At 65.5% G+C, this 57671-nt stretch carries 47 protein-coding genes (1 of these 47 cut by a window edge); 22 read left to right on the top strand and 25 right to left on the bottom strand.

What is annotated here, in order from left to right:
* Window positions 1-81 precede the first annotated feature (81 nt).
* From HZF03_RS08870 to HZF03_RS08880, 3 genes are all read right to left on the bottom strand, one after another.
* A complete protein-coding gene (locus HZF03_RS08870; RefSeq protein ID WP_012495352.1) occupies window positions 82-1317 on the bottom strand; it encodes an ABC transporter substrate-binding protein in 1236 nt (411 codons plus the stop codon).
* A 242-nt stretch (window positions 1318-1559) separates the two neighbouring features.
* Window positions 1560-3047 (bottom strand): UdgX family uracil-DNA binding protein, encoded by a 1488-nt coding sequence (locus tag HZF03_RS08875; protein ID WP_119018375.1) that lies wholly within the window; start codon window positions 3045-3047, stop codon window positions 1560-1562.
* A gap of 96 nt (window positions 3048-3143) precedes the next feature.
* A complete protein-coding gene (locus tag HZF03_RS08880; RefSeq protein WP_119018376.1) occupies window positions 3144-4394 on the bottom strand; it encodes a putative DNA modification/repair radical SAM protein in 1251 nt (416 codons plus the stop codon).
* 166 nt (window positions 4395-4560) lie between these two features.
* On the opposite strand from HZF03_RS08880, the gene HZF03_RS08885 reads away from it, so the two are divergent.
* The 3 genes from HZF03_RS08885 to HZF03_RS08895 all read left to right on the top strand — a co-directional run bounded on the left by HZF03_RS08885 (window position 4561) and on the right by HZF03_RS08895 (window position 10574).
* Window positions 4561-5346, top strand: a complete 786-nt coding sequence (locus tag HZF03_RS08885) for an ImuA family protein (protein ID WP_119018377.1) — start codon at window positions 4561-4563, stop codon at window positions 5344-5346.
* Window positions 5234-6835 (top strand): Y-family DNA polymerase, encoded by a 1602-nt coding sequence (locus HZF03_RS08890; protein ID WP_119018378.1) that lies wholly within the window; start codon window positions 5234-5236, stop codon window positions 6833-6835. Before HZF03_RS08885 ends, HZF03_RS08890 begins: the two co-directional genes overlap by 113 nt.
* 151 nt (window positions 6836-6986) lie before the next feature.
* Window positions 6987-10574: an error-prone DNA polymerase gene (locus HZF03_RS08895; RefSeq protein ID WP_119018379.1), complete on the top strand. Its 3588-nt coding sequence runs from the start codon at window positions 6987-6989 to the stop codon at window positions 10572-10574.
* A 5-nt stretch (window positions 10575-10579) separates the two neighbouring features.
* Here the strand turns inward: HZF03_RS08895 and HZF03_RS08900 are convergent, their stop codons facing one another.
* Window positions 10580-11533 (bottom strand): NAD-dependent epimerase/dehydratase family protein, encoded by a 954-nt coding sequence (locus tag HZF03_RS08900; RefSeq protein WP_119018440.1) that lies wholly within the window; start codon window positions 11531-11533, stop codon window positions 10580-10582.
* Window positions 11534-11609: 76 nt separating this feature from the next.
* On the opposite strand from HZF03_RS08900, the gene HZF03_RS08905 reads away from it, so the two are divergent.
* The 5 genes from HZF03_RS08905 to HZF03_RS08925 all read left to right on the top strand — a co-directional run bounded on the left by HZF03_RS08905 (window position 11610) and on the right by HZF03_RS08925 (window position 19259).
* The gene (locus HZF03_RS08905; RefSeq protein WP_119018380.1) at window positions 11610-12560 is read left to right on the top strand and encodes a LysR family transcriptional regulator; all 951 of its coding nucleotides are present in this window, start codon (window positions 11610-11612) and stop codon (window positions 12558-12560) included.
* A gap of 48 nt (window positions 12561-12608) precedes the next feature.
* Window positions 12609-14006 (top strand): CoA transferase, encoded by a 1398-nt coding sequence (locus HZF03_RS08910; RefSeq protein ID WP_119018381.1) that lies wholly within the window; start codon window positions 12609-12611, stop codon window positions 14004-14006.
* Window positions 14007-14224: 218 nt separating this feature from the next.
* Complete coding sequence (locus HZF03_RS08915; RefSeq protein WP_011157313.1) at window positions 14225-15463, top strand: efflux RND transporter periplasmic adaptor subunit; 1239 nt, start codon at window positions 14225-14227, stop codon at window positions 15461-15463.
* A gap of 156 nt (window positions 15464-15619) precedes the next feature.
* Window positions 15620-18742 carry an efflux RND transporter permease subunit gene (locus HZF03_RS08920; protein WP_011157314.1) on the top strand — a complete coding sequence of 1041 codons (3123 nt, stop codon included), beginning with the start codon at window positions 15620-15622 and terminating at the stop codon, window positions 18740-18742.
* A gap of 241 nt (window positions 18743-18983) precedes the next feature.
* Window positions 18984-19259 carry a hypothetical protein gene (locus HZF03_RS08925; RefSeq protein ID WP_234803289.1) on the top strand — a complete coding sequence of 92 codons (276 nt, stop codon included), beginning with the start codon at window positions 18984-18986 and terminating at the stop codon, window positions 19257-19259.
* Window positions 19260-19354: 95 nt separating this feature from the next.
* Here the strand turns inward: HZF03_RS08925 and HZF03_RS08930 are convergent, their stop codons facing one another.
* From HZF03_RS08930 to HZF03_RS08940, 3 genes are all read right to left on the bottom strand, one after another.
* Window positions 19355-20773, bottom strand: coding sequence for a TolC family outer membrane protein (locus HZF03_RS08930; RefSeq protein ID WP_119018382.1), 1419 nt, complete (start codon window positions 20771-20773; stop codon window positions 19355-19357).
* A 198-nt stretch (window positions 20774-20971) separates the two neighbouring features.
* Window positions 20972-21751, bottom strand: coding sequence for an enoyl-CoA hydratase (locus HZF03_RS08935; RefSeq protein WP_011157317.1), 780 nt, complete (start codon window positions 21749-21751; stop codon window positions 20972-20974).
* 85 nt (window positions 21752-21836) lie between these two features.
* Window positions 21837-22574, bottom strand: coding sequence for a hypothetical protein (locus tag HZF03_RS08940; protein WP_119018383.1), 738 nt, complete (start codon window positions 22572-22574; stop codon window positions 21837-21839).
* 254 nt (window positions 22575-22828) lie between these two features.
* On the opposite strand from HZF03_RS08940, the gene HZF03_RS08945 reads away from it, so the two are divergent.
* The 4 genes from HZF03_RS08945 to HZF03_RS08960 all read left to right on the top strand — a co-directional run bounded on the left by HZF03_RS08945 (window position 22829) and on the right by HZF03_RS08960 (window position 26762).
* Window positions 22829-23374 carry a sigma-70 family RNA polymerase sigma factor gene (locus HZF03_RS08945; RefSeq protein ID WP_012495365.1) on the top strand — a complete coding sequence of 182 codons (546 nt, stop codon included), beginning with the start codon at window positions 22829-22831 and terminating at the stop codon, window positions 23372-23374.
* Window positions 23375-23376: 2 nt separating this feature from the next.
* On the top strand, window positions 23377-24015 hold the full coding sequence (locus tag HZF03_RS08950) for an NrsF family protein (protein WP_119018384.1): 639 nt from the start codon (window positions 23377-23379) through the stop codon (window positions 24013-24015).
* 116 nt (window positions 24016-24131) lie between these two features.
* Entirely contained in the window at window positions 24132-24473 is a 342-nt protein-coding gene (locus HZF03_RS08955) for a DUF2946 family protein (protein ID WP_234832227.1), read from the top strand.
* A 60-nt stretch (window positions 24474-24533) separates the two neighbouring features.
* A complete protein-coding gene (locus HZF03_RS08960; RefSeq protein ID WP_119018386.1) occupies window positions 24534-26762 on the top strand; it encodes a TonB-dependent receptor family protein in 2229 nt (742 codons plus the stop codon).
* Window positions 26763-26784: 22 nt separating this feature from the next.
* Here the strand turns inward: HZF03_RS08960 and HZF03_RS08965 are convergent, their stop codons facing one another.
* Together HZF03_RS08965 and HZF03_RS08970 are read right to left on the bottom strand one after the other, a co-directional pair.
* Window positions 26785-27894: a DUF2336 domain-containing protein gene (locus HZF03_RS08965; RefSeq protein WP_119018387.1), complete on the bottom strand. Its 1110-nt coding sequence runs from the start codon at window positions 27892-27894 to the stop codon at window positions 26785-26787.
* A 37-nt stretch (window positions 27895-27931) separates the two neighbouring features.
* Entirely contained in the window at window positions 27932-29077 is a 1146-nt protein-coding gene (locus tag HZF03_RS08970; protein WP_119018388.1) for a GGDEF domain-containing protein, read from the bottom strand.
* A 388-nt stretch (window positions 29078-29465) separates the two neighbouring features.
* Here HZF03_RS08970 and HZF03_RS08975 point away from each other — a divergent pair, with 388 nt between their 5' ends.
* The 7 genes from HZF03_RS08975 (at window position 29466) to HZF03_RS09005 (ending at window position 38101) form a co-directional block, all read left to right on the top strand.
* Window positions 29466-30035, top strand: coding sequence for a sigma-70 family RNA polymerase sigma factor (locus HZF03_RS08975; protein ID WP_119018389.1), 570 nt, complete (start codon window positions 29466-29468; stop codon window positions 30033-30035).
* The gene (locus HZF03_RS08980) at window positions 30032-30865 is read left to right on the top strand and encodes a hypothetical protein (protein WP_119018390.1); all 834 of its coding nucleotides are present in this window, start codon (window positions 30032-30034) and stop codon (window positions 30863-30865) included. Before HZF03_RS08975 ends, HZF03_RS08980 begins: the two co-directional genes overlap by 4 nt.
* A 486-nt stretch (window positions 30866-31351) precedes the next feature.
* Complete coding sequence (locus tag HZF03_RS08985) at window positions 31352-31870, top strand: TIGR03809 family protein (protein WP_012495373.1); 519 nt, start codon at window positions 31352-31354, stop codon at window positions 31868-31870.
* A 437-nt stretch (window positions 31871-32307) separates the two neighbouring features.
* Entirely contained in the window at window positions 32308-34374 is a 2067-nt protein-coding gene (locus HZF03_RS08990) for a HAMP domain-containing methyl-accepting chemotaxis protein (RefSeq protein ID WP_119018391.1), read from the top strand.
* Between the two features lie 311 nt (window positions 34375-34685).
* Window positions 34686-35027 carry a DUF2946 family protein gene (locus HZF03_RS08995; protein ID WP_119018441.1) on the top strand — a complete coding sequence of 114 codons (342 nt, stop codon included), beginning with the start codon at window positions 34686-34688 and terminating at the stop codon, window positions 35025-35027.
* A 153-nt stretch (window positions 35028-35180) separates the two neighbouring features.
* Window positions 35181-37490 carry a TonB-dependent receptor gene (locus HZF03_RS09000; RefSeq protein ID WP_119018392.1) on the top strand — a complete coding sequence of 770 codons (2310 nt, stop codon included), beginning with the start codon at window positions 35181-35183 and terminating at the stop codon, window positions 37488-37490.
* Window positions 37491-37657: 167 nt separating this feature from the next.
* On the top strand, window positions 37658-38101 hold the full coding sequence (locus HZF03_RS09005; RefSeq protein WP_012495376.1) for a four-helix bundle copper-binding protein: 444 nt from the start codon (window positions 37658-37660) through the stop codon (window positions 38099-38101).
* A gap of 91 nt (window positions 38102-38192) precedes the next feature.
* On the opposite strand, the gene HZF03_RS09010 is transcribed toward HZF03_RS09005, so the two are convergent.
* The 16 genes from HZF03_RS09010 to HZF03_RS09085 form a co-directional block, all read right to left on the bottom strand.
* Window positions 38193-38432, bottom strand: a complete 240-nt coding sequence (locus tag HZF03_RS09010; protein WP_011157331.1) for a PilZ domain-containing protein — start codon at window positions 38430-38432, stop codon at window positions 38193-38195.
* Between the two features lie 132 nt (window positions 38433-38564).
* Window positions 38565-39923 (bottom strand): TIGR03808 family TAT-translocated repetitive protein, encoded by a 1359-nt coding sequence (locus tag HZF03_RS09015; protein ID WP_119018394.1) that lies wholly within the window; start codon window positions 39921-39923, stop codon window positions 38565-38567.
* Window positions 39924-40040: 117 nt separating this feature from the next.
* Window positions 40041-40688 (bottom strand): pyroglutamyl-peptidase I, encoded by a 648-nt coding sequence (locus tag HZF03_RS09020; protein ID WP_119018395.1) that lies wholly within the window; start codon window positions 40686-40688, stop codon window positions 40041-40043.
* Window positions 40685-41674: a methylmalonyl Co-A mutase-associated GTPase MeaB gene (meaB, locus tag HZF03_RS09025; protein ID WP_119018396.1), complete on the bottom strand. Its 990-nt coding sequence runs from the start codon at window positions 41672-41674 to the stop codon at window positions 40685-40687. Before meaB ends, HZF03_RS09020 begins: the two co-directional genes overlap by 4 nt.
* A gap of 86 nt (window positions 41675-41760) precedes the next feature.
* Window positions 41761-42354, bottom strand: a complete 594-nt coding sequence (locus HZF03_RS09030) for a beta-class carbonic anhydrase (RefSeq protein WP_119018397.1) — start codon at window positions 42352-42354, stop codon at window positions 41761-41763.
* A gap of 197 nt (window positions 42355-42551) precedes the next feature.
* The gene (locus HZF03_RS09035) at window positions 42552-43337 is read right to left on the bottom strand and encodes a DUF3298 and DUF4163 domain-containing protein (protein WP_119018398.1); all 786 of its coding nucleotides are present in this window, start codon (window positions 43335-43337) and stop codon (window positions 42552-42554) included.
* Between the two features lie 60 nt (window positions 43338-43397).
* On the bottom strand, window positions 43398-43799 hold the full coding sequence (locus HZF03_RS09040; protein ID WP_234832228.1) for a type II toxin-antitoxin system VapC family toxin: 402 nt from the start codon (window positions 43797-43799) through the stop codon (window positions 43398-43400).
* Between the two features lie 5 nt (window positions 43800-43804).
* The gene (locus HZF03_RS09045) at window positions 43805-44062 is read right to left on the bottom strand and encodes a type II toxin-antitoxin system Phd/YefM family antitoxin (RefSeq protein ID WP_119018400.1); all 258 of its coding nucleotides are present in this window, start codon (window positions 44060-44062) and stop codon (window positions 43805-43807) included.
* Between the two features lie 63 nt (window positions 44063-44125).
* On the bottom strand, window positions 44126-46285 hold the full coding sequence (gene scpA, locus HZF03_RS09050) for a methylmalonyl-CoA mutase (protein ID WP_012495379.1): 2160 nt from the start codon (window positions 46283-46285) through the stop codon (window positions 44126-44128).
* 62 nt (window positions 46286-46347) lie between these two features.
* Entirely contained in the window at window positions 46348-46812 is a 465-nt protein-coding gene (locus tag HZF03_RS09055) for a GFA family protein (RefSeq protein WP_011157342.1), read from the bottom strand.
* Complete coding sequence (locus HZF03_RS09060; RefSeq protein WP_119018401.1) at window positions 46809-48680, bottom strand: methylmalonyl-CoA mutase subunit beta; 1872 nt, start codon at window positions 48678-48680, stop codon at window positions 46809-46811. Before HZF03_RS09060 ends, HZF03_RS09055 begins: the two co-directional genes overlap by 4 nt.
* Before the next feature lie 157 nt (window positions 48681-48837).
* Window positions 48838-49329 carry a 2-amino-4-hydroxy-6-hydroxymethyldihydropteridine diphosphokinase gene (gene folK, locus HZF03_RS09065; RefSeq protein WP_119018402.1) on the bottom strand — a complete coding sequence of 164 codons (492 nt, stop codon included), beginning with the start codon at window positions 49327-49329 and terminating at the stop codon, window positions 48838-48840.
* Between the two features lies 1 nt (window position 49330).
* Window positions 49331-49696 carry a dihydroneopterin aldolase gene (folB, locus tag HZF03_RS09070; protein ID WP_119018403.1) on the bottom strand — a complete coding sequence of 122 codons (366 nt, stop codon included), beginning with the start codon at window positions 49694-49696 and terminating at the stop codon, window positions 49331-49333.
* A complete protein-coding gene (gene folP / locus HZF03_RS09075; protein ID WP_119018404.1) occupies window positions 49693-50550 on the bottom strand; it encodes a dihydropteroate synthase in 858 nt (285 codons plus the stop codon). Before folP ends, folB begins: the two co-directional genes overlap by 4 nt.
* A 65-nt stretch (window positions 50551-50615) precedes the next feature.
* On the bottom strand, window positions 50616-51023 hold the full coding sequence (locus HZF03_RS09080; protein ID WP_012495381.1) for a DUF4332 domain-containing protein: 408 nt from the start codon (window positions 51021-51023) through the stop codon (window positions 50616-50618).
* Between the two features lie 17 nt (window positions 51024-51040).
* Entirely contained in the window at window positions 51041-51409 is a 369-nt protein-coding gene (locus HZF03_RS09085; protein WP_011157348.1) for a hypothetical protein, read from the bottom strand.
* 336 nt (window positions 51410-51745) lie between these two features.
* On the opposite strand from HZF03_RS09085, the gene HZF03_RS09090 reads away from it, so the two are divergent.
* The 3 genes from HZF03_RS09090 to HZF03_RS09100 all read left to right on the top strand — a co-directional run.
* The gene (locus tag HZF03_RS09090; protein WP_119018405.1) at window positions 51746-53356 is read left to right on the top strand and encodes a helicase HerA-like domain-containing protein; all 1611 of its coding nucleotides are present in this window, start codon (window positions 51746-51748) and stop codon (window positions 53354-53356) included.
* 307 nt (window positions 53357-53663) lie between these two features.
* Window positions 53664-55070: a M20/M25/M40 family metallo-hydrolase gene (locus HZF03_RS09095; RefSeq protein ID WP_119018407.1), complete on the top strand. Its 1407-nt coding sequence runs from the start codon at window positions 53664-53666 to the stop codon at window positions 55068-55070.
* Between the two features lie 334 nt (window positions 55071-55404).
* Window positions 55405-57671, top strand: partial view of a TonB-dependent receptor gene (locus HZF03_RS09100; RefSeq protein ID WP_119018408.1) — the 5' portion only. The gene runs 34 nt beyond the window's last position; only the first 2267 of its 2301 coding nucleotides appear in the window; the start codon lies at window positions 55405-55407; its stop codon lies beyond the right edge, outside the window.

The following is a 57671-nucleotide window of genomic DNA, read 5'->3' on the forward strand; positions in this document are numbered from 1 at the left end:
GAAGAGCTGTGGCATCCTGACGAAAAAGCCCTCCGCGGTGATCGCGGAGGGCTGGTTCGTCGAGGCGAAGAAGAGGGCGAACTAGCCGCCGCTCGGCGCGGCGACTTCGCCTTCGATCACGTCGCCGAACAGCTTCCAGTTTTCGCCTTCGAACCGCATCATCTGCAGCTGCTCGATCGGCGCGAAGTCGGTCGGCGAGGTGTTCAGCGTCACGCCCGGCAGCAGGCCGCCGAGCTGCACGCCCTTGAGGTTCGCCGCCTGCTTCATCACGTTCTCACGGCTGAGGTCGTCGCCGCACTGCTTGATCAGCACCGCCACGGTCTCGGCGATGTTGTAGCCGGTGGTGAACGAGCTGTCGGCGCGGCTGGCGTCCGGCGCGTACTTGGCCATGAACTCGTAATACGCCTTCATGCCTGGGTCGTTTTCCCACTGCTTGTCGGTGGCGTCCTTGGCGTAGGCGGCCGAGACGATGCCCTGGGCGTTTTCGAAGCCGGCCGGCTTCATCACGCTGCCGGTGGAGGCCGAGACGTTCGGCACGATCATCATCGGCTTCCAGGCGAGTTCGGCGACCTTTTTGATGGTCTGCGCGGCGAACTTCGGCGTGGCGAAGATCACCAGCACGTCCGGGTTGGCGGCCTTGATCTTGACGATGTGGGAGTCGACGGTCGGCTCGGTCAGCTCGTAGCTGTCCTCGATCACGACCTGCGACACCTTGGCGCCGAGACCGTCCTTGAGGCCCTTCAGGTAGTCCTTGCCGAAATCGTCGCCCTGGTACAGCACAGCGATCTTGGCGTCCGGCTTCTCCTTCAGGATGTACTTGGCGTAGATTCGACCTTCGCTCTGGTAGCTCGGCAGCCAGCCCATCGTCCACGGGAAGTGCTTCGGGTCGTTCCACTTGGTGGCGCCCGACGCCAGGAACAGATGCGGCACCTTCTTGGCGTTGAGATACTTCTGGATCGCGGTGTTCGAGGGCGTGCCGAGCGGCGAGAACATGAACAGCACTTCGTCGCTCTCGACCAGCTTGCGGGTCTGCTCGACAGCCTTCGGCGGTGAATAGGCGTCGTCATAGGACACGTAGACGATCTTGCGGCCGTTGATGCCGCCCTTGTCATTGATCATCTTGAAATAGGCTTCCTGCGCCCGGCCGACGCTGCCATAGGCCGAGGCGGGGCCAGAATACGGCACGATGTTGCCGATCTTGACTTCGGTGTCGCTCGCACCGGGGCCGTATTTCTTTTGCGCCAGCGCTTGCCCGCCGGTGGCGGACAGCAGCGCGACGGCCGCGACGGCGGCGATCGAACGGGACAGGGAAGACATCGGGTTCCTCGCGTGTTGTTGTTGGTCTTGCCGCATGCGCTGCATTGCAGTGCAACAGTGCAGCGGAGGGTTATCCGGTTCGGCCGCGTGGCTCAACCCGCCGAAATTGCGACGGTTACCAAATTTTCCGCGCATTCCGTCGAATGGAAATAGATCCGCGCGCTGCGCGGAAATGTCGCGCGGATGGCGGACGCTGGGTGCGATCGAGGTTGGTGAGGGGACCGGGCACAATCGAAGAACGACTACGCCGCATGCGCCTTCTTCAGATGTGCGGCGACGAGCTTCAGATCGTCGACGAAGCGTGCGTATTCGCGCGCCTTGGCTTCGGCGTCCGGCAGACGCAGCAAGTAGGACGGATGCACCGTCACCAGCACCTGCGGGCCGTCGTCGCGGTCGATCAGGTGGCCGCGGGTCTTGTTGATCGGGGTGATCCTGCCGAGCACGCTCTGCGCCGCGGTGGCGCCCATCGCCACCACCAGCAGCGGCTGCACCGCGGCGAGCTCGCGCTCGTACCACTGCCGGCACGCCTTAATCTCCGGCGTGGCCGGCTTCTGGTGCAGGCGGATCTTGCCACGCGGCACGAATTTGAAATGCTTCACCGCGTTGGTGACGTAGGTCTTGCTGCGGTCGACGCCGGCCTCTGCCAGCGCGCGGTCGAGCATCTGGCCGGCGGGGCCGACGAACGGCTTGCCGGCGAGGTCTTCCTTGTCGCCGGGCTGCTCGCCGACCAGCATCACGGTGGCGTGCTGCGGGCCTTCGCCGAACACGGTCTGGGTCGCGTCTTTCCATAGATCGCAGGCGTGGCAGCCTTGTGCCTCCTCGCGCAGATGCGCCAGCGTATCGGCCTGTGGCTCGGCTCTCGTCATCGGCGGCTCCTGTCGCTGCGGCTTCCTCGGCGCGGTCGCCTCGGCCGCAACCATCGCATGCGCCTTGCGCTCGGCGTGTTCGATCAGCGGTTTGATCAGCGCCGCTTCGGGCAGATTGCGCCAATACTTCTTCGGCATTTCGGCCTGCATCGCCTTGGTCTTCAGCCGCGCCGGATTGAAGATACTGGCGTAGTAAGTCAGCCAGGTTTCCTCCAGCCGATCCTCCGACGGCGCCATTGCCTTGCTGACGCCGGGCGTGATTGCGATCGCGTGGCCGTCCCAATGTGCGCAGACGTCGGGTGTCAGGATCGACCATTCCATATCGGCGAAGCGCCGTGCGAAGAAAGGCGCGGCGAGCTCGACGATATGATGCTCGGGCTCGAACCAGGCGACGTAACGCGACTTCGGCTCGCGGCCGATCTCGCGGAAGCGAACGAAGGCGTGCATCTTGTGCTCGTCGCGCCTTACCGCCTTGGCCATCGCCTGCAGCCGCGCCACGTCCGGATCGGTTGCCACCTGCATCAGCTCGGGATTGGCGCGGAGCCGCCACAGCAGCTGATACAGGTACGCAAAGCGCTGCGGATCGCGATGCAGGATGGCAATGTGCGCCAGCTCGACGAAGCGGGCAGGGACGTTGAAGGTCTGCGCGGGGGAGGGGGATTGTGCAGGATGAATGAACGGCGCGGCCGTTTCAGCAAAGGACCCGGCATCCGGCGCCCGCCCTGGCGCGTCGAACAGCTCCGGCTCGTCGCCCGCCACCGTCCAGGTCACATCCGCCGGTGCCACGTCCGCCAGCACCAGCTCCCGCGCCGCCTTGCGCCAGCCGTCGAAGTCGGTGTCGCTGTCGAGCCGGATGCGGTTCATGGTGGTTATTCTGTCCTCCCTTGACAACTTGTTAGTTCGTCCTCCTTCGGGGCTCGCTTCGCTCCTCGCAATGACGGCTCCCTCAAGCGCAACGTCTCAAAACCCAAATCCCAGTTGCTGTGCTTTCGGTTGAAACCGCTCCGCCAGCCGCGCGCCGTCAAGCAGATAGGTCGGCGGGCGGTGGTCGGGGAGAACGATGAACGGCAGCGCCTTGTTCCGTGGGATGTGGAGTTTGGCGAGGTCCGCAGCGCGGATCGCGCTGTAGCGCCGCGTATCGATGATGCGGTCGACCGCCTTGCGGCCGAAGCCGGGAATGCGCAGCAATTCCTCGCGGCTGGCGCGGTTGACGTCGAGCGGGAAGCGCTCGCGGTGGCGCAGCGCCCAGGCGAGCTTCGGATCCATCTCCAGTGACAGCATGCCGGCGGCCGGATCGATGATCTCGCCGGCCTCAAAGCCGTAGAACCGCATCAGCCAGTCGGCCTGGTACAGCCGATGTTCGCGCACCAATGGCGGCGCCTGCAGCGGCAGCGCGCGGCTGGAATCCGGGATCGGGCTGAACGCCGAGTAGTACACCCGCTTCAGATTGTACGAACCGTAGAGATTGGCGGAGGTGTTCAGGATAGTTTGGTCGGTGGCGCTGTCGGCGCCGACAATCATCTGCGTGCTCTGGCCGGCCGGTGCGAAGCGCGGCGGCTTGGCGCGGGTGGGGGTCTTACGCGCCTCGGCCTTGGCCTCGGTCGCTTCATCCAGCTTCAGCCGCAGCCGCCCCATGGTGCGGCGGATGGCGCGGACGTTCTTCTCCGGCGCCAATTGAGCGAGGCTGGTCTCCTCCGGCATCTCGATATTGATGCTGAGCCGGTCGGCATAGCGGCCGGCCTTGGCGATCAAGGCGTCGTCGGCTTCCGGAATTGTCTTCAGATGAATGTAGCCGCGGAAGTGATGCTCCTCCCGCAAGCGCCGGGCGACCTCAACGATCTGTTCCATGGTGTAGTCGGCACTGCGGATGATGCCCGAGGACAGAAACAGTCCCTCGATGTAGTTGCGGCGATAAAAGTCGAGCGTGAGCTGCACGACTTCGTCGACGGTGAAGCGGGCGCGCGGCACGTTCGACGATGTCCGGTTGACGCAATACAGGCAGTCATAAGCACAGGCGTTGGTGAGCAGCACCTTGAGCAGCGAGATGCAGCGCCCGTCCGGCGCATATGAATGACAGATGCCCATGCCGGGCGCAGTGGAGCCGAGACCCTTGCCGCCCTGGCTGTCGCGTTTCTCCGTGCCGCTGGAGGCGCAGGAGGCGTCGTATTTCGCCGCGTCCGCCAGGATGGCCAGCTTGCGCTGCACGTCCATGCTTGGAATCTCCTTGATTCATCTCGCGAAAAAATTTGCCGCAAGCCCTCGGTGCGATCCCGATTGACTCCGCACCAAGGCAGGGATTTATTAGAACATATCATGAACAAATGAGCCGGCAACGGGTTCATCGAATCCCAAACGGCAACGGAAAAAGGAGCGGCGCATGGACAGCGCCCGCCACGGCATGCTTGCGCGCCTGCAGGGCGAAATCGACCGGCTCGAAAGCGGGACGGCGGAGACGCTGCGCCGCGTGCCGCTCGGCTATGACGACGTGGATGCGGTGCTGCATGGCGGCCTGATGCAGGGCGCGCTGCACGAAGTGTTCTGCGATGGCCGCCACGCCGCCGCGGCGACCGGATTCATTGCCGGCGTGGCGCAGCTGCTCGCCCAGGCGCGCTATCTGTTGTGGATCCGCCAGGATTTTTCCGCGCGCGAGAACGGCGAATTGGCGATGGAGGGGCTGGCCGAACTCGGCTTCGACCCGCGCCGCCTAGTGATGGTGCGCGCCCATGATGCCGACAGCGCGCTCCGCGCCGCCGCCGATGCGCTGGCCTGCAACGGGCTCGGCGCGGTGATCACCGAGCTGTGGGGCGAGACTCGCGCGTTCGATTCCGTCGCCTCGCGAAAACTGACGCTGGCGGCGCAGCAGTCCGGCGTCACCGCGCTGATGCTGCGGATCGCCGCTGCGCCGCAGGCTTCGACCGCGGAAACCCGCTGGGTGATCCGCGGGGCGCCTTCGCCGCCGATCGAAGACTGGGGCGCCCCGGTGCTCGAAACCTCTCTTGTTCGCAATCGTCGCGGCCAGACCGGCCGCTGGATCATGGAATGGAATTGTGATGCGTGCCGCTTCCGTGAACCGCAGACGCATCCTCGGTCTTTGGCTGCCGAGGCTATCGACCGATCGAGTCGAACGAGCCTCGCCGCAGGCGAGCACCGGCTCGCCGGCTGAAGCTGCGCCTCCGCCGCCACGTGTCGTCGCCGCCAAGCGCGACAACGCGCTGGTGGTGATCGCTTGCGATGCGCGTGCGAGCCGCGGCGGGGTGATGCCCGGAATGCCGCTCGCCACCGCGCGGGCCATGCACCCTGCGCTCGATGTGATCGATCATGATCCGCACGCTGATGCGGCGCTGTTGAATGCGATCGCCGACTGGTGCGATCGCTTCACGCCGCTGGTGGCGTTCGACGGTTCCGACGGGCTGCTGCTCGATATCACTGGTTGTGCGCATCTGTTCGGCGACGAAGCCAAGTTGCTGAACATCCTGACCGCGGCGCTGACGCGGCAGGGCTTTGCGGTCAGTGCCGCGATCGCCGGCACTGCGGTGGCGGCGAGGGCGCTGACCCGCGGTGGCTCCGGCCTGATCGTCGCGCCGGGCGAAGAGATGCGCGCGGTGGCGCCGCTGCCGGTGGCGGCGCTCGGTGTCGATGAGGCGATCGTGCGCGGCCTGCGCCGCGCTGGGTTCAAGACCGTCGGCGAGGTGCTGGCGCGGCAGCCGACCGAACTCGCCGCACGGTTTGGAGAAGGCTTCGTCGCGGTGCTGCGCCAGGCGACCGGCGAAGACGACGCACCGATTTCGCCGCGGCGGCCGGCGCCGGACTATGTGGTCGACAAGAATTTTGCCGAACCGGTTGCCACCACCGAGGTCATTCTGCCGACGCTGCTGGCGCTGGCGCGGCTGCTGATCGCTGCGATGGAGCGGAATGGCAAGGGCGCGCGGCAACTGACTGCCAGCTTCTTCCGCAGCGACGGCGCGGTGCGCAGCATCAGCGTCGAGACCGGACAGCCGGTGACGCGGGTCGAGGTGGTGCAGCGGCTGTTCGCCGAGAAGCTCGATGCACTAGCCGATCCGCTCGATCCTGGCTTCGGCTATGATCTGATCCGGCTCACCGCCAGCGTCAGCGTGCCGGTGACCGAGGTGCAGCGCGGCTTCGACACCACCGCGCATCAGGCCGAGGATGTCGCCTTGCTGGCCGACACGCTGGCGGCGCGGCTCGGCGCGCGCCGGGTGGTGCGCTATCTGCCGCAGAATACGCATATCCCGGAGCGCGCCGCGCTGGCGGTGCCGGTGCAGCACTGTCCGCCGGACGCCGGCGATGCGCCGTGGCCGGCGCGGAGCGACGAGCCGCCGCTGCGGCCGCTACGGCTTTTGCAACAGCCCGAGCCGATCGAAGTAATAGCCGGCGCGCCGGACGATCCGCCGGCACAATTCACCTGGCGCCGCGTTCACCACCGCGTTGCCCGCGCCGAAGGCCCGGAGCGCATCGCCATGGAATGGTGGTGCGCCGCCGAGCCCGGCCTGACTCGCGATTACTTCCGGATCGAGGACGAAGCCGGCGCTCGGTTCTGGGTGTATCGCGACGGGCTCTACAACGTCGAGGTGACGCCCGAGCCCGACGGCAACGGCCAACCGCGCTGGTACATGCATGGGCTGTTTGCGTGAGAGATGGGCGAGGGGGAGTGCGTATGCTCCATCCTCCCCGTCATTGCGAGGAGCGAAGCGACGAAGCAATCCTGTCCCGCGTACTGAACTGGATTGCTTCGCTTCGCTCGCAATGACGAATCTAACGACTGATTTTTGAATCGAGACGCCCATGAGTGCGCGCTACACCGAGATCGGCGTCACCACCAATTTCTCGTTCCTGGAAGGCGGCTCGCATCCGCAGGACTATGTCCATGAAGCGAGCCGGCTCGGGCTCGACGCGATCGGCGTTGCGGATCGTAATACGCTGGCCGGCGTGGTCCGCGCCTATAGCGAACTCGACCACGACGAGCTGATCCACAAGCCGAAGCTGCTGATCGGGACGCGGCTATGCTTCGCCGATGGTACGCCCGATGTGCTGGCTTATCCGACTGACCGCGCCGCTTATGGCCGCCTCTGCCGCCTCCTCAGCGCCGGCAAGCTGCGCGCCGGGAAGGGCGAATGCCATCTGACGTTCGCGGATCTGGAGGCTTTCATCCACGAGCGATCGCCCTCGATCCACGAACTTGCGACGGTGATCCATCCGCCCTCGGCCTCGATCAACCAGCCTTCCGCTTCCATCCATCAGTTCCCCACGCCGTCATGGCCGGGCTTGACCCGGCCATCCACGCCGACAAGCAAGGTCGTGCTGGTGTCCGTGGATGCCCGGGTCAAGCCCGGGCATGACGGTGGGAAGCGTGTGGCCGATAACTCTCAGATTCTGCTCGTGGTCATGCCGTCCTATCGCTTCCAGACCAAGACCATCGCAACCGCATTGGAGCGTCTCACTGCGCTCAACGCCGACGCCGTCTGGCTCGGCCTCACCCCGTATTATCGCGGCGACGACAAGCGGCGGTTGGCGCGGCTGCGGAGGATCGCGGCGGCGGCGCGGGTGCCGTGCATCGCCACCAACGATGTGCTGTATCATCACCCGGCGCGGCGTGCGCTGCAGGACGTGCTGACCTGCGTGCGCGAAAAGACCACGATCGACAAGGCCGGACGCCGGCTCGAAGGCAATGCCGAACGGCATCTCAAGCCCGCCGCCGAAATGGCGCGGCTGTTCCGCGGCGATCCCGACGCCATCGCCGAAACACTGCGCTTCGCCGATCGCATCAGCTTCACGCTGGACGAACTGAAATATCACTATCCCGATGAGCCGGTACCGCCCGGCAAGACCGCGCAGCAGCATCTCAAAGACCTCACCCGCGAGGGCATCGCCGCCTATTTCCCGAACGGCATCAGCGACAAGCTCCAGGCCACCATCGCCAAGGAACTGGCGATCATCGAACGCCGCGGCTACGCGCATTATTTTCTCACCGTGCACGACATCGTCCGCTATGCGCGGTCGCAGGACATCCTGTGCCAGGGGCGCGGTTCGGCGGCGAATTCGGCCGTGTGCTACGTGCTCGGCATCACCTGCGTCGATCCGACCGAGATCGACCTTTTGTTCGAGCGCTTCGTCTCCGAGGAACGCGATGAGCCGCCGGACATCGATGTCGATTTCGAGCATTCGCGCCGCGAAGAGGTGATGCAGTACATCTATCGGCGCTATGGCCGGCATCGCGCCGCGATCGTCGCCACCGTGATCCATTATCGGCCGCGCTCGGCGATCCGCGACGTCGGCAAGGCGCTGGGCCTGTCCGAAGACGTCACGGCGGCGCTCGCCGACACGGTGTGGGGAAGTTGGGGCAAGGGCCTCAACGAGATGCAGGTGCGCCAGGCCGGGCTCGATCCGCACAACCCGATGATCGGCCGCGCGGTCGAACTCGCCACCGAGTTGATCGGCTTTCCGCGTCATCTGTCGCAGCATGTCGGCGGCTATGTGCTGACGCAGGATCGGCTCGACAGCTATGTGCCGATCGGCAACGCCGCGATGGCTGATCGCACCTTTATCGAGTGGGACAAGGACGACATCGACGCGGTCAAGATGATGAAGGTCGACGTGCTGGCGCTGGGCATGCTGACCTGCATCCGCAAGGGTTTTCATCTGATCGCGCAGCACAAGGGCGTTCGCTTCCAGCTCTCCGACATCAAGTCGGAGGACGACAACGTCGTTTACAAAATGCTCCAGCGCGGCGAATCGATTGGCGTGTTTCAGGTCGAGAGCCGGGCGCAGATGAACATGCTGCCGCGGCTGAAGCCGCGCTGCTTCTATGACCTCGTCATCGAAGTCGCGATCGTGCGGCCGGGGCCGATCCAGGGCGACATGGTGCATCCTTACTTGCGGCGGCGGAACGGCCAGGAGCCGGTGGTGTATCCGTCACCGTCGGGCGAAGCCGGCGACAAGAACGAACTGCGGCAGATCCTCGGCAAGACGCTGGGCGTGCCGCTGTTCCAGGAGCAGGCGATGCGGATCGCGATCGAGGCGGCGCACTTCACGCCGGACGAGGCCAATCAGCTCCGCCGCGCGATGGCGACGTTCCGCAACGTCGGCACGATCGGCAAGTTCGAAGCCAAGATGATCGGCAATCTGGTGAAGCGCGGCTACGACGCCACCTTCGCCAAGAACTGCTTCGAGCAGATCAAGGGGTTCGGCTCCTACGGCTTTCCGGAAAGCCACGCCGCCAGCTTCGCTAAGCTGGTCTATGTCTCGGCGTGGATGAAGTGCGAGCACCCCGACGCGTTTTGCTGCGCGCTACTGAATTCGCAGCCGATGGGGTTCTATGCGCCGGCGCAGATCGTCGGCGATGCGCGAAGTAATGGCGTCGAGGTGCGGCCGGTCGATGTGTCCTTCAGCGAAGGCCAGTGTACGCTCGAGGAGCGATGCGGCAGGTATCACGCGGTGCGGCTCGGCTTCCGGATGATCGACGGGTTTCGCTGGGCCGATCCGGACGAGGAGCGGGTGCAGCTGGAAGCTGGTGAACCGCCGAGCGACGACTGGGCGGCACGCATCGTCGCGGCGCGGGCGAGGGGAGCGTTTAGTTCGCTCGAACAGTTCGCCCGCATCACCGCGCTGCCGAAGCGCGCACTGATCCTGCTGGCCGATGCCGATGCCTTCCGCTCGCTCGGGCTCGATCGCCGCGCCGCGCTGTGGGCGGTGCGGCGTCTGCCCGACGACGTGCCGCTGCCGCTGTTCGAAGCCGCCAGCGCGCGCGAGCAGGAGGACGAGCGCGCCGCGCCGCTGCCGGCGATGCCGATGGCCGAGCATGTGGTGGCCGATTATCAGACGGTGCGGCTGTCGCTGAAGGGCCATCCGATGGAATTCCTGCGCGCGCTGTTCGCGGCCGAGCGGGTAGTAACCTGCCGCGAGGTGTCGCGGTCCGAGCAGCACGCCAGCGGCCGCTGGCTGTGCTGCGCCGGCGTCGTGCTGGTGCGGCAGCGGCCGGGCAGCGCCAATGGCGTGATCTTCATGACCATCGAGGACGAGACCGGCATCGCCAACATCGTGGTGTGGCCGGCTGTGATGGAGAAATTTCGCAAGGAGGTGATGGGCGCGCGGCTGGTGCTGGTCGAGGGCAAGGTCCAGGCGAGCGCGGAAGGCGTGGTACATCTCGTCGCCGAGCGGCTGATTGATCGCAGCGCCGAGATGGGGCGCCTCGCCGAAGGCCTGGTCCGCCCGGCGCTGCCGGACGGCACAGACCTTTACGAGCAACTGACCTCCGAAAAGCACAACTACGAAGCCCTCAACGGCGACCGCCGCGACACGCCCGACGCCCCCGCCCAACGCCATCGCCACCCCCGCGACGTCCGCATCCTGCCGCCTTCAAGGGATTTCCACTAAAGCGATCACGCCGCCAGCGTGCTCGTCTGGTCGCGGAACGACAGCGCGGTCGCCGCAGCGCCGATCTCGAACGGCGTGACGTCCGACCAGAACCGGTTCGTGAATTTCCGCGCATCGACCTGATACGGACGATCCCATAGGAACCGCATCTCGGTCATCTCCCGCAGCATCGGCGACACCGCTCCAACCACCGGCAGCAGCCATTGTGGCAGCGACGAGATCCGCGCCGTGGTGCCGAGTGCACGGGCGCCGAGTTCGAGGATCTGCCGCGGGGTGCGGGTCGGCGCGCTCGGCATGTGCCAGGCCTGACCGAAAGCGTCGTCTGGAGCGTCAAGCAAGCTCGCCACCGCCCGCGCGATATCCGGCACATAGGCGAAGTCGTGCGGCGTGTCGGGCGGAGCGATCAGCATCGCTCGCTTGCCCTTGGCGATTGCGCCGAATGCGAGGTCGCCGAGATGCGACAGCCCGACGCCCGGTCCGTAGAAGTCCGGCGCCCGCAGCGTTGCGACGCGCACTTGCCCGGCGGCGCTCGCCTTCGTCCATAGCCGCGTGATCTCGGCGCGCACCGCGGGTTTCACGCCGACATCGGTCAGCGGCATGTCCTCGCGCAGCGCTGCGTGCTGCGCGCCGTACATATAGAGGTTATCGACGAACACCATCCGCGCGTGCGTTGCTGCAGCGGCCGCGAGCAGGTTCTGCATCGCCGCCGGCCACGAGGTACGCCACACCTCAGCGATATAGGGAAAACCGATCGCGACAACGATCTGCTTGGCGCCCGCGACAGCACCGACGACCGAGGCAGGGTCCAGTACGTCGCAGGCTTGAAACACAGCACAGCGCGGAAGATAGGCGGGTTGGGATCGCTGCGCCACACGTACCGCGACGCCTTTGGCTGCGAGCAATTCGGTGGTGGCACGGCCAACCGGGCCGTAGCCGAGGACGACGATTTCCGGCGTCATGGTCATCTCCTTTCGACGTTGCCGGAAACTACGCGTCTTCATTGTATAACAAAAATGCATTGTTTATATCTTCATCATGCGCAATGTGAATTTAGCCGGGCTCGACCTCAATCTGCTGCCGCCGCTCGAGGCGCTGCTGCGCCGACGCAACGTCACCCATGCGGCGCAGGACGTCGGACTGAGCCAGCCCGCGATGAGCCGCGCGCTGTCGCGGCTGCGCATTCTGCTTGCCGATCCGCTGCTAGTCCGTGGTCATCACGGCCTTGTCCTGACGCCGAAGGCGCAAGCGCTGGTGCCGCTCCTGAGCGTCGCCGTCGCCGACCTCAAGGATCTGTTTCGCGAGCGCCGGTTCGACCCGGCGACCGAACAGCGCACCATCCGCATCGCGGCGTCCGACAACCAGACCGTGCTGCTGGCGCCGCGGTTGATGGCGCGGTTGGCCCACGAGGCGCCCGGTATCGATCTGCGCTTCGAGCCCTACCGCGCGGATCTGCGCGAGCGCATGGAAAGCGGTGCGCTGGATTTCGCTTTCGCGCTCGCCACCACCGATCTGCCGCCCGGCGCGGTGAGTATGCCGATCGCCGACGACCGCCTCGCGCTGGTGATGCGGCGAGGCCATCCGAAAGCCAAACGCACCTGGCGGATCAGCGACTACGCGGACGTCGACCATGTCGGCATCGCACTACTCGATGACGGTCGCTCGGAACTGGATGGAATCCTGGCGGCCGCCAGGGTGAGCCGCAGGGTGGCGTTGGTCACGCCGCATTTCACCGCCGCGCTCGCGACCGTCGCCGCGACCGATATGGTGACGACCATCTCCCGGGCGTTGGCGCGCCGCTTTGCCGGTGCCTTCGACCTGATCGTCAAACAGCCGCCGTTCGACAAGGTCGAGCTGCCGATGACGCTGGTGTGGTCGCATCTGCGCAATGCTGATCCGCTGCTGATCTGGTTTCGCGGACTCTTGCGCGAGGTTGCCGGACCGGCCTATGCGGAGCGACATCAGCGTGCGGCGCGCCGACCGACTTAGCCACGCGTGTCACCAAGGCGGCTCCGATGGGAGCTGGGAGGAAGGCGTATGCAATCTCCCCGTGATCTGCTTGCTGATCTCTGGACCTCCGTCGGCGCTGATGCTGCCGCGCTGAATCGCGTGACACTCACCGGCGACGAGCCGCAGCTACCGTCGTCGTTTCGCGTCGACGCCGCGGCGCAGGTGGCGATTGCGGCGAGCGGGCTGGCGGCAGCCGAGATCTGGGCGATGCGGTGCGGGCAGGCGCAGGACGTCAGCGTCGACATCCACCACGCCGCGATCGAGTGCCGCTCCGAGCGCTACTTGCGCAGGAACGACGAACCGCCGCCGCCCGCTTGGGATCCGCTCGCGGGCGTGTATCAGGTGAAGGGCGGCCGATACGTCCGGCTGCACACCAACTTTCCGCATCACCGCGACGCCGTCTGCCGGGTGCTCGGCTGTGAGCCGGTTCGCGACGCGGTGCAGGCAGCGCTGCTGCAGTGGGAGGGCGAAGCGTTCGAGACCGCCGCCTATGCGGCCGGCGGTGTGGTGGCGCTGATGCGGTCGCGCGAGGAATGGCAGGCGCTGCCGCAGGCTGCCGCGCTCGATGCGTTGCCGCTCGTCGAAATCACCAAAATCGGCGAGGGGGCGCCGAAGCCGTGGCCGGAAGGCAGCCGACCGCTCGTGGGCCTGCGCGTGCTGGATCTGTCGCGAGTGATCGCCGGCCCGGTCGCCGGCCGGACACTGGCGGCGCATGGCGCCGACGTGATGCTGGTGTCGAGCCCCCGGTTGCCGTCGATCCCCTGGCTGGTGATCGACACCGGTCGTGGCAAGCTGTCGAGCTTCGCCGACCTGACCACGCCGGAGGGCCACGCCGCGCTGCGCGAGCTGCTCACCGAAGCGGACATCTTCAGCCAGGGCTATCGCCCGCGCTCGCTCGCCGCGCTCGGTTTCTCGCCCGAAGAGGCGGCCGCGATCAATCCCGGCATCGTTTACGTCTCGCTGTCCGCCTATGGACGCTCGGGTCCGTGGGCGGAGCGGCGCGGCTTCGACTCCCTGGTGCAATGCGCCACCGGCTTCAACCATGCCGAAGGGCAGGCGGCCGGCGTCGCCGGGCCGAAGGAATTGCCGATGCAGATCCTCGATCATGCGACCGGCTACTTGATGGCGTTCGGGGCGATGATCGCCAAGGCCCGCCAGGCGCGCGAGGGCGGCAGCTGGCACGTCCAGGTGTCGCTGGCCCGCACCGGCAAATGGCTGTGGGAGATGGGGCGGCTGCCGCACGGTCTCGCCACGCCGGAGATCGGCCAGGAAGCGGCGGCGCCGTATCTCGAGCGCGCCCAATCCGGCTTCGGGACGCTGGAGGCGGTCCGGCATTCTGCGATTCTCAGCGCCACGCCGGCCGCCTGGGTCCGCCCGGCGGTGCCGCTGGGGACCGACCCGGCGGCCTGGCCGGCCCGCGGTTAAGGCATCCGGGAGCCGGTTCCACTGGTTAATGTGCCGTTCAGGATGGAATTCGTAAGGCTGCGTGTCGAGGCGCGCGTCTCGGTCGGCGGCTGACGCGCTGGTGTCATCATTCGCTGCTAAGCGCATTTTTGCCGTTTTCACTTTGCGCTGGCCACGATTCGGGCATTATCAGCCGTCAGGGAGGCAACGCGGCGATCAAGCCGGAGCTCAGGCAGGGCATGCGCGAACATTTTCTTCGAAATCTGCGTCTTCGGCGCACCTGGTGGATCGCGGCTGCGTGCGTTGCGGCCGGCGTTGCTGTGGGCGGTTACGAGCTGGCAAAGTTCGAGCAACCCGGTCGTGGCCACACCGATATTTCCAGCCAGTCGCGCCGCAGTGCCGACCGCTACACCCCGACTCCGGCAGAATGGGCCAGCCTGACGATCGAGCCGGTCAGTGACCGCAGCTTCCGCGCCGAGCACGTCACCGAAGGCAAGATCGCGATCGACGAAGACCGCGCCACCCCGGTGTTCTCGCCCTATGCGGGCCGCGTGACCAAGCTGCTGGCGCGCCCCGGTGACCACGTCACCAAGGGTCAGCCGCTGTTCTCGATCGAAGCGCCGGACACCGTCCAGGCCCAGAACGATTTCATCACCGCCTCGACCGCGCTCAACAAGGCGAAGTCGCAGCTCGATCTGGCGCAGCTTCAGGACAAACGGGCCCGCGATCTGTTCGAAGGCAAGGCGGTGCCGCTGAAGGACTATCAGCAGGCCCAGGCCACGCTGATCACCGCGCAGAACGATTTCCAGTCGGCCACCACAGCGCTCGAGGCCGCGCGGAACAGGCTGCGTATTCTCGGCCTGAGCGAGTCCGCGATCTCTGCCTTCCAGAACAAAGGCAATATCAATCCCGAGACCACCATCGTGGCGCCGATCGCGGGCACCGTGGTTCAGCGCAAGGTCGGTCCGGGCCAATATGTCAACGCCGGCTCCAGCGATCCCGTCTACATGATCGGCGATCTGTCGACGGTGTGGCTGACCGCCTTCGTCCGCGAAAGCGAAGCCGCCGATGTTGCTGAAGGCCAGGACATCAGCTTCAAGGTGTTGGCGCTGCCGGGCCGCACGCTGACGGGCCGAATCGACTACGTCTCCGCGGCGATTGACCCGACCACCCGCCGGCTGACGGTGCGCGCCACCATCGACAATCCTGGCGGGCTGCTGAAGCCGGAGATGTTCGCCAACGTCACGATCTACTCGCCGTCGGATCATCCGGCCGTCGGCGTGCCACGCCAGGCGCTCATCTACGAAGGTGACCAGGTCCGCGTCTGGGTCGCGCATGACGACCGCTCGATCGAGCTGCGCACGGTGAAGCCGGGCCTGTCGGCCGGCGATCTGGTCGAAGTCACCGGCAACCTGCGTCCGGGCGAAAAGGTCATCACCCGGGGCAGCCTGTTCATTGATCGGGCTGCCACCGGGTAACTCTGGTCTCCACACGACCGTCGCCGCGCGGTCCCGCCGCCCGGCGCTCCCGCCTTCAGCTCGCGGGCGCCTTGTTCTTCTGAACGGCCCGCGGCATGACATAACCGCCGGACCAGCGCCTCACAGCCTCCGCCTGCCCTGAAAGGTCCGATCCGCATGGGTCGCCTCGTCGAACTCGCGGTCAACCGCCGTTTCCTGATGCTCGCGCTGTTCTTGCTGGTGCTGGCGGGCGGTGTCGCCGCGTTCGAACATCTCAATATCGAAGCCTATCCTGATCCCACGCCGCCGATGGTCGACATCGTCACCCAGAGCCCCGGGCTCTCGGCGGAGGAGATCGAGCGCTACATCACGATCCCAATCGAGACCCAGGTCGCCGGCATCAAGAACCTGAAGACGATCCGGACGATCTCGCTGTACGGCCTGTCGGACGTCAAACTGCAGTTCTCGTTCGACTACACTTATCAGCAGGCGCTGCAGCAGGTGCTCAATCGGCTGTCGCAGCTGCCGCCGCTGCCGGGCAACGTCCAGCCCGGTATCTCGCCGCTCAGCCCGATCGGCGAGATCTTCCGCTATCGGCTCGTCGGCCCGCCCGGCTACAGCGTGCTTGATCTGAAGACGCTGCAGGACTGGGTGCTGCAACGTCGCTTCCGGGCCATTCCCGGTGTGATTGACGTCACCGGCTGGGGCGGCAAGACCAAGACTTACGAGGTCCAGGTCGATTTCAACAAGCTGATCGCCTATGGCCTGACGCTGCCGCAGGTGCTGCAGGCGGTCTCCAACTCCAACATCAATGTCGGCGGCAACACTGTCGACATTGGCGCGCAATCCGCGGTGGTCCGCGGCGTCGGTCTGATCCGTTCCCTCGACGATCTCGCCAACACCATGGTGGTGTCGAACAACGGCAATCCGGTGCTGGTCAAAGACGTCGCCAAGGTCAGCGTCGCTGAAAAGCCGCGGCTCGGCATCGCCGGCATCAACAACGACGACGATATCGTTCAGGGTATCGTGCTGATGCGCCGCGGCGAGCAGAGCTCGCCGACGATCGCGCGGGTGGAGCAGGCGGTGACGAAGATCAACGCCTCGGGCGTGCTGCCGCCGGGCGTACGGATCGAGCGGATCTACGACCGCAAGGATCTGATCGACACCACCACCCACACCGTGCTGCACAACATGGTGGTGGGCATCCTGCTGATCGTGCTGCTGCAATGGATCTTCCTGGGCGACCTGCGCAGCGCGCTGATCGTCGGAGCGACGATTCCCTTCGCGCTGTTCTTTGCGGTGATAATCCTGGTGTTACGCGGGGAGTCCGCCAATCTGTTGTCGGTCGGCGCGATCGACTTCGGGTTGATCGTCGACGCCACCGTGATCATGGTCGAAGCGATCTTCAGACGACTCTCGCACACCACCGTGTTGTCGCCCGAAGAGCGCAGCCAGATCTCCGCCGACACCATCATGGGGATGAAGAAGCACGCGATCCGCTCCGCCGCGGCGGATGTGTCGCGTTCGATCTTCTTCGCCGCGGCGATCATCATCGCGGCATTCCTGCCGTTGTTCACGCTGTCCGGCGTCGAGGGCAACATCTTCGGGCCGATGGCGCGGACCTACGCCTACGCGCTCGCCGGAGGCCTGCTGGCGACCTTCACGGTGACGCCTGCGCTCAGCGCCATCATCCTGCCGCACCATGTCCAGGAAACTGAGACCTGGCTGATGCGGATGCTGCACAAGGTCTACACGCCGTGGCTCGGCTGGGCGGTGAAGAACCGGCCCGTGGTGATGGCAGGCGCGGCCGGTCTGGTGCTGACCACCGTGATTGCCACTCGTTTCCTCGGCCTCGAATTCCTCCCGAAGCTGGAAGAGGGCAACCTTTGGATCCGCGCGACGCTGCCGCCGACGATCTCGCTCACCGAAGGCAACGGCTACGTCAACGACATGCGCAAGCTGATCGCCGGTTTCCCGGAGGTCGAGTCGGTAGTGTCGCAGCATGGCCGTCCCGACGACGGCACCGACGCCGCCGGCTTCTTCAACGCCGAGTTCTTCGCGCCGCTGAAGCCTGCCTCGCAATGGCCCGGCAGCCACGACAAGGACGAACTGACCGCGCGGATGCTGAAGCAGCTGCAGGCGAAATTCCCCGGCGTCGAGTTCAACTTCTCGCAGTATCTGCAGGACAACGTCTCCGAAGCGGTGTCCGGCGTGAAGGGCGAGAATTCGATCAAGCTGTACGGCAACGATCTGCAGGCGCTCACCGACACCGCCAACAAGATCAAGGCGGTGCTGTCGACGGTGCAGGGCGTGCAGGACCTCGCGGTGTTCACCTCGCTCGGCCAGCCGACCATCCAGATCGACGTCAACCGCGCCCGTGCGGCGCGCTACGGGCTGACGCCGGGCGACATCAACGCCACCATCAAGGTGGCGATCGGCGGCGACAGCGCCGGCGACCTGTACGAGCCGGGCAGCGACCGGCATTTCCCGATCATCGTCCGTCTGGCGCCGGAGTATCGCAAGAGCGCCGAAGCGATCCACAATTTGCGGATCGGCGTTCAGGGGCCGAACGGCATCACCCAGATCCCGCTCAGCGAACTCGCCGACATCCAGCTGGTGTCCGGCGCCGCCTACATCTATCGCGAGGACCAGGAGCGCTATCTGCCGATCAAGTTCTCGGTGCGCGAGCGAGATCTCGGCAGCGCGATCCGTGAGGCCCAGGAAAAGGTCAATGCCCAGGTGCAGTTGCCGCCGGGCTCGCGAATGGAGTGGGTCGGCGAATTCGGCAATCTGCAGGACGCGATCAAGCGGTTGTCGATCGTGGTCCCGATCAGTCTGGCGCTGATCGGCGCGCTGCTGTTTTTCAACTTCGGCTCGCTGACCGACACGCTGTTGGCGATGAGCGTGATCCCGATGGCGATCTTCGGCGGCGTGATGGGCCTCCTGGTCAGCGGCATCCCGTTCAGCGTGTCGGCAGCGATCGGCTTCATCGCTCTGTTCGGTATTGCGGTGATGGACGGCATCATCATCCTGTCGCAGTACAATCAGCTGATCGATCAGGGGCTCGACCGGCTGCGCGCGGTTGTCCGCACCGGCGAGCTGCAGCTGCGACCGGTGCTGATGACCTGCGTGATCGCCGGCGTCGGCCTACTGCCGGCGGCGATGTCGACCGGAATCGGCTCGCAGGTGCAGAAGCCGCTGGCGATCGTGGTGGTCACCGGCATGATGCTGGCGCCGGGGGTGATTCTCATCACGCTGCCGGTTCTGATCTCGTACTTCTCCCGGCGGCGCGCCAACTAATCGCTCCGCCGGCCATTCGCACCCCCTCGTAGTAACGCGAGTAGGAGTTGTCCGGGTGTGGCGAGATCGTGTTGAAAATACGCAACAACTGCGCTGTTACCGTGTGACGTCCCGATGACAGAGCTGTCGCGGCGATACACCGCAGCGACCTCTTGACCTGAGTCAAGGAGGGCACGCGAAGCCATGGCAACATTCAACCATGGCTAAGCTCTTGGTTTACCGATGCCCGCAGAATGGTCTGATGACTCAGACCTGGCTTGCCGACGAGGTGGTCGGCGGGGATCGGCCGACCTATGAGCCGGTGTTCTGCCTAGCCTGTTCCCAGCAGCATTTCATCAGCCTGGATACCGGCCGCGCGCTCGGCGACACCTCCGCCACCGTGACGGCGACTCACGGCCCGGCCTTTCCGCCGCGCGAGGAGCGCTTCGCCCAGCGCGCCGCGCTGCAGCAGGAGCCCACCGGCTTCGGCTCGCCGGACATGGACCCGTTCCACGGCAATCAGTTCAAGGCATATTGAAGCGCAGCGGAGGGTTGCGCTTTAGCGCGTGACTGGATCTTCGATCCTGAAAGGCTTGCGGAACTCAGGCGCAATCTTCCGCCTGCAATCCGATGTCACTGCCCCGACGGGGTGCGCAGCCCGTGCCAGGCGTCGCGGACCTGGTGATAGTGCACGTCCGGCAGATAGTCCGGCGTGTTGAGGCCGAGGGACTGGACGTCGAGGCGGCCGATCGCGCTGAGCAGGGTGTAGGACGCGACCACACGGTCGCGCTGCGCGCCGATCAGGCGGGCTTTGGCCTGGATCAGATCCTGCTGGGAGTTCAGCACATCGACGGTGGTGCGCTGGCCACCCTGGGCTTCGCGGCTGACGCCCTGCAGCGCAATTTCGGCAGCGCGCACTTCGGACTCCGCGGCGCTCACCGCGATCTTGGCGCCTTCGTTCGAAACCCAGGCGCCGATTGTGGCAGTGCGGGTCTGGTTGCGCACCAGATCGAGAACCGAGCGGCTCTGCGCCGCAAGTTCTTTCGATTGCCGGGTCTGCGACGCCGCGGTGCCGCCGTCATAGATCGGCGCGTTGATCTGGCCGATCACCGATGCCTGGTCGGTGCCGTAGGTGCCGAGGGTGGAGTCGGTCTGGCTGGCGCGGCTGGCGCTGCCCTGCAACGTCACGGTGGGCAGCAGCGCGCCTTCGGCGACCTTGATGGTGGTTGTGGCGACGTCGACGTCGTAGCCCGCGGCCAGCACCGCGGGATTGCCCTTCGCCGCCTGCGCGATCGCGTCTTCGCGGCTCTTCGGCAGCAGCCGGTCGACCGGCGTGGCATTGTTCAGCGTGCCCGGCGGACTGCCGATCACCGCTGCGTAGGTGGCTTGGCTGATCGCGAGGTTCACTTCCGCCGCGTTGAGGTCGGCGCGTCCGCGGTTGAGCCGCGCTTCGGCCTGCGCGGTGTCGGTCGGGGTGACGTCGCCGGCGTTCAGGCGCTTCTTGGTGATGTCGAGCGTCTGGCTGAGGAAATCGACGTTAGCCTTCTGCGCCGCCACCAAGGCCTGGTTGGCGAGCACGTTGGTATAAGCGGTCACCGCGTCGAGCAGCACGCCCTGGCCGACGTTGCGCAGCGCCTCGCGGCCCGACTTCACCTGTAGCTCGGCGACCCGCACGCTGTTGGCAGTGCGGAAGCCGTTGAACAGCGTCTGCGTGACGGTGACGCCGATCGTCCACGGGCGCAGCGTGTCGCCCTGGTAGGTATTGGTGGGGAGCAGGTTGCGCACCTGCTGCAGGCCGGCACCAAGTGTCGCCAGAAGCTGCGGCCGATAGCCGGCGAGCGCTTGCGGCACGTTTTCATCAGTCGCGCGCTGGCGGGCGCGTTCGGCGGTGAGCTGCGGATTTGATTGGTAAGCCTTGACCAGCGCGTCGGATAGTCCTTCGGCCGATACCGGTCCGGCCGCTGCGACGCCGATCGCCGTCGCGACCCCCAGGGTCAACGCCGAGCGATGAGCGCGATACGCGCTGCCAACGAGTCTCGTCCACCAAACCATGCGGTCCCGCGCCCTCCTGGACATCCGCCCCGCGATGCCTGCGCGTTTGTAGAACGCAGTGCAACGCGAGGCAATCGACCGGGCCCGAGAGCCGTTGTTGCCGCGCGGGGGTGTTGTGATGCGGCAACGCTGCGACGATGGGGCGCGCGGTATTGTGCACGCTTTCCGACGCAGCGGCCGCGATCTGTCAGCGTGTTGTCAGCGGTTCTGGTTGTTCGGCTTGCGCTTTTCGATGAACGCCGCCATGCCCTCGGCGCGATCTTCCAGCGCGAAGGTCGATCGGAACAGGTCGCGCTCGACGGCGAGACCTTCCGCGAGCGTGGTTTCCAGCGCACGGTTCACCGCGCTTTTGGCCATCGCTGCGGTGGGGCGCGACATCGTTGCAATCTTTTCGGCGGCGCCGAGCGCTTCTTCCATCAGCTTGTCGGCCGGCACGATGCGGCTGACCAGGCCCGAGCGCTCGGCTTCCTGCGCGTCCATCATCCGTCCGGTGAGGCACAGGTCCATCGCCTTGTACTTGCCGATAGCGCGGGTGAGACGCTGGGTGCCGCCGATGCCCGGAATGGTGCCCAGCGTGATTTCCGGTTGACCGAACTTGGCGGTGTCGGCGGCGATAATGATGTCGCACATCATTGCCAATTCGCAGCCGCCGCCGAGCGCGTAGCCGGCGACCGCGGCGACGGTCGGCTTGCGGCAGCGCGCGAGCCGGTCACCGCCGATCGAAGTGAAGTCCTCGTTGAACATGTCGATGAAGCCCTTCGGCTGCATCTCCTTGATGTCGGCGCCGGCGGCGAACGCCTTCTCGCTGCCGGTGATCAGGATGCATCCGATCGCATCGTCAGCCTCGAGATCCTCGACCGCCGCGCCGATCTCACGAAACACGCCGAACGACAGCGCATTCAGCATCTTCGGGCGGTTGAGCTTGATGATGCCGACCGCGTTTTGACGCTCGACGATGATGAATTCGAATGTGCTCATGATGCATGTCCCCGGAAGGCCGACCGCGGCCGCGGGCAATCTGCCCGCTGCCGCCAGCGGCTTCAAGGGGTGGGCGCGGACGCCCTCAGGCCATGAACATCCGCGCCGCGGAGGCGAGGGTGAGGAGGCCGCCGGCCGCGATGAAGATCTTGCCGATCAGTGACGCCTTGTCCCACGCATCGTCATCGTGCGCGGTAGCTTTGGCCTGCGTCTCGGCTTGCGGCTGCGGGGTGGCTGCGGTCTCGGTGGCAGCGGGCTGCTGCGGCTGCATCTGGGCCTGAAGCTGCGGTGCATCGGTCGCGGCGCGGTCGAGATCGTTGACCTGGTCGGCGGCAATGACGGCGGGCTTGGTCGCGCCAGCCGCGGGGGCCGGCGCTGCCGCCTGGCTGGCGTCTGCGGACGGGGTCGGCTGGGCCTGAGCGGCCTCGGCCGGCGTCGCCTGCGCATTGGCGTTGGCGATCGAGGCGGGCAGGGCACCGCTGGCGTCGGCGAGCGGCTTCGGTTCGGTCTGGGCGTCGGCGGTGCGGCCTTCCTCGACCGGGGATTTGACCACCGACTTGGCCTCGGACTGCTTGGCCTCGGACGGATTGGCGTCAGATGGCTTGGTATCGGACGGCTTGGCTTGGGCCTGCTTGGCCTTGGCCGGCTTGGCGTGGTGCTTCACGGCCTTTTTCTTCGGCGCCGGTTTGGCGGCGCTTCCGCTGTCGCTTGCGGCGGCCTGCGGCGCCGCAAAGCTCGGTGTCGCGGGTGCAACGCACCACAAGCCCACCGTCAATCCTGCTGCAATGATCAGAGCCGAGCGCCCGCTGGCTTTGATGTCCATGACATTCTCCCCATTTGCCAGCCCGTGACCAGAAACCGCGGGGTGGTGGCGTCAGCGGGGCCAAACCATGAGGAAACATTGCCGATCCGCGGCAACATCTGGGCAGTGGCGCGAATTGGCTGCGGATCGCGGTTCGGTGCTATGGCAACAGTCGGCGCGCGGTCTTTGTTGCTGGGGTGCCTCACGACTCCGTGATCGCCCCGATCGGACGTAACGAACCGCGGTCAGGGCCGAACTGTTGGACGGGAGCGTGCGTGCGCGGACGTGACGACGAATGGACCGACCTGATGCGGTCAGCCAATGCCGGCGACAGCATCGCGTATCGGCGCCTGCTCGAGAGTGTCACCCCGGTGCTGCGCGCAGGTGCGCGGCGCGGTCTCGCCCGCGCCGGACAGCCTGTCGATCAGGCCGAGGACATCGTGCAGGACATTCTTCTTGCGGTGCATCTGAAGCGGCAAACCTGGGATCCCGGCGCGCCGTTCGCGCCGTGGCTGTTCGCGATCGCTCGCAACAAGCTGATCGATACGCTGCGGCGCCGCGGCCGCCGGGTGTTCGTCGATATCGACGACTTCGCCGACACGCTGGCGAGCGAACCGGCACCGGAGACATTGCCCGCCAGCGAAGTGACGCGGCACCTCGAAGGATTGCCGCCGCGGCAGCGCGACGTGCTGCAATCGATCGCCGTCGACAGCGCCTCGATCAAGGACACCGCGGCGAAACTGTCGATGAGCGAGGGCGCGGTGCGGGTGGCGCTGCATCGCGGCCTGTCGGCGCTCGCCGCCAAATTGAGAACGGTGTGACCATGGAAACCGATCGCCTGATCCAAGCGCTCGCCGCCGACGGCGCCCGCCGTGACCGCCCAGTTGGGCAGGTGCTGGCTGCTGCGCTGCTGGTGGCGTTGCCGGTGTCGGCGGCCTTGCTGCTGACGACGCTCGGCCTGCGCCCCGACCTGCACCAGGCGATGCGCAATCCGTTCTTCGATCTGAAATTCGTGGTGACGCTGGCACTGTCGCTATCGGCGATCATCGTCGCGCTGCATCTGTCGCGCCCCGAGGCGACGGCGAAAGGCTGGCGCCTGTTGCTGCTCGCACCGCTGGCGATCCTCGGCCTCGCGATCGGTGTCGAAGCGATGCTGCCGCATCGCACCTCGGCGATGACGCGGCTGCTCGGCCACAACTCGCTGCTGTGTCTTGGCTCGATTCCGGCATTGTCGCTGCCGATTCTCGGCGCTGCGTTGCTCGGGCTGCGCCGCGGTGCGCCGTCGCGCCCGGCGCTCGCGGGCGCGCTCGCTGGCATGCTGTCGGCGGGGCTCGCCGGCACGCTGTATGCCGCGCATTGCGTCGACGATTCCCCGCTGTTCGTTGCCACTTGGTACACGCTGGCGACCGCGATGGTTGCCGGCCTCGGCGCCCTGCTAGGGCGGCGGGTGTTGCGTTACTGAGACACCTCCGGCACGCTACTGATCGCGAATGAATTTGACTCGCTTCGCCCCTGTGGTAGCAAAACACCAAGGGGCGCAGAATGGGCGGGTTTTCACGACGGCGGGCGAGGGCATTGGTGGCGGCTTGGATCGCCGCCTACGCGCTCGTGCTCAATGTCATTCTCGCCAGCACGCTGCTCGCGGGACAATCCCCGGTCCAGCTTGTCACCGGGCACGAGTTCTGCCTCGCTGCCGCAGATGGCGCTCCGGGTGACTCCGGCCAGCCGGCCAAGGCGGTCCCGATCCGCTGTCCGCTGTGCCTCGGCCAGCATGTCAGCGCGACCCCGCCGCCGCTGTCGCCGGCGCTCGCGATCCGGATCGCCTTCAGTATCCGTTACGAAGTCCCGCCCGCGACGCCGTTCGTCGCGCTGCGGCCGTCTCCTGCTCATCAGCCCCGTGGCCCGCCGGCTCTGACCTGACGATCGCGCGCGCATTGCGCGCGTCCACCTCATCGTCCGCTCAGTTGCCGGAGTTCCGTCATGTCTTCCGCATTCCCGCGGTCGCGCAGGCATTTGCTTGTGCATGCCACCGCGCTCGTCTCCACCTGCCTCGTCGTTCTTCCTGCTGCGGCGCAAAGCCGTTCTTCCGATAGCCCTCTGCCGCCGGTCACCGTGCAGGCGCCCGATCAAGCCGCGCGACCGGCGCCGGTGCGTCCGAAGCCGCGCGCAGCATCGCAGTCCACGCGCGCGGTGCGCAGCGCCGCCCCGGCTGCGCAGCCGTCCGCTGCGCCGGCTGCAAGCGAGGTCGCGCGCGGTCCTGCACTGACAGTGCTCACCGTGCAGCAGACGCTACGCGACATCGAGCAAACGCCGGGCGGCGTCGCGCTGGTGCCGGCCAACGCCTATCGCAACTCGACGGTGTCCAACACCATCAAGGACATTCTCGACTACGTGCCCGGCGTGTTCGCGCAGCCGAAATGGGGCGACGACACCCGGCTGTCGATCCGCGGTTCCGGCCTGTCGCGCAATTTCCACCTGCGCGGTGTGCAGCTCTACATGGACGGCATTCCGATCAACACCGCCGATGGCTACGGCGATTTCCAGGAGATCGATCCGACCGCCTACAACTACGTCTCGGTGTACAAGGGCGCCAACGCGCTGCAGTTCGGCGCCAATTCGCTCGGCGGCGCGATCAACTTCGTCACCAAAACGGGACGCGATCCGTTCCCGAACGGCGTCAGCGTCGATGCCGGCGCGTTCGGCTATCGCCGGCTGCAGGCCAATGCCGGCGGCGTCAATGGTGCCTGGGACGGCTACATCACGGCCTCGGCGCAAGCCGCGGACGGCTTCCGCAATCACAGCGATGGTCAGGCATACCGGCTGAGCGGCAATGTCGGATATCAGATCACGCCCGATATCGAGACGCGGTTCTATCTCAACGCCAACAGCGTCCGGCAGAAAATCCCCGGCAGCGTCACAAAGGACATCGCGCTGAATTCGCCGCAGACCGCAGCGGCCAATAACATCGCGCTCGATCAGCAGCGCAACATCGACACCGTGCGGCTTGCCAACAAGACCACGATCCGGTTCGAGGACACTGTGGTCGACTTCGGCGCTTTCGGCGTCGACCGCCATCTGATGCATCCGATCTTTCAGTGGCTCGACTATCGCTACCAGGACTACGGCGGCTTCGCCAAAGTCACCGACGATCGCATCATCGGCGGTTATCGCAATCGCCTGGTCGCCGGCGTCAATCTGCTGAACGGCCGGATCGACAACAAGCAGTACGTCAACGTCGCCGGCAACAAGGGCGCGCTGGCGTCGTCGTCGCTCGACAAGTCGACCAACACCAGCGTCTACATCGAGGACTCGTTCTACTTCCTGCAGAACGTCGCCCTGGTCGGCGGAACGCAATTCCTGCACGCCACCCGCGACCGCCGCGATCGCTTCCTGTCGGACGGCGATCAATCCGGCTCGACCGAGTTCAATCTGTGGAGCCCGAAGGGCGGCCTGCTGTGGCAGATCGATCCGAACTGGCAGGCATTCGCCAACGTCTCGCGCAGCGCCGAGGTGCCGAGCTTCGGCGAGAGCGCATCGGGACCTGGGATTCCGTTCATCCCGTTCACCAGCATCCGGCCGCAGCGTGCCACGACTTATGAGATCGGCACCCGCGGGCGCCGTCCTGACGTAACCTGGGATCTCAGCCTGTACCGGGCCGAGATCAAGGACGAACTGCTGTGTCTGTACAGCGCGTTCGGCAACTGCAACGTCACCAACGCCAACCGCACCATGCACCAAGGCGTCGAAGCCGGTCTCGGCGTGACGCTGTTCAAGCACCTGCTCGAGCGCGCCGGCGCGCCGGACCGGCTGTGGCTGAACATGGCCTACACGCTGAACGACTTCCGCTTCGACGGCGATGCCAAGTTCGGCAACAATCTGCTGCCTGGTGCGCCGCGGCATTATCTGCGCGCCGAGCTGCTCTACAAGAATCCGAACGGCTTCTATATGGGCCCGAACGTCGAATGGGTGCCGCAGGCCTACTACGTCGACAGCGCCAATACGCTTCAGACCGAGCCTTACGCACTGCTCGGCCTCAAAGCGGGTATCGATAATGGCGGGCCGTATTCGATCTATATCGAAGGCCGCAACCTGCTCGACAAGACCTACATCGCCTCGGCGAGCATCATCGACAAGGCGAACGCCAACTCGCCGCTGTTCGAACCCGGCACCGGGCGCGCCGTCTACGCCGGCTTCAAGGCGCGGTGGTAGGTGGGACGCAGTCGCCGGCCGCTCAGGCGGCCGGCGGTGCGGCGACCGTGGATTGCTGCATGCGGTGGAAGCGCAGCACCTGCTGGGCGGTGGAGGTGCGCAGCCGCTCATAGGTGTCGCGGCATTCCTCGAGGTCGTGCGAGTGCGTGCCGTTGATTTCGTCGCGCATGTCGATGATCTCGCGCACCGTCGCCCACGCCAGGTTGCACACCTTGGCGAGGATCAGCACGCCTTCGTCGCGCGATTCGACCATCATGGCTTCTGCGGTTTCGACCGTGATGTTGGCGAGACAGGCGATCGCCTGATTGGTCTCATCGAATTTGCGTTGCTGGGCGAAGCTATGCACCGCGGCGGCATCGATGCGACCTTCTTCGAACAGCGAGCGCACCAGCCCGTGCGCAATCGAGGTCTGGCGGCTGATGCCGCGCGGTGCCGAGCGCGCCAGCCGGCCGGCCTGCCGCACCGCGTTGCCGACATCGGCGGCGGCGTGCGGATTGGCGGCTTCGAGCTTGCTGCGCACGGTCGCCGAGGCAATCGCTATCATCTTCAGATACTGCGCCCGCGGAATGGTGCGCTGACCGAGTGCGTCGGCGAGGCCGTCGTCGTGTTCGGCGCGCCGTGCGAGCACGCAATAGCCGTTGTCGGAGAATTCGGCGCCGGGATTTTTCACGGTGCTCTGCACCACCGCCGGATTGCCGAGTTCGACGAGCACGTCGGTGACGGCGCCGCTGAGGGTGCGGCGGGTCGAGATCGCCATCATGTGCTGCTGGCTCTTGGCGCGCACATTGGCGATCAGGGTGGCATCGTCGAGCTGCTCCGACTGCGACAGCACCGGCGCGGCGATCTCGATCCGGTCTTCGAAAGCGAGCTGCCGGATGATCCGCGGCGGCGCCTGGACGTTGGCGAGCCGCTGCGCCAGCAGAACCATGGCGTTGGATTCGATGTCCTCGACCAGGCAGGTGAAGACGTCGTCGAACACCTCGATCTGTTCGTCGTTGTAGTCGACGCCGTCGAGAAACAGGTCGGTCACCCGGCGCAGCGTCTCCACGCGACGCGCCACGGTGCCGTGCGCCAGCATCGCCTGCAATTCATCGAGCAGGTGAAGGGCCGGCCTCTTTGGTCGTGAAGTCATTACTCTTTCCTAGAGCGGACAAAGAACGCCTGTTTCTTCAGGCGCAGGAAATTCGGTTTCGTCCGCCGTGCTTGGCCTCGTAGAGCGCGCGATCGGCCCGTGCCAGCACGGCTTCGGTGGATTCTTGGAGCGTCATGGTGGTGACGCCGGCGGACAACGTCACCATCATGCTGGGCGAGAACGCGCTCCAGTCGAGATCGGCGACGATCATGCGAAGCCGGTCGAGGATCAGGCGGGCTTCGTCGTCGGATGTGTTCGGCAGCAGCAGCAGGAATTCTTCGCCGCCGTAGCGGCCGAACCGGTCGAAGCTGCGGATGTTGGCGAAGATGGTGATAGCGAAGGTGCGCAGCACCTCGTCGCCGATCGGATGGCCAAAGGTATCATTGATGCGCTTGAACCAGTCGAGGTCGATCAACGCCAGCGACAGCGACTCGCAGTGCCGCGCCGCGCGTTCGATCTCATTGTCCAGGTGCCGCATGATACAGCGGCGGTTATAGGCCCCGGTCAGTTCGTCGAGTTCGGCCAGCTCCTCGATCCGCTGATAGGCTTCGCGCAGCTGGACGCCGCGCTTGTACAGCGAGTCGCGCAAGGCTTTCGAAAACACCCCGATGAAGGTGCAGCGTCCGACGGTCAGCACCAGCGCCAGCAGGGTGGCGAGGCGTTCGAGCGAATTGTCGTGCGGCATCCCGATCGGCAGATCGGTGAGCAGGAACAGCGGCACCAGCACGCACAGTAGCGCGGACCATAAGATCAACGCCTGCCGGCGGTCGGCGCGCAGCGACGCGAAGCCGAACACGACGAACAGTTCGAACAGGAAGAACGCCCCGATCTGCGGCGCCCACACCGTGAAGGCGATGATCAATGCCAGCGTCGTGATCGCGATCGGCACCGTCAGATAGTGATCGGAGAAGCGATCGTTGAATCCGGATTCCGACAGAGCGAACAGGATGCCACCGACCAGGGCGCCGGAGACGGCGAACGCCACCACCACCATCGACGGGATTGTCCCGGCTTGGACGTAGATCAGCAGGATCGCGGCATCGATCATGAAGCTGGCGGCGATCAGGTCCAGCATGTGCCGGCGCTGACGCATCCGCCGGCCGCGGACGGCAAGGGTGCGCGCGTCTTCGGCCCTGGTTTGAGGATCGGGCAGGGTGCCCGACAGCGCGGCAGTTGGTCCCATCGTCCGCCCGGTCGATTTTGCTCTTGGGGAACCTACTAGGAAAAGCCTTTCGTTTTGGTATCTGCCATTTGCTCGCAAGGGTTGATAGAGGCCGCTAGTAGATTGATTCCAGCGGCATTCTTGCGGGATTTCCCGGACAGCCACTGCCGTCGTGACGACACTCGGCTGTGAATATGTCGCGCAAACCGCATCTCGGCTTGGTAACCTCGATCCGGCACGAAACGGCGACTCAGGCTGCCCGCTGAGATGGGCCGGCCGGGTGATTTTGCTGGCTTAGGCCGCGTTTTGCACTGGAATCGGGACCTGCGGCCATTCCGAGGATCGAAAATTTGCTTTTATTTATCGAACCTTCCGCGATGCCGGGCCGACCAAATCCAAGAGACGGCCAGTGAGTACCAAGCAGGCAGCCACCGACGACGTCCTGATATCCAGGATCGCCCAGGGGGACCGGGTCGCGATGCAGGTCCTGTATGGACGGCATCACGTCAAAGTCTTCCGGTTCGGTCTGCGCCTCGTTCGGAACGAACAGATTGCCGAGGATCTTATCAGCGAAGTCTTCCTCGACGTCTGGCGTCAGGCCGGCAAGTTCGAGGGACGGTCTTCGGTTTCAACCTGGCTGCTAGCGATTACGCGGTTCAAGGCGCTATCGGCGCTGCGACGGCGTAAGGACGCCGAACTGGACGACGAGGCCGCCGCCGCGATCGAGGATCCTTCCGACGATCCGGAGATCGCGGTGCAGAAGAAGGATACAGGCGAAGCTCTGCGGAAGTGCCTGACCTCACTGACGCCCGAGCATCGAGAGATCGTCGATCTGGTGTACTACCATGAGAAATCCATCGAAGAAGTCGCCGAGATCGTCGGAATTCCGGAGAACACGGTGAAAACCCGACTGTTCTACGCACGCAAGAAACTCGCCGATCTGCTGCAGGCGGCCGGCGTGCAGCGAGGCTGGCCATGATGGCGATGAGCAACACGATGCCGGATCCCCGGGAGCCGGGCGACGTCGAGGCGCTGCTGCCGTGGTATGCGGCCGGCACGCTGAATGCCCGCGATGCCCGCCGTGTCGCTGACGCGCTTGATCGCGATCCGGCATTGGCGCGGCAATATGCCGTCATCCTCGAAGAATATGCCTCGACCATCGAACTCAACGAGAGCCTCGGCGCGCCGTCGTCGCGCGCGATGCAGAAGCTGTTCGCTGCGATCGACGCCGAGCCGGCACGGGCGCCGGGCGCCGGGCAGGGGCTCGGCGCGCGCTTTGCCGGTTTCTTTGCCGGGTTGTCGCCGAAGGCGCTGGCATGGTCGGCGTCGGTCGCCGGCCTTGCGCTTCTGCTACAGGCCGGGCTGATCGGCGCGCTGCTGACGTGGCCGCATGCGGTTCCGGTGCAGACCGCCGCCTATCAGCCGCAGCGCGAGGTGGCGCGCGCGCCGGCATCGGCTCCGGCTCCCGCGACGGTTTCGCCGCCCGCGGCGGCGATGGCCGATCGTGCGGCAGATGCCGGCAAACCGACGCCGCCGATGGTGATGGCGGAGCGTTCGGGCGGACCGGTGGTGCGGAGCCTGGCGCCGCAATCGGGCCCGCGTGTGTTGGTCAAGTTTGCGCCTGAGGCGCGCGCCTCGGAGATCGCCGCCCTGCTCGACCAATATAATGCCGTGGTGGTCGACAGCTCGCGAGGCGGGCTGTTCCGGCTGCAGTTCGGCACTCAGCCGCTGTCGAAGCAGGATCAGGAGACTCTGATCGGCAGGCTGCAAAAGGAGCCGGTCGTCAGCGTCGTATTGTCCGCTCCCTGATTACTTCGCATTGCACAAATAAGCTGTTGAGCGCGCGGTTTCGGCTCTGCCGCGGCCGATTGGCTGCCGCGCCGTGACGGCCGGTGCAGGGCCTTTCTCGCTTGCTTCACAAGCTCGCGCGCGAGAAAAAATCCGCAACCGGATTGAACGTCTGGGCGTTGTCCGCTGACCAATCGTTGTGGGAGCGGAAACCACCTCCCTAACGAGGCCAGTCGGCGCGAGCGCCCATCCACCCCTGCGCTGATATGGCTTTTGACCCGCCCGGTTGTCCCCCCGGGCGGGTCTTTCGTTTTCCGGCTCGAATCGGCGGATGATCCGCCGTGAGCCTTCCAATTCCCGGCAGTATTACGAGGTTCGGTCGCAGGGGCGCCCCAAGTTACCGCTGCGCTGGACATGGTAAATTTTTGTTAACAACATTGTTCGTAAGCTTTGCGTCGATTCGTAAGTTGCGTCGCGTTCCTTTTTTCCTCTCCTGGCGGACCGACCATGGAACAGACCGACGCAGAGCGTGGGCGTGCGCTCGTCCAGCGCTGGTGCTTGCTCGCAGAACAGCGGCTCGACTACCTCACCGAGCTGTTTGAAACCGGCCGGTGGCGGCGTTTCTTCGGCGAGCTCGAATTTCTCGAAAACGTCCAGGAAGCCAAAGCCGCCGTCGAATCCTGGCGCGGCCTGTTGCAGCGGGAAGCGACCCTCGACAATCGTCCGGTCGATCTGTCCTGGCTCGGCCACAACAAGAAAGTCCCGCCGCGGCTGGCGTTCTACTTCGACGGCGAGGTTGTCAACGGCTCACCCTCGTACGCGCTGCCTCACTCGGCACCGCGGCCGGCCCAGTCGCCGCGCGTCGCCACTCCCGCAACACCCATCAAGCCCGCCGAGCCGGAGCGTGCTCCGATTGCACCGGAGCCAGCCCCTGCGATCGTCCCTGACGATGTTCCGGTGTGGATGCACGCGCTTGATCCGGCGCGGCTCGAGCAGCGCTATTCACTGTTGCGCAAGGCAAGCTGACGCGTAGGTCCGCGCTGATTCGCGCAGGACGCGTGAGTGCGATTCATCCACAGCATAGGCCGATGCGACCTTCGTCGTAAGGCAGGAGCTCGTCGGCCTTGGGTCGCGCGCCGGTCGCTCCTCAGCTCGGCTTACTAACATCAACAGTTACTTCGGCTTTGTGGCCGTGTTTGATGCCGATCAAGCTCAGAAGCGATCGCCAATCTGGTGATGGGCGCAAACTGGCGCCAATGAGCGCCGAATTGCGCCGCTGATATTTAACGGATTGGAACGAATTTCCGCGCACTTATTGCGTGCGAACCGGTTCTGGATTCGCCCATAAGATGAAATCAGCAGGGGGATTCGCGGCGACGTGCGCGTCCCTGACGTGCTGCGGATCTCTCTTTCATGCGCTGAGTGCAGCCACGCTTTCGCGCGGCCTCGTCGGGAAAGAGATCATGCCTAGTGCTCAATCGTCGCCTGTCCCGCACAGTTCTGCGGGCCTGTTTTCGTTCTTCACCAACCGCAAGATCGGGGTGAAAATCGCCATCGGCTTCGCCGCCGTGCAAGTGCTGATGGCCGTCCTGGCCGTCCTCAATTATTCCAGCTTCGGCAAGGTCGGTGATGCGTTCGCCAAGTTCGATCAGCGGGTCGGAGTCGTCGACGCCGTGCGCGACGTCGAACAGGATTTCAATTCGTTTCGCCGCACCGTGCGCGAATACAGCCTCACCGGCGAAGACTTCCTGATCGCCGAAGCCACCAAACGCCGCACCGAGCTACAGGATCACATCAAGCAGTCGCTGCAGCAGATTCACGGGTCCAGCCGTCACGCCGCGATGGCCGACCTCAGCAACAAGGTCGATTCGTATGTCGGCCAGTTCGATAGCCTAACCAAGCTACGCCAGGATCAGAACCGTCTGTCGCTGACCGTGCTGGGGCCGGTCGGACAGCGGATCGTCAGCAAGCTCGAGCAACTGCAGTCCTCCACCATGAGCGGTGACGGCAACAGCGATCAGGCGCTCCTGGTGGCGCAGTCGTTGAAGCAGTTCCTGTTACTGCGTCTCGGCGCCGCCAAGGTGCTGGGTATCCGCCTCGAGAAGGCCGCGCAGGCGAGTGCCGAAAAGGCGCTGGCTGATTTCCGGACGTCGCTGTCGACGATGAAGACCGCGCTGACCGGAGACGCTGAGCGCAAGCAGTTGGCCGCGATCGAGGCGGATCTTGCGATCTACGCGGACGGCTTCCAGCAGTCGGTGCGCGACGTCAACGACATCGACGCGACCATCGGGTCGATGACCAAGGTCGCCGAGTCGCTCGCGGGCGACGCAGCCGCGATCAAGCAGTCCGGCGTCGCTGAATCGAAGCAGATCGGCCATCAGACCGAAACGCTGATCGGCGAGACCCAGAACCAGATCGTATTCATCACTCTCGGTGCAATGGCGATTGGTTTGGTGCTCGCCTGGCTGATCGGTCGTGCGGTGTCCCGTCCGATCGTGGCGATGTCCGGAGTGATGAAGGAGCTCGCCGCCGGCAACACCAATGTCGAGATCGTCGGCTCCGGCCGCTTGGACGAAATCGGCCTGATGGCCTGCACGGTCGAAGTGTTCCGCAACCATTCGATCGAATTCGACCGGCTGAAGGCCGAGCAGGAGGAAGCTGAGCGTCGTGTCGCTGCTGAGCACAAGGCGGAGATGCAGCGCCTCGCCGATCACTTCGAAGGCGCGGTCGGCGAGATCATCGACACTGTGACCTCTGCTTCGACCGAACTCGAAGCTTCGGCCGGTACGCTGACGACCACCGCCGAACACTCGCAGATGCTCGCCGGCTCGGTCGCCGCGGCTTCCGAGCAGGCCTCCGCCAATGTGCAGTCGGTGGCGTCGGCCACCGAAGAGATGGCGTCCTCGATCACCGAGATCAGCCGTCAGGTGCAGGAAGCGGCCCGGATCGCCAACGAAGCCGTGGAGCAGGCGCGCAAGACCAACGACCGGATCGGTACGCTCGCGCAGGCGGCGAACCGGATCGGCGACGTGGTCGATCTGATCAACACCATCGCCGGCCAGACCAATCTGCTTGCGCTCAACGCGACGATCGAGGCGGCGCGCGCGGGCGATGCCGGTCGCGGTTTCGCGGTGGTGGCACAGGAAGTGAAGGCGCTCGCCGAACAGACCGGAAAGGCGACCGGGGAGATCAGCTCCCAGATCGGCAGCATGCAATCGGCGACGCAGGAGTCGGTCGGTGCGATCCGCGAGATCGGCGGCACCATCGAGCGGATGTCGGAGATCGCCTCGACGATCGCGTCCGCGGTGGAAGAGCAGGGCGCTGCGACGCAGGAGATCTCGCGCAACGTGCAGCAGGCTGCGCGCGGCACCCACGAGGTCTCGTCCAACATTGCCGACGTCCAGCGCGGTGCGACCGAGACCGGCTCGGCCTCGTCGCAAGTGCTGTCCGCCGCACAGTCGCTGTCGCGCGACAGCACGCGCCTGAAGGACGAGGTCGATCGCTTCATGGAAACGGTGCGGGCGGCGTAACCCCTCGCTTCATCGCAAATAACTTGCAACTAACGTGCGCCCGGGCCTTGTCCCGGGCGCGCGCGTTGATGCGACCTGTGTTCTAAAAGTGACATCTATTCCAAATGTCATGAGTCGAGGTATCTCGCCACCACGCCGGATTGTTGCACCTCTGACGCTGTGATTATTTGGCTCCGCACAGACTGGGGACGCGTGTGCTGGGGGCGTTGCGGAACGGAGTGATGGGGATGGCGTCGGCCGCGCATGCGCGCCGCCCAAGCCGATCGCTTGCTGCACACAACAATTCAGATTGGTTTTCGTCGGCGCTGCGGATGTCGACCAGTTGGCTGGTCACGTTCGCGCTGCTGCTGCAGATCGTGCTGTCGGTGGTGCCGCCCGCCAGTGCCGCATCGCTCGACGTTCTCAGCGGCGCCGGCATCTGCCACTCGATCGACACCTCCGCGCCCGCCGACTCGCAGGATCGGGTGGTGGTGCACTTCAAGTGCATCGCCTGCGTCCTGGTCTGCAGCCTGCCGCCGCCGTCGCTGGTCGTCACCGCGGCGCCGAGCCTGACCTGGGCTTGGCTCGCTCAGCGCTGGCCGCTGACCGAGGCTGCTCCGCGCAGTGCCCCGGTCTCCTCACACTCCGCTCGCGGACCTCCGGAGCTTGCGTAACCGCACCGCTCGCTGATCGCGCGCTGGCCGCGCGACGGTGATGCCTTGCCGTTTCGCTGCTGTCCCCGTTGCGTCTGCTCGTTGCAGCGCACGGCGCCAGATGTCCTGCGCCAGCCAGATGCTGTGCGCGCTCGATCTTCCGTGAGTTTCGTTATGTCATCCGTCTTGTCCGCCGGCTTGCGCCGGTCGCTATTGCTGTCCACCTCGCTGCTGTCGCTGCCACTCGCGGCCGTTGCATTCTCGGCCGCCTCGCTGTCATCGGCACCGGCTTCGGCACAAACTGCGAGCAATCTGTCGACCATCGTGGTCGAGCCCACCAGGCCGCGCGCCAAACCGCGCGTTCGCGCCACCACGCCGTCGCCGCAGCGCGGCCCGGTTATCCGCGACGCTGCGGTGTCACCGCCACCTGCCGCGCCGTCGTCCGAGCCGATTTCGGCCTCCGCCACGACGCTGCCGGGCTCGGCGGTGGTGGCCCGCAGCCTCGGCACCAGCGACAGCGCCTCGCTGATCACCGACATTCCTGGCGGCGCAGTGTGGGGTGCTGGCGGGGTGTCCAGCCTGCCGGCGCTGAACGGTGTCGGCGCCGACCGCGTGCAGGTGGCCATCAACTCGATGCTGATCAGCCCGGCGTGCCCGAACGAGATGAATCCGCCGCTGTCCTTCGTCAATCCGCAGATGATCGCCAGCATGCGCGCCTATCTCGGCGTCGCGCCGGTCAGTGTCGGCGGCGACTACATCGGCGGCAAGATCGACGTCACCACCGCGCCGCCGCAGTTCGCGACCGGGCCGAGCCTGCTGACCACCGCGACGGTCTCGGGCTTCTATCGCAGCAACGGCAACGCCTACGGCGTCGATGCGCGCGCCACGATTGCCAATCAGGACACCAGCGTCACCTACACCGGTGGCTGGGCCCGCTCCGGCAACTACAAGGCCGGCAACGGCATGACGGTGAAGTCGACGCTGTGGGAGGTGCAGAACCACGCCGTCAGCATCTCGCGGCAGAGCGCCGGCAATCTGTTCACGCTGCAGGTCGGCGGCCAGTTCATCCCGTATCAGGGCTACGTCAACCAGTACATGGACATGGTCGAGAACCGGTCGATGTTCGTCAACGGCCGCTACGACGGCGTGTTCGACTGGGGCAAGCTGGAGACGTCCGCGTTCTATCACCGCATCCGGCACACTATGGGCTTCATTGCGCCCGACAAGGTCAGCAACATGCCGATGGACACCCGCGGCACCGACCTCGGCTATAATATCAAGGCGTCGGTGATCGCCTCCGACCACGATCTGATCCGTATCGGCAACGAGACACACGCGTATCGGCTCGACGATTGGTGGGATCCGGTGCCGGGCTCCGGCATGATGATGTCGCCCAACACCTTCATCAACATCAACGACGGCCGCCGCACCCGGCTCGGCACCTTCGTCGAGTGGGAGCGTCACTGGAACCGGGAATGGACGACGCTGTTCGGCCTGCGCAACGATGTGGTGTGGATGGGCACCGGCAATGTCCAGGGCTACAGCTCGATGTACGCCGCCGATGCGGCGCGCTTCAATGGGCGTGATCGCGATCGCACCGACGTCAATTTCGACGGCTCGGCGCTGATCCGCTACGAGCCCAACGCGATCAGCCAGTTCGAGCTCGGCTTCGCCCGTAAGACCCGCTCGCCCAATCTGTACGAACGCTACACCTGGTCGAACACCGCGATGGCGATGAAGATGATCGGCTGGTTCGGCGACGGCAACGGCTATGTCGGCAACGTCGATCTCAACCCGGAGAAGGCCCACACGGTGAGCTTCACCGCGGCTTGGCACGATCCGGCGCAGAAGCTGTGGGAGGTGCGCGTCACGCCGTATTACAGCTACGTGCAGGACTATATCGACGTGAACCGCTGCTTCGTCGCGGGCAGCTCGACCTGCAATGCGGCGAACCTGACCAAGACCAACGCCTTCGTGTTCCTGCAGTTCGCCAACCACGACGCCGAACTCTACGGCGTCAATCTCGACGGCCGGCTGACGGCGTGGGACAGTTCGGCTTACGGCCGAGGCGTGCTGCGCGGGCAGTTCGCCTACGTGCATGGCCAGCGCACCGACGGCATCAACTTGTATCACGTGATGCCGGTCAACGCGAAGCTCGGGCTCGATCACGAGCTCGGCGGCTGGGTCAACGGCATCGAACTGCAACTGGTCGGCGCCAAGACCCAGGTCAGCCAGGTGCACAACGAGACCTCGACCTCGGCCTACGCGCTGCTGAACCTCCGCACCGGCTATCGCTGGGAGAACGTGCGGCTCGATGTCGGCGTCGATAACGTGTTCGACAAGTTCTACTACCTGCCCCTCGGCGGGGCCGACCTTGTCGACTTCCGCGCGGCCTCGATGATGGGCGGTTCGTCGCCGATCTGGGGCTATGGCGTGCCCGGCATGGGGCGCTCGTTCAGCACTCGCCTGACCGTGTCGTTCTGATTGCGTGTGGGGCCGCTTCCGATTCTGGCAGCGGCCCCATTCGCCGGCCTGGAAGCCGGGCATGACGACGATGGAGAATAATCGACTACAATCAGGCGGGCGTTGGCGTGATTGTATTTTCATCCGGGTGGAGTAGAGATTCGAACTCCACGCAGGGGGATTTCATCATGCTCGACCGCCGCAATCTTCTGACCGTTCTCGGTGCCGCGATCTTTGTCGCTTCGCCCGCGCTCGCCGCCGAGGACCACAGCGCCCACATGCATGCCGCGGCAGCCGGCGCTGCGCCGGCCAACGCCAAGCTGATCGAGACCGCGTCCGATTGCGTCAAGACCGGACAGGCCTGCATCGCGCATTGCCTGCAGTCGTTCGCGGCCGGCGATACCTCGCTCGCGGCCTGCGCCAAATCGGTCGACCAGATGCTGTCGGTCTGCGCCACGCTGCAGAAGCTCGCATCCCTCGGTTCGCCGAACCTGCCGGCGATGGCCAAGGTGGCGCTGGCGGTGTGCGAAGACTGCGAAAAGGAGTGCCGCAAGCACGCCGATCATCACGCCACTTGCAAGGCCTGCGCGGACGCCTGTAAGTCCTGCGCGGACGCCTGCCGCTCGGTTTGATCTCATTCGCCGCCGCGAGTGACGCGTACCTCGCGACGGGCTTCGACCGAGAGTCGACGGACCTGGCTTGCCAGGTTCGTTCCCCGCTTGCTCAGTCGAATGAAACGCCGATCCGTTTCTCTTTTCGCCAGATGACGCGGCTGGCCCGTTTGATCTGGTCGCTCGGAACGTAGAGCGTGAAGCGGTCGGGGATGAACAGGGGCGTGACGACGTCCAGCGCCGCGCCGGCTTCCGAGATATTCCTGACGCTGCAGTCGATTGCGCCGCCGCCGAACTCGATGGTTGCAGCCTTCAGGACGCGCCGACGCGGAGTTTTTCTCTGCTCATCCATTCGGCCGTTTGAGCATGAGAATTTTATATTTCTGTGAACGCATACCTCAAAAACTGCCCGCAGTGCGACCGGTTAGGTACAGCGAAGTACGGACGCAGACGTGCACGCGGAGGACGCCGTCATGGCGCCCAGTCACCGGGTGGTATTGTGGCCGAGCGAGACCTGGTTGAACCGAGTCGAGCCCGGCGTCGTCAGGTCCGGCGTCACTGGTCTGGCGTGGTCGAGACCGACCACCGCGCCGCGCGGGGTTTCGGCGATGACGTTGCCGCTGATCGTGGCGGTGCCGGCGCCGTCCACCACCGACACGCCGATGCCGATGAAGCTCTTGCGCACGACATTGCCCGTGATCGCGACGTCGCGCAGATAGCGGCCCCAGCCGGCAACGATGCCGAATGACGGCGCATTCTCGATCACGTTTCCCGAAACCGCGGTGTCGGCTTCGACATAGATCCCGATCCCGGCATCGTCGTCGGGCGCAGTGCCGATCGGGCGCTTTGGCTTGAGGTTGCGGATGATGTTGCCCTGCACCGTGCTGAGCCGGCCGCCCTCATTGAAATTGCACACCGAGACGCCGAGCGCGGCACCGTCGACGGTGTTGTTATTGATCACCGCGCCTTCGAAGGCGAATTCCGAATACAGCGCGACCTCGCGCACGTTCAACACGCTGTTGCCGGTGATCTGAATGTTCGAGGCCGAGTTGCCGCGGACTGCCGAGTAATCGCAATCCTTGATGCGGTTGCCGCTGATCACCACGTTGCCGGCGCGAAACGCGTTGATGGCGTTGCCGTACTGGCCCGAGCCGCCCGGACCGGCCTTGATGTTCTCGATCCGGTTGCCGGTGACGAGCGTGCCGTCGTCGCCGATCGAGGTGCGCAGAATCTCGATTCCGTTGTCGTTGGTATCAATGATGGTGTTGCCGTCGACGCGCAGCCCCTTGGCGTCGAACGATACGACGCCAGTCACCGCAATCTTGGTCAGCATGTTGTTGCCGATCGCGCCGGAGCTGGCCTCCAGCCAGATGCCTGAGCCGCCGCTGGCGGTGATCATGCAATTCTCGATCCGCAGGTCCTGTGCGGCGATGCAATGCACCAGTCCGCGTCGGCTCGGCAGCGGAATGCCGGCGCCGTCGAGCACGAGGCCGGACAGCGTCGCCGTTTCGGCGCCCTGACTGTCGAATAGCGATGGCCCGCCGGTGAAGATCAGCCGCGTGGCGCCGCGCACACCGGACAGCTGCGTGCCGGACGGGAGTCGCAGTGTGCCGGTGCGATAGTTGCCGGGCGGCAGTGCCAGCGGCACGCGCCGCTCGGCGGCATCGTCGATCGCGCGCTGCAGGGCTGAGGTCTGGTCATCGGAGCTGTCGGGACGGACGCCGGACAATGATGCGTCGCGTCCGCGGCGTGAGGCGGGGGCGGCGGCGAGCGGTGAGGCGGTCAGCGCCAGTGCGCCGGCGGTTGCCAGAGTGCCGAGGAAATCGCGGCGGTGCAGGGCCATGGCGCGCGTGCTCTTGTGCGATGATCTGCCGTTCCGACAACTAACGCAGAATCCGCCGCGGCGCGGGCAATCGCGCCGAGCCAAATGGGTGATGTTTGGCGGTAGGGTTAACCAGGCTCAGGCTGCCGGACCGCAGGCGGCGCGGGTCAGCCGCACCAGCTCGAGCAGCATCGCCTCGCCGGCATCGACCAAGTGCTCGGCGGTGATCGCGCTGCCCGGCCATGCGCGTCCGTCGCGCGCGGTCAGCGGCACGTGGACGAAAGCGGCCAGGCGCGGGCCTCCCGGCGCTCGCGTCGCGTCGATCGCCCGCCAGCCCAGATAGTTGCAGAGATAACGCCCGGCATCGCGCGACGCCCGGGCGTCGATCCCGGTTGTGCGCGCGGCGCGGAGAAGCTTTTCGCAATGCGGACCGAACAGCCGCGCGTCCTCGCCCGGCACGATCGACGCGGTGCGCAGCGTCACTTGGTCGGCGTCGGGCCACAGCGTGGTGATGGCATTGCGGGCGCGGGTCTCGATCCGGATGTGCCGGGTCGAGGCGGCAAGGCCGAACATCAGCAGCGCGTCGGGACGATGCTGTGCCAGCAGCGCCGGCAGATCGCGATCGACCGCGCGGTAGCTGACGTTGAAAACGTGCCCGACGCGGACGATCTCGTTGAACGCCGGCCGTCGCAATTTGACGAGGCGATCGACCAGCGCCGGAGTCGGATTGAACGGTGCACCGGGAAACGGCCCGAAGCCGGTGATCAGGATGCGCCGGCCGCTCACCCGATCAGCTCCGCGACCCGATCGGCGCCGAGCGTGGGCGTGATCGAGCCTTCGGCAACGGCGGCCTCGGTCGATTTCACCTTGGCGCGGAGCGCCGGGTCGCTGCGCAGCTTTGCCTTCCAGCGATCCTCGAGCAGCGTCCACATCCACTTCACTTGCTGCTCGCGGCGACGGGCGTCGAACTCGCCCGACGGTGTGGTTGCGGCGCGATGGTCCAGGATCGCCTGCCACAGCTCGGCGATGCCGGTGCCGGTCATCGCCGAATAGGTCTTCACCGGCGGCTGCCAGTTCGGCGAGCGCGGGGTGAGGATATGCAGCGCCGCGCGATACTCGCCGGCGGCGAGATTGGCGCGCTTGATGTTGTCGCCGTCCGCCTTGTTGATGGCGATCATGTCGGCAAGCTCGACCAGGCCCTTCTTGATGCCCTGCAGCTCATCGCCAGCGCCAGGCAGCATCAGCGCCAGGAAGAAGTCGGTCATATCGCAGACCGCGGTTTCGGACTGGCCGATGCCGACGGTCTCGACCAGCACGACGTCGAAGCCGGCGGCCTCGCACAGCAGCATCGCCTCGCGGGTCTTCGCCGCGACGCCGCCAAGTGTGCCGGAGGAGGGCGAGGGACGGATGAAGGCGTCCGGCTCGGCGGATAGCCGCGCCATCCGGGTCTTGTCGCCGAGGATTGAGCCGCCGGTGCGCGCCGAGGACGGATCGACCGCCAGCACCGCGACCTTGTGGCCCTGCTCGATCAAATACATGCCGAGCGCGTCGATGGTGGTCGACTTGCCGACGCCGGGCGAGCCGGTGATGCCGACGCGGATCGCTCGGCCGGTTTCGGGCAGCAGGTCCTGCACCAGCGCGCGCGCGGATGCCTGGTGGTCGGCTCGGCGGCTTTCGATCAGGGTGATGGCGCGCGCCAGCGCGGCGCGGTGGCCGCTGCGGACCTCGCTGGCGAGATGGGCAATGTCGCCGGTGCGTCGGGCTGAATTCATGGCGCCCGTTTACAACGATTGGGCGCCAGGAGCGAGGGGAGTCCGGCGCGGAATGAGCGCGCGCGGATCTCCCTGTTGATGACGCTTCAGGTGGCAGGTCTGCCGGCGGCGCTGGCCTCTGCGACCTCGTCCAGCCGGCCGGTCTTCACGTCGTAGATGAAGCCGTAGATCGGGATGTGCTTCGGCACCAGCGGATGGCTGCGAATTCGCGCGACGTCCTCGGTGACGCTCTTGGCGTTGTCCTGAAACGTATGCCAGTGCACGAAATGACCGGCGACAGAGCCGCCGCCGTGCTTTGGATTGCTCCAGTGCTGGCCGTCGAAGCTGGCGGTCTCGAGATTGTCCTCGAGCAGGTCGGCGATCACCTCGCCGGTGAACAGCTGCATCCCGCAATCGCTGTGATGGATCACGAACCATTCCTGGGTGCCGAGCAGCTTGTGGGAGATCACCAGGGAGCGGATCGCGTCGTCGGAGGCGCGGCCGCCGGCGTTGCGGATGACGTGCGCGTCGCCTTCGGCGAGGCCGGCATATTTGGCAGGATCGAGCCGGGCATCCATGCAGGTCAGAATCGCGAAGTGCCGCGCCGGCGGCAGCGCCAGATTGGCCTTGTCGCCAAAGTCCTTCGCATACTGATTGTTGGCCGATAACACGGCGTCGTAATTGCCGGCTGGCTTGGTCATGTCGTCCACTCCGCAACGTTGCTGACAGCTTTCCGTCCGCCGCGCCGGATCGGGGCAGCGAATGGAAATCGTCCGCAAAAAAGCAGAGTTTGCGCAGAAGCGGCGTTCGTTGTTCGGCGTGCGAGAGAGTAGTTCTACTGGAAACCGCACGCGCCACAGATGGCCTGTTCTAAACCGCCGTTGGCGTACCGTGTCGCCTATTCGGCCTTGCGCTCCTGCTTCGGCCGATCGCCGCCGAAGATCGCACTGCCGTCGGCCGACAGATACGGCTTCAGCGCCGTCCACGGCACGAACGCCTCGTATTCACCCTCCGCATAGGCGCCGACCGCGTAAGGCGCGTAGTGGAAGGTGAGTCCCGAACTCTTTCCCGCAGTAGTCGACGGCGCCAGCGTCACCGGCCCGATCTTGAGCAGCTTCGGCTCGATGCTCTTGATGTAGGCGGTGTCCTCTTCATCGGCGCCGCGTTCCTTCTTTTCCGCCTTCAGCGCGGTGACGATGCCGTCGACCATTGCCCGCATCGCCGGGCTGCCGTCGGACAGGTCGGTGAAAAACGGGCGGATGCTGATGCGCCTGCTGAGCTGCTTGTCCCACAGAATGGTGTCGATGTCGGTGTTGGGATGGGCGCCCCCGGTGTAGCTGTAATCGGTGCGCAGGATCGAGACGTAGCGATCCGCGACCAGCGAATCCGTGGTGTAGCTGCGCTCATAGGTCCACGGGCCGTTGCGGAACAGCTCGGGGTCGCTCTTGAATTCCGGCTCGGCCTCGGTGCGTCGCTCGGCGATCCACTTCTTGCCCTCGGCCAGGCAGTTCTCGGCGAGCTTGGCATCGGCCTTGATCGCCGCATCGAGCGTCACCGTGCCGTCGATCGCCTTGGTCTTGACGGCAAAGTCCGGCTTCGGCTTCCCCGGCTCGGCGACGGCGGGGGAGAGGACGCAGATGCTGGCCAGAACCAGCACGATGCGGAACAGGTTCGAATAGCTCAACGGTCGGACTCCTTGCGCGTGCGGGATCGTCTGTCGATCATCGCAGATGGCCTTCGTTCGTCACACAGGAAGGATTTCAATGCCGCGCTGGCGCGCCGCTTTTCGCATCTGGCCGTCAAAAGTGAAGAGCGGCAGGTTCCTGACCTCGGCCAGCCGGACATACAGTTCATCGTAATAGGTCAGCCCGGAATCCAGCGCCCTGCGAACGGTGCCGGCGACATCGTCGAGCTCGGGGGGTGATTGCGTGATCACCTCGAGAATCTTCAGGTTGTGCAGCGCGTATTCGAGCTTGTCGGGAGCAAGCCGGCCGCGGCGAACGTTCGTGGTAAGCGCATTGCCGATTTCAGCGTGCCAATGCGCCGGGACAACGAATTGCTGGTCCGCTAAACTTTCAAACACCTCATCGTTGGCGAGGTGCTCGCGCTCATCCAGAAACATCGCCAGGGCGGCGGATGCGTCCATTACGATCAACGCCGGCCCTCGTTGATCCAGCTCTTAATCTCGTCGTGAGTCGGATTCAGCTTCAGCTCGCGCGCCAAGCTGCGCAAATTGCGGATCGCCTGGCGCCGTCGTGCGATCGCTTCGGCTGACAGCTCGCTACTCGCCTGGACCAGTCGTGCGACAGGCTTTCCGTGCCGCGTGATTGTCACTTCGGCACCGCTTTCAACCTCGTCGAGAAGGCTCGACAGGTGGGTCTTTGCTTCGAAAATGCCGACCTGCTTCATGCAGGCAAACTAGTCTGGTTAGACTAGTTCGTCAATTAAGCCGGCATCTCTCGAAGTCGGCGGCTACTCCGCCGCCTGGCTGGAATGGCCGAGGCGGGCGTTCAGCTTGTGGATCAGCTCCTCGGCGGCGTCGGCGATCACCGTGCCGGGCGGGAAGATCGCTTCGGCGCCGGACTTATAGAGCGCGTCGTAGTCCTGCGGCGGGACCACGCCGCCGATGATGATCATGATGTCCTCGCGGCCCTGCTTCTTCAGCGCGGCCTTGAGTTCCGGGACCGCGGTGAGATGCGCGGCGGCCAGCGACGACACGCCGAGAATGTGGACGTCGTTCTCCACTGCCTGCCGCGCCGCCTCTTCGGCGGTGGCGAACAGCGGCCCGATGTCGACGTCAAAGCCTATGTCGGCGAACGCCGAGGCGATCACCTTCTGGCCGCGGTCGTGGCCGTCCTGGCCGATCTTGGCGACCAGGATACGCGGGCGACGGCCCTCGGCGTCCTCGAACGCGTCGATCAGCGCTTGCACCTTCTCCATCCGGTCCGCCATCGATGCGACCTCCCGCTTGTAGACGCCGGTGATCGACTTGATCTCGGCGCGATGCCGGCCATAGACCTTCTCCAGCGCGTCGGAGATTTCGCCGACGGTGGCTTTCTTGCGCGCCGCATCGATCGCCAGCGCCAACAGGTTGCCGTTGCCTTCCGAAGCCGAGCGGGTCAGCGCCAATAACGCGGCGTCAACATCGGCCTGGACGCGCTCCTTCTTCAGCCGGCCGAGCTTGTCGATCTGCAGCCGGCGCACGGTCGAATTGTCGACCTTGAGCACGTCGATCGGAGTTTCATCGGTCGGCTTGTACTTGTTGACGCCGATCACCGACTGCCGGCCGGTGTCGATCCGCGCCTGGGTCTTGGCGGCAGCTTCCTCGATGCGCAGCTTCGGCACGCCGGCTTCGATCGCCTTGGCCATGCCGCCGAGCGCTTCGACTTCCTGGATGTGAGCCCAGGCCTTCACCGCGATGTCGTGGGTCAGCCGTTCGACATAGTACGAGCCGCCCCACGGATCGATGATCCTTGTGGTGCCGCTCTCCTGCTGCAGGAACAGCTGGGTGTTGCGCGCGATTCTAGCAGAGAAGTCGGTCGGCAGCGCCAGCGCTTCGTCGAGCGCGTTGGTGTGCAGCGACTGGGTGTGGCCCTGAGTGGCCGCCATCGCTTCGATAGTTGTCCGGGAGACGTTGTTGAACACGTCCTGCGCGGTCAGAGACCAGCCGGAGGTCTGGCAGTGCGTGCGCAAGCTCAGCGACTTCTGCTGCTTCGGGTCGAACTGCGTCAGCAGCTTGGCCCACAACAGGCGCGCGGCGCGCATCTTGGCGACTTCCATGAAGAAGTTCATGCCGATCGCCCAGAAGAACGACAGCCGCGGCGCGAATTTGTCGACGTCGAGACCGGCCGCGATGCCGGCGCGGACGTATTCGACGCCGTCGGCGAGCGTATAAGCGAGCTCGAGGTCCTGCGTCGCGCCGGCTTCCTGCATGTGATAGCCGGAGATCGAAATCGAGTTGAACTTCGGCATCTTCTGCGAGGTGTAGGCGAAGATGTCGGAGATGATCCGCATCGAGGGCACCGGCGGATAGATGTAGGTGTTGCGCACCATGAACTCTTTCAGAATGTCGTTCTGAATGGTGCCCGACAGCTTTTCCGGGGAGACGCCCTGTTCCTCGGCGGCGGCGACGTACAGCGCCAGGATCGGCAGCACCGCGCCGTTCATGGTCATCGACACGCTCATCTGGTCGAGCGGGATGCCGGCGAACAGCGTGCGCATGTCGTAGATCGAGTCGATCGCCACGCCGGCCATGCCGACGTCGCCGGCGACGCGCGGATGATCGGAGTCGTAGCCGCGGTGAGTGGCGAGGTCGAACGCCACCGACAGGCCCTTCTGACCGGCGGCGAGGTTGCGGCGATAGAACGCGTTGGAATCTTCAGCGGTCGAGAAGCCGGCATATTGCCGGATCGTCCACGGCTGGTTGACGTACATGGTCGGGTAGGGGCCGCGCAGGAACGGCGCGACGCCCGGCCAGGTGTCGAGAAAATCGATGCCGGCGACATCCGCCTCGGAGTAGCCCGGCTTGACCAGAATGCCTTCGGGCGTCAGCCACGGCTGGGCCTCACCTGCAGGGGCAGGGGCGGCAGTGGGCTGGAATGCGATCTCGGCGAAGTTCGGAATCTTGCTCATTTTTATCTGATCTCACTACAGCCCATCGTAGCACGGCTGCCGTTTCTCGTCATTTCGTCGGGTTAATCGTGGTCCGGCTGCTGATAGCTGAACACTTGTGCCAGCCTGTCGGGCCCGTAGTTCTGCAGCGTGGTCTTGCTCGGCAGGTTCGCGATCGTGCCGGTCCAACCGAGCCTTGCTTCGGTGCCGTATTGCATTGTCGGGACCACCCGGTCCGGCCGATCGAAAGTTCCGGTCAGGATCTCGATGCTGTCGCAGAACATCAGCCGATAGCCCAGCGGGGTGCCGCAATCCTTGCAGAAGTCGCGCTCGGCGACCGAGGAGGAGCGGAACGACGCAGGCTGGCCGCGGGTCCAGGCAAAGTTGTCCTTGGCGACCTCGGCCATAGAGGCGAACGGTGCCCCGGTCGCCTTCTGGCACATCCGGCAATGGCACAGCGCCGTGCTCAGCGGCGGCGCCGACAGCGCGTAGCGGATCGCGCCGCACTGGCAGCCGCCGGAGAGCACCGCTTTGCCGGTCCCCGTCATGCCGCTTCGATGCCCTTCCAGGCGTCACTGAGCGTCGCCAGCGCGTCGCCGCCGGCGAACACGAACTCCTGCACCCCGGCTTCGCGCAGCGCGCTCTCCTGCTCGCCGGGGCGGCCGGCCAGATAGATCCGCTTGGCGCCTGCGGCGCGCAGCGCCTGGGCGGCCGCGGCCGCATAGGTCGGGTAGGCCTTGTCGGACGAGCACAGGCACGCGAACGCCGCACCGGACGCCTTGAAGGCGTCGGCGAGCGCAGCCGCATCGGTGAAGCCTTCGCTGTCGATCGCCTCGATGCCGCCGGTCTCGAAGAAGCTCTTGGTAAAGGTGGCGCGCGCGGTGAAGTCGGCCGGCGTGCCGAGATTGGCGAGGAACACCTTGGGCCGCGACGCCTTGGCGGCGAGCACCGCATCGGACTTGTCGCGCAGGGTCTCGAACGGCGTCGCAACGCGGATCGGCGTCAGCGCCGTGAAGCTGATCTTCGCCTCACCGGCGGGCGGTACCGCGGCTGGCTTGACGTCGAGCACCTTGGCCTGTGCCTCGTGCAGGTTCGGGAACTCGGAGGCGCCGGTCAGAACGTCGCGGCGTTTGGCTATCGCCTTGTCGCGAGCGGCGCGGATCGCCGCAACCTTCGGCTGGATCAGCCCGGCCTGCAGCGCGGCGAGCGCGCCGCCGGCGCGCTCGATCTCCTGGAACTGGGACCAGGCGGCGTCGCACAGCTCCTTGGTCAGCGCTTCGATGCCGCCGGCACCGGCAGCCGGATCGGCGACCTTGTCGAGGTTGGACTCTTCCAGCAGGATCAACTGCGTGTTGCGAGCGACGCGGCGCGCGAAGCTATCTGGCAGGCCTAGCGCCAGCGTGTGCGGCAGCACCTGCACCGAGTTAGCCCCGCCGAGTGCGGCGGCGAACGTCGCCATCGTGGCGCGCAGCATGTTCACGTAAGGGTCGCGCTGGGTCAGCATCCGCCACGCGGTCTCGGCGGCGACGACCAGCGGCTTGGGCGCGAGGCCGCAGGCCTGTTCGATCCGCGCCCACAAGAGGCGCAGCGCGCGGAACTTCGACAGGGTGAGGAATTGATCGGCGTCCGCCGACAGCCGCGCGTAGATCATGCCGCGGGCGGCTTCGGGAGACACGCCGGCGGCCTCCAGCGCCCGCAGATAGGCGACGCTGCAGCCGAGCACGTAAGCCAGCTCCTGCGCCTCCGAACCGCCGGCGTCGTGGATCACGCGGCCGTCGGCGACCAGGAACGGGCCCTTGAACCCGGTGCTGGCGAGGCCGGCGGCAACGTCGCCGAGGCCCTTGGCGATCTCGCTCCAGTCGGTGGCGCTGGATCCCTGCACGGCGCGCGCGCCGAGGGGATCGATGCCGAAGCGGATATCGCAGGCTGCCGGGTCGGTGCCGCGGCTCTTGATCAGGTCGGCGAGGTGGCGGACCACGTCACAGGATTGCGGCGGGAACTGCAGTTCGATCGCGATGCCGGCGTCGAGATGGACACCCTCCAGCACCTGCGCGATGGCTTCCTGCGTGGCTGGCAGACCGAAGCCGCGCGCGCCGACGCTGCCTGCGAACACCAGCGTCAGGCCGGTGGCGCCGTTTTCGAGGTCCTGCAGGGCCTGCTTGTTGGCTTCCTTTGGCTCGGGGTGATCGACCCGCTGCATGATCCGCCATGGTGCCGCGGGAGCACGGCCGGCGATCGGTGCGGCGTCGCGCGCCCGCACGTAGATCGGATCGATCTGGATGCCGTCGTAGCTCTTGCTGATCAGCTTCTCGAACGGTGCGCCCTTCAGCACGCCGTCGACCAGCTTGCGCCAGTCCTCATAGCCGGCCGGGGCGAAATCGGCGGCGAGCCGCAGCTCTTGGTTTGCAGAAGACATCGGTGAAATCGAACTCCCAGAATACCGGAACGTGATTTGGCCGGAAAATGCCACGTGCGGACGGCGATGCCAAACAGTTGTTTGAGGCAATAAGGACGAGATTGGGCCCTGTGCACTGCGGCGGACCGTGTTGCGGGATATTCCCAGAAGCGGCGGCTCAGTCGCGGTCTGGCAGCCGTTCGATCCCCGCGGTCGACAGCCCGGCGAGGGCGTCTTTCAGCGAGCGGCCGGCGATCACCGGATCCGGCACGATGTCGAGCAGCGGCACCAGCACGAAGGCGCGCTCGAACAGCCGCGGATGCGGCAGCGTCAGGTCCGGCCGATTGATTACCGCGTCGTCGTAGGCGATCAGGTCGAGGTCGAGCGTGCGCGGTCCCCAGCGCCGTTCGTTGGCGCGGTCGCGGCCGAAGCGCTTCTCGATTTTGTGCAGCGTGAACAAGAGCGCGTGCGGATCGAGCGCGGTTTCGATCGCCACGCAGGCATTGACGAAGCGGTCCTGCTGTTCATCGCCCCACGGCGGCGTCGCGTAGTCCGGGGAACGCGCGATTAGTTCGGCTTGGGTCATGCCACAGATGTTGGCGATCGCCTTGTCGAAGGTGGCGCGGACGTCGCCGACATTGCCGCCGAGCGCGATCAGGGCGCGCGGCATCTCAGCTCCGCCTGCGGGTGATGATCACGCCGACGTCCTCGAAGATCGCCGGGATCGGCGCGTGCGGCTTATGCACCGTCACCTTCACCGCGGTGATCTTGTCGAAGCTCGCAAGGATCGCATCGGCCACCGCGCCTGCGGCGCGCTCGAGCAACCGGTAGTTGGCATCCTTGAACGCCGCGGTGGTACACGCCACCACGTTCGAATACGACACCGTGTCGGACAGCCGGTCGGTGCGCGAGGACTCCGACAGATCGGCGGTAAGCTCGAGGTCGATCACGAAGCGCTGGCCGACTTCGGTCTCGTGCTCCATCACGCCGTGGCGGGCGTGCAGCACCAAGCCGGAAATGAAGATGGTGTCGTTCATCGGCTGTCCCTGATGGCGTGGGCGACTTTCAGTGCCTGCGAGGTCGCGGCGACGTCGTGCGCGCGGATGATCTTGGCGCCGTTCTCGACGGCGATCAGATGCGCGGCGAGCGAACCGCCGAGCCGCTGCTTCGGTTCGCTCGGCACGATCGTACTAATAAAACGTTTGCGCGAGGCGCCGATGAGCAGCGGGCGGCCGAAGCTCGAGAACTCGCGCAGCCGCGCCAGGGTGATCATGCTCTGCTGCGGCGTCTTGCCGAAGCCGATGCCGGGATCGAGCACGATCAGCTCCTCGGCGATCCCGGCCTTGGTGGCGATCGTCAGCGAGCGTTCGAAGAACGCGTTGATGTCGGCGACGATGTCGATGGCTGGATCGGCCGCGTCGCGATTGTGCATCACGATCACCGGGGCGCGGCGCGCTGCAATCACGCCCGCCATCTCCGGATCGCGCTGCAATCCCCACACGTCGTTGGCGATCGCGGCACCATGGTCGAGTGCCCAGGCGGCGACGTCGGCCTTCATGGTGTCGATCGACACCGGCGTGCCGAGCGCGACCACCGCTTCCAGCACGGGCTGCAGCCGCCGCAGCTCTTCAGCCGCGGTCACCGGCTGGGAGCCGTAGGGGCGGGTGGACTCCGCACCGATGTCGATGATCTCGGCGCCATCGGCGATCATCTCGGCCGCATGGGCGCAGGCCTGCTCGGGGGCGAGATAATCGCCGCCGTCGGAGAAAGAATCCGGTGTGACGTTGAGAATGCCCATCACCGCCGCGGCGGGACGCACCAGCAGATCGCGCAGCTGTGACGGCGTGGCCGGAGCGGCGGGCGATGCGGGCAGCGATGGGGAGGCGATCATGCGCCAGCGCTTTGCGCGGTCCGCGAAAGCCTGTCAAGCGGCGGGCTGCGCCGGCGGGCCGGACCTTAGTAGGTAATTTTCAATGGCAGCTTGCGTGCCTGTTCGATCAGTTGCCCGACTTCTTTCTCGGAGGGCAGGGCGCGCACCAGTTTGCGCTTGAGATTGGCCTCTTTCATGTTCTGCGCCAGCCGCGCCGGATTGCGGTGGGTGAATTCGCGCAGCGTCGAGACGCCGGCGGCGCGCAGCAGATCGGCCTTCGCCTTGCCGAGCCCGGGAACCCGCATGCAGTCGGCAAGGTTGGCCCATTGCAGCAATTGCTGTTCGGTGAGGCCGGTCTTCGCGGCGAGCGCCTTGCGGCCCTTCACGGTCCGTGCGGCTTCGAGCAGCGCTTCGGTGGTGCGAATTCCTACCGATTTCAATTTGCTCGCGGCAACCTCAGTGATGCCATCGAGCTGAGCGATTGGATATGTCATGGCACTCGATACTAGGTTTAGGTGAACTGGCGGAGGCCGGGCGTGCCTTCGATGATGGCGCCCATCTTCTCCGCCCCAATTCTGTCGCGGCCGGCTTTGAACAGTTCGCGGGCTATCGTCTGGATCTGGGACATGCCGAGGCCGAGGCCGAGCAGCTTCGTCCCCATCGCCATCACGCCGCCGCCGATCAGTCGGCTCAGCCCGCCACGCGAAGAGCCTGCCGCTTCGATCGCAGCTTCGGCGCCCGGAATGCTATCGATCAAAGCCTGGACCGGCTCCGGCGGTCCTTCATTGCGGAGAAAGGCGAGAATGATGCCGATGGTCTTGCCGGCAACAGATTTGTCCAGACCGGCCTTATCGGCCAGTCTTTCAATCAACTCGTCCATAACGCCCCCGCCACGCCGGCTCTTATCACCGGTCCATGTTCTAAAATCATCCTGATCTGCTCTGCAACGAAACACAAGCGACCCTGGTCATCGAGTCAGCGACTCGGCGGCATTTCGCTCCGCAAGTGTTGCAACATTGCAAAGGCGACGACGCGAGATATGCTGCTGGGGCAGCGCGAAGCCACGCATCAAGCGTCGTTTGCGCGCGGTAGGGTGAATATCGCGCCAACGTCTCGCCGCGATCGTCGTTGAATGGTTCCATTGTGATTGGCAGGATGAGTGTTGCGCCGGGCGATCGATCGCCGGTTGGAATGTTCTGTGCGAGGAAACGAAGAAATGGCGGCGAGCGGCATCGCGAGCGGTGATACCGAAGACAAGATTTTTATCGGTAAAGGCGAACAGCCGGCGTGGTTGACGTTGGCGCTCGCCAATCGTCACGGCCTGGTCACCGGCGCCACCGGTACAGGCAAAACAGTGTCGCTGCAGGTGATGGCGGAAGGCTTTGCGCGCGCCGGCGTACCGGTATTTGCAGCCGACATCAAAGGCGATCTATCCGGTATCGCCGAGGTCGGCGAGGCCAAGGACTTCATCCTCAAGCGCGCCCAGGAGATCGGGTTGAATTTCCAGCCCGATCAGTTCACCACCGTGTTCTGGGACGTGTTCGGCGAGCAGGGCCATCCGGTGCGCGCCACCGTTTCCGAGATGGGGCCGCTGCTGCTGTCGCGGATGCTCGATCTCAACGACGTGCAGGAAGGCGTGCTCAACGTCGCATTCCGTGTCGCCGACGACATGGGCCTGCCGCTGATGGACATGAAGGATCTGCGTGCGATGCTGGATGCGATCGCGCCGATCGCCCAGAAGGTCGCGGACAACGGCGATGTCAACGCCGACATTCGCCAGGCTGCGCAGTCGCTCGGCAACGTCACCAAGCAGACCGTCGGCACCATCCAACGTCAGCTTCTGGTCCTGGAAAATCAGGGCGGCGAGAAGTTCTTCGGCGAGCCTGCGCTGCAGCTCAAAGACTTCATCCGCACCGACAGCCAGGGCCGCGGCCTCGTCAATATTCTGGTCGCCGACAAGCTGATGACCAATCCGCGGCTGTACGCGACCTTCCTGCTGTGGATGCTGTCGGAACTGTTCGAGGAGCTGCCGGAAGTCGGCGATCCCGACAAGCCGAAGCTGGTGTTCTTCTTCGACGAGGCGCACCTGCTGTTCAACGACGCGCCGAAGCCGTTGATGGACAAAATTGAACAGGTGGTGCGGCTGATCCGCTCCAAGGGCGTGGGCGTGTACTTCATCACCCAGAACCCGATCGACGTGCCCGACCGGGTGCTGGCGCAGCTTGGCAATCGCTTGCAGCACGCGTTGCGCGCGTTCACGCCGCGCGACCAGAAGGCAGTGGCGGCTGCGGCCGACACGTTTCGGCCGAACCCGAAGCTCGATACCGCTAAGGCGATCACCGAGCTCGGCAAGGGCGAGGCGCTGGTGTCGTTCCTCGAAGGCAACGGCACGCCGGCGATGGTCGAGCGCGTGCTGGTGCGGCCGCCGTCGGCGCGGATCGGGCCGATCACGCCGGAGGAGCGCAAGGCGATCATCGCCGCGAGCCCGGTGAGGGGCAAATACGACACCGCGGTGGATTCCGAATCCGCCTACGAGAAGCTGCGCGCCCGGATCGACGGCAAGTCGGCGAGTGAAGGCCCTGCACCGGGCGAGGGCGGCATTCTCGGTCAGCTCGGCGGGCTGTTCTCGACCGTGTTCGGCACCAACACGCCGCGCGGCAAGCTCACCACCGGTCAACTCGTCGCCCGCAATGTCGCCCGCACCGTCGCCACCACGGTGGTCGGCGGCGTCGCCGCCGAGCTCGGCAAGAAGGTCGGCGGATCGCTCGGCAGCTCGGTCGGTCGCTCGATCGTGCGTGGCACGCTGGGCGGAATGCTGCGACGGTAAGGCGGCCATGCGCGGCGACGACGCGTATTGATACGCGTCGTCCTCTAACGCATGGTTCGAGACGGCGCTATGCGCCTCCTCGCCATGAGGCTGTACACGCTCTTCGCCTGTCGAGAGTCAGTCGTGAAATGAAGGATTTTTAGCGTCATTGCGAGCGAAGCAATCCACTCCGTGTACTGGATCGCTTCGTCGCGGAGCCTGTGCCCGGACGGCGCGCAGCGCAGATCCGGGCGCTCCTCGCAATGACGGGGCGACTCCACGGACTCGACCACCGCGAAGCATCTCGAGTCATAAGAAGGAACACAGCATGTCCGCCAGCTCTCACGTTCAAACGGTGCTTGCCCGCGCCGATGCCGATTTCGACTCCGCGTTGCAGCGGCTGTTCGCACTGTTGCGGATCAAGTCGATCTCGGCCGATCCGGCGTTCGCAGCGGACTGCAAGGCGGCGGCTGAGCATCTTTGCGCCGACATCGCGTCGATCGGATTTGATGCCGAGGTGAGGCCGACCGCCGGTCATCCGGCGATCGTGGCGAAGGCCAAGAGCAACACCGGCAACCGGCCGCACGCGCTGTTCTATGGCCACTATGACGTGCAGCCGGTCGATCCCTTGGAGCTGTGGCACCGGCCGCCGTTCGAGCCGGTGATCGCGGACCACGCCGACGGCCGCAAGATCATCGTGGCGCGCGGCGCGCAGGACGACAAAGGCCAGCTCTCGACCTTCATCGAAGCCTGCCGTGCTTGGAAGGACGCGACCGGCGAACTGCCGATCGATCTGACCATCGTGATCGAGGGCGAAGAAGAAGTCGGTTCGAAGAACTTCGTGCCGTTCCTCGACGCGCACAAGAAGGATCTCGCTGCCGATTTCGCGCTGGTCTGCGACACCGGGATGTGGGACCCGGCGACGCCGGCGATCACCACCTCGCTGCGCGGCCTCGTCTATGAAGAGGTGAAGATCAAGGCGGCGAACCGCGATCTGCATTCCGGCGTGTACGGCGGCGGCGCGCAGAATCCGATCCGGGTGCTGACGCGGATTCTCGGCGGCCTGCACGACGAGCACGGCCGCATCACCATTCCGGGCTTTTACGACGGCGTGAAAGATCTGCCGCCGGAGATTTTGGCGCAGTGGAAGGGGCTGAACCTGACCGCCGAGAGTTTTCTCGGCCCGATCGGGTTGTCGATCCCCGCCGGTGAGGACGATCGTCTATTGATCGAGCAGCTGATCTCGCGGCCGACCTGCGATATCAACGGCATCGTCGGCGGTTACACCGGCGAGGGATCGAAAACGGTGATCGCGGCAGAGGCCTCGGCCAAGGTGTCGTTCCGCATCGTCGAAGGGCAGGACCCGAACAAGATCCGCGATGCGTTCCGCGCTTATGTCACCGCCCGGCTGCCGGGCGATTGCCGCGCCGAATTCCTCGATCACTCCAACGGGGCAGCGATCGCGCTGCCGTGGGACATGAAGCCGCTCACCGCGGCGAGCCGCGCACTGACCGAGGAGTGGGGCAAGGAGGCCGTGCTGATCGGCTCGGGCGCATCGATTCCGATCGTCGCCGATTTCAAGCGCACGCTCGGCCTCGATAGCGTGCTGATCGGCTTCGGTCTCGACGACGACAACATCCATTCGCCGAACGAGAAGTACAACCTCACCAGCTTCCAGAAGGGCATCCGCTCGTGGGTGCGGATTCTCGGTGCGCTGGCCGACGCACCGCGTTGAAACACCTCCGCGTCAGATCGTCACCTCGCATTGCGCGAGCTTCGCGCTGATCTTCGACGAAGCCGCGCAAGCTCGGAATCGTTCTAGATTGAAGTGCGCGGTCGCCTGCGGTGGCGCAACGTGGTCATAGGCGTTGCCTGGCAAGCGATTGCTTCTCGGCCACGTCGGCGATGACGCGCAGGCCGCGCAAATAGGTCACAGCAGGAACAATAGAGTCGTTCTAAGTTGTTAGTGCGGTGCTCTGATCGACGTATATCGATTCTAAACCGTACCTCGTTGCCTCTCCCGTCTGCGTCTCCTACCCCGGCCCCAATTATTGGAATTGGGGCGTTAAGTGAGCAACTTCAAGAACAACAAGAATCGTCTTTACTTGGGCGTCGCGGCGGGCGTCGTCACGGCCACTGTGGCGAGCCTGAGTGCGTCGCCAGTGCGGGCGCAGGAAGCCGAGCGGCGCGTGCTGCCGCCGGTCTCGGTCGATGCGCCGCAGCAACGCGCTCGGTCTGCCACGCGCACCGCGCAGCCGCGCGCTACGCCGCAGCGCGCCGCGCGGGTGGCGCCGCGCCGAGCTGCCGAACCGCCGCCGCCTCCAGCCGCGCCGCCGACCACGATGGGTTCGACCCGCACCATCGGCGCGCCGGCGCCGGCCTATGCGGGCGGCCAGGTGGCGCAGGGCGGCACGCTCGGCCTGCTCGGCGCGACCAGCGTGATGAACACGCCGTTCTCAACCGTCAACTTCACCTCGCAGCTGATCGAAGACCAGCAGGCGCGCACCGCCGCCGACACGCTGATCAACGACTCGTCGGTGCGCACCACGACCAGCAGCAACGGTTTCGACGACACATTCATCATTCGCGGCTTCCCCGTGAATGCCACCGACGTCGGCCTTAACGGTCTGTACGGGTTGTCGTCGTCGCAGCGCGTTCCGGCCCAGATCATCGAGCGGATCGAGTTGCTCAAGGGTCCAGGCGCGCTGATCAACGGCATCGCGCCCAGCGGAGCCGTCGGCGGCGGCATCAACATCGTCACCAAGCGTGCTACTGACGAGCCGTTCTCGCGACTAACGCCGTTCTTCATGAGCGCGGCGAATTACGGACTGCATCTCGAAACCAGCCAGCGGTTCGGCGCCAACAAAGAGTGGGGCGTTCGTTTCAACGGCGTTGGTCGTAACGGTGAAGCCTCGATCAGAGACGGAAATTTCCAGTCGGGTCTGGGTGCGGTGGCGATCGACTATCGCGGCGATCGGCTTCGCTGGACGCTCGATCTGTTCTCGCAAAACGACAACACCGACAACTTCCGCCCGCAGATCAGCCTGCTGCCGACCGCCACTGCGATTCCGGCTCCGCCTGATGCACGCAGCAATTGGTATCCCGACACGAGGCTGCGCCAGAAGGACAACACGGCCGCGACCGCTTTGGAATACGACCTGACCAACTGGCTGACCGCCTATGCGGGCGTTGGCTATCGTGATGGCTCGAACTACCAGACCTTCCCGCGCTCGGCGACGGCGGTCGATGCGCTGGGCAATTTCCAGGTTCAGAACACCTATTACGATTCCTACAGCAAGACCGTGAGCGGCAATGTCGGCTTCCGGTCGCGGTTCGACACCGGGTTCATCGGCCACAAGCTCAACGTCGCCTATACCGGATTCTTCCAGGAGGCGGGCAACGCCTACATCCAGGGCGGCACGACCGCGTCCAATATCTACAACCCGGCACCGCTTCCGGCGGTGACACTCGACCGATACTCGCCGCGGCACGCCTCCGATAGCACGCTGACCAGCGTCGCGGTGGTCGACACCATGTCGTTCCTGAACGAGTCGGTGCTGCTGACGCTCGGCGGTCGTCATCAGATGGTGAAGCAGGAGAGCTACGCCACAACCGGCACCAACATCGGCGCGTTGACGTCGACTTACGACGCCAGCGCTACGACACCGCTCGCCGGTATCGTCGTCAAGCCGTGGACGAACGTGTCGCTGTATGCCAACTACGCCGAGGGTCTCACGCGCGGCACCATCGTCGGCGGCAACTTCTCGAACGCTGGCACGATCCTGGCGCCGTACAAGTCGAAGCAACAGGAGGCCGGCGTCAAGGTCGACTGGGGCACCATCACTACCACCGCAGCGGTGTTCCAGATCGCCCGTCCCAGCCTGATCACCACGGCGGCCAATGCGCAGGCCTACGACGGCGAGCAGCGCAACAGGGGCCTGGAGCTGAACCTCTATGGCCTGATCCTGCCCGGGCTGCGCGGCATGGCGAGTGCGACGTTCATCAATCCCGAACTCACCAATCCGACCGACCCGACGCAGCGTGGCAATGCCGCGGCAGGCGTGCCTGACAAGGCGTTCTCTGCCGGGCTCGACTGGGATACGCCGTGGGTCCGCGGACTCGCGCTTAACGGTCGAGTGATCCACACCGGAAGCGCCTATCTCACGACGGCGAACACGCTGAGCTTCCCGGGCTGGACTCGTCTCGACATCGGCGCGCGCTACACCACGACGGCACTCACCGGCAAGCCGGTCACGTTCCGCGCCAACATCGAGAACGTCACCGGCGAGACCTACTGGCTCACCACCGGCACCTACGTCACCGTGGGCGCGCCGCG

It is taken from the genome of Rhodopseudomonas palustris, from assembly GCF_013415845.1.
GTDB classification, from domain to species: domain Bacteria; phylum Pseudomonadota; class Alphaproteobacteria; order Rhizobiales; family Xanthobacteraceae; genus Rhodopseudomonas; species Rhodopseudomonas palustris_F.

Bases quoted from the DNA above. Each gene is read 5' to 3' on its own strand.
- HZF03_RS08870 (WP_012495352.1), bottom strand. From the start codon at position 1,317: ATGTCTTCCCTGTCCCGTTCGATCGCCGCCGTCGCGGCCGTCGCGCTG.
- HZF03_RS08875 (WP_119018375.1), bottom strand. From the start codon at position 3,047: ATGAACCGCATCCGGCTCGACAGCGACACCGACTTCGACGGCTGGCGC.
- HZF03_RS08880 (WP_119018376.1), bottom strand. From the start codon at position 4,394: ATGGACGTGCAGCGCAAGCTGGCCATCCTGGCGGACGCGGCGAAATAC.
- HZF03_RS08885 (WP_119018377.1), top strand. From the start codon at position 4,561: ATGGACAGCGCCCGCCACGGCATGCTTGCGCGCCTGCAGGGCGAAATC.
- HZF03_RS08890 (WP_119018378.1), top strand. From the start codon at position 5,234: ATGCGTGCCGCTTCCGTGAACCGCAGACGCATCCTCGGTCTTTGGCTG.
- HZF03_RS08895 (WP_119018379.1), top strand. From the start codon at position 6,987: ATGAGTGCGCGCTACACCGAGATCGGCGTCACCACCAATTTCTCGTTC.
- HZF03_RS08900 (WP_119018440.1), bottom strand. From the start codon at position 11,533: ATGACGCCGGAAATCGTCGTCCTCGGCTACGGCCCGGTTGGCCGTGCC.
- HZF03_RS08905 (WP_119018380.1), top strand. From the start codon at position 11,610: ATGCGCAATGTGAATTTAGCCGGGCTCGACCTCAATCTGCTGCCGCCG.
- HZF03_RS08910 (WP_119018381.1), top strand. From the start codon at position 12,609: ATGCAATCTCCCCGTGATCTGCTTGCTGATCTCTGGACCTCCGTCGGC.
- HZF03_RS08915 (WP_011157313.1), top strand. From the start codon at position 14,225: ATGCGCGAACATTTTCTTCGAAATCTGCGTCTTCGGCGCACCTGGTGG.
- HZF03_RS08920 (WP_011157314.1), top strand. From the start codon at position 15,620: ATGGGTCGCCTCGTCGAACTCGCGGTCAACCGCCGTTTCCTGATGCTC.
- HZF03_RS08925 (WP_234803289.1), top strand. From the start codon at position 18,984: ATGACTCAGACCTGGCTTGCCGACGAGGTGGTCGGCGGGGATCGGCCG.
- HZF03_RS08930 (WP_119018382.1), bottom strand. From the start codon at position 20,773: ATGGTTTGGTGGACGAGACTCGTTGGCAGCGCGTATCGCGCTCATCGC.
- HZF03_RS08935 (WP_011157317.1), bottom strand. From the start codon at position 21,751: ATGAGCACATTCGAATTCATCATCGTCGAGCGTCAAAACGCGGTCGGC.
- HZF03_RS08940 (WP_119018383.1), bottom strand. From the start codon at position 22,574: ATGGACATCAAAGCCAGCGGGCGCTCGGCTCTGATCATTGCAGCAGGA.
- HZF03_RS08950 (WP_119018384.1), top strand. From the start codon at position 23,377: ATGGAAACCGATCGCCTGATCCAAGCGCTCGCCGCCGACGGCGCCCGC.
- HZF03_RS08960 (WP_119018386.1), top strand. From the start codon at position 24,534: ATGTCTTCCGCATTCCCGCGGTCGCGCAGGCATTTGCTTGTGCATGCC.
- HZF03_RS08965 (WP_119018387.1), bottom strand. From the start codon at position 27,894: ATGACTTCACGACCAAAGAGGCCGGCCCTTCACCTGCTCGATGAATTG.
- HZF03_RS08970 (WP_119018388.1), bottom strand. From the start codon at position 29,077: ATGGGACCAACTGCCGCGCTGTCGGGCACCCTGCCCGATCCTCAAACC.
- HZF03_RS08980 (WP_119018390.1), top strand. From the start codon at position 30,032: ATGATGGCGATGAGCAACACGATGCCGGATCCCCGGGAGCCGGGCGAC.
- HZF03_RS08985 (WP_012495373.1), top strand. From the start codon at position 31,352: ATGGAACAGACCGACGCAGAGCGTGGGCGTGCGCTCGTCCAGCGCTGG.
- HZF03_RS08990 (WP_119018391.1), top strand. From the start codon at position 32,308: ATGCCTAGTGCTCAATCGTCGCCTGTCCCGCACAGTTCTGCGGGCCTG.
- HZF03_RS08995 (WP_119018441.1), top strand. From the start codon at position 34,686: ATGTCGACCAGTTGGCTGGTCACGTTCGCGCTGCTGCTGCAGATCGTG.
- HZF03_RS09000 (WP_119018392.1), top strand. From the start codon at position 35,181: ATGTCATCCGTCTTGTCCGCCGGCTTGCGCCGGTCGCTATTGCTGTCC.
- HZF03_RS09005 (WP_012495376.1), top strand. From the start codon at position 37,658: ATGCTCGACCGCCGCAATCTTCTGACCGTTCTCGGTGCCGCGATCTTT.
- HZF03_RS09010 (WP_011157331.1), bottom strand. From the start codon at position 38,432: ATGGATGAGCAGAGAAAAACTCCGCGTCGGCGCGTCCTGAAGGCTGCA.
- HZF03_RS09015 (WP_119018394.1), bottom strand. From the start codon at position 39,923: ATGGCCCTGCACCGCCGCGATTTCCTCGGCACTCTGGCAACCGCCGGC.
- meaB (WP_119018396.1), bottom strand. From the start codon at position 41,674: ATGAATTCAGCCCGACGCACCGGCGACATTGCCCATCTCGCCAGCGAG.
- HZF03_RS09030 (WP_119018397.1), bottom strand. From the start codon at position 42,354: ATGACCAAGCCAGCCGGCAATTACGACGCCGTGTTATCGGCCAACAAT.
- HZF03_RS09040 (WP_234832228.1), bottom strand. From the start codon at position 43,799: ATGGACGCATCCGCCGCCCTGGCGATGTTTCTGGATGAGCGCGAGCAC.
- HZF03_RS09045 (WP_119018400.1), bottom strand. From the start codon at position 44,062: ATGAAGCAGGTCGGCATTTTCGAAGCAAAGACCCACCTGTCGAGCCTT.
- scpA (WP_012495379.1), bottom strand. From the start codon at position 46,285: ATGAGCAAGATTCCGAACTTCGCCGAGATCGCATTCCAGCCCACTGCC.
- HZF03_RS09055 (WP_011157342.1), bottom strand. From the start codon at position 46,812: ATGACGGGGACCGGCAAAGCGGTGCTCTCCGGCGGCTGCCAGTGCGGC.
- HZF03_RS09060 (WP_119018401.1), bottom strand. From the start codon at position 48,680: ATGTCTTCTGCAAACCAAGAGCTGCGGCTCGCCGCCGATTTCGCCCCG.
- folK (WP_119018402.1), bottom strand. From the start codon at position 49,329: ATGCCGCGCGCCCTGATCGCGCTCGGCGGCAATGTCGGCGACGTCCGC.
- folB (WP_119018403.1), bottom strand. From the start codon at position 49,696: ATGAACGACACCATCTTCATTTCCGGCTTGGTGCTGCACGCCCGCCAC.
- folP (WP_119018404.1), bottom strand. From the start codon at position 50,550: ATGATCGCCTCCCCATCGCTGCCCGCATCGCCCGCCGCTCCGGCCACG.
- HZF03_RS09080 (WP_012495381.1), bottom strand. From the start codon at position 51,023: ATGACATATCCAATCGCTCAGCTCGATGGCATCACTGAGGTTGCCGCG.
- HZF03_RS09085 (WP_011157348.1), bottom strand. From the start codon at position 51,409: ATGGACGAGTTGATTGAAAGACTGGCCGATAAGGCCGGTCTGGACAAA.
- HZF03_RS09090 (WP_119018405.1), top strand. From the start codon at position 51,746: ATGGCGGCGAGCGGCATCGCGAGCGGTGATACCGAAGACAAGATTTTT.
- HZF03_RS09095 (WP_119018407.1), top strand. From the start codon at position 53,664: ATGTCCGCCAGCTCTCACGTTCAAACGGTGCTTGCCCGCGCCGATGCC.